General features: G+C 55.1%; 55 protein-coding genes and 2 pseudogenes (2 of these 57 running past the window's edge). 41 read left to right on the top strand and 16 right to left on the bottom strand.

The features are described 5' to 3' along the window. The 3 genes in view from cpdA to parE are tightly spaced (at most 28 nt apart) and all read left to right on the top strand, a layout consistent with a single transcriptional unit that may run on beyond the window. A protein-coding gene (gene cpdA, locus ACLHV8_RS18890) for a 3',5'-cyclic-AMP phosphodiesterase (RefSeq protein ID WP_049005059.1) crosses the window boundary here: on the top strand, nt 1-484 show its 3' portion. The gene continues 344 nt to the left of window position 1, outside the view; the window shows 484 of its 828 coding nt (coding positions 345-828); its start codon lies beyond the left edge, outside the window; the stop codon is at nt 482-484. Then, on the top strand, nt 484-1,065 hold the full coding sequence (yqiA, locus tag ACLHV8_RS18885) for an esterase YqiA (protein ID WP_028017158.1): 582 nt from the start codon (nt 484-486) through the stop codon (nt 1,063-1,065). Before cpdA ends, yqiA begins: the two co-directional genes overlap by 1 nt. Nucleotides 1,066-1,093: 28 nt before the next feature. After that, a complete protein-coding gene (gene parE, locus ACLHV8_RS18880; protein ID WP_049005057.1) occupies nt 1,094-2,986 on the top strand; it encodes a DNA topoisomerase IV subunit B in 1,893 nt (630 codons plus the stop codon). A gap of 37 nt (nt 2,987-3,023) precedes the next feature. Here parE and ACLHV8_RS18875 read toward each other — a convergent pair whose 3' ends face one another. Beyond that, on the bottom strand, nt 3,024-5,165 hold the full coding sequence (locus ACLHV8_RS18875; RefSeq protein WP_208595008.1) for a TonB-dependent siderophore receptor: 2,142 nt from the start codon (nt 5,163-5,165) through the stop codon (nt 3,024-3,026). Between the two features lie 385 nt (nt 5,166-5,550). Here ACLHV8_RS18875 and ACLHV8_RS18870 point away from each other — a divergent pair, with 385 nt between their 5' ends. The 5 genes from ACLHV8_RS18870 to ACLHV8_RS18850 are packed head-to-tail and all read left to right on the top strand — an operon-like array spanning nt 5,551 to nt 10,225. Next, nucleotides 5,551-6,363, top strand: a complete 813-nt coding sequence (locus ACLHV8_RS18870) for an ABC transporter ATP-binding protein (protein WP_129324665.1) — start codon at nt 5,551-5,553, stop codon at nt 6,361-6,363. After that, entirely contained in the window at nt 6,360-7,343 is a 984-nt protein-coding gene (locus tag ACLHV8_RS18865) for a FecCD family ABC transporter permease (RefSeq protein WP_208595007.1), read from the top strand. Before ACLHV8_RS18870 ends, ACLHV8_RS18865 begins: the two co-directional genes overlap by 4 nt. Then, entirely contained in the window at nt 7,340-8,380 is a 1,041-nt protein-coding gene (locus tag ACLHV8_RS18860) for a FecCD family ABC transporter permease (protein WP_208595006.1), read from the top strand. Before ACLHV8_RS18865 ends, ACLHV8_RS18860 begins: the two co-directional genes overlap by 4 nt. A 10-nt stretch (nt 8,381-8,390) precedes the next feature. Then, the gene (locus ACLHV8_RS18855) at nt 8,391-9,341 is read left to right on the top strand and encodes an iron-siderophore ABC transporter substrate-binding protein (RefSeq protein ID WP_208595005.1); all 951 of its coding nucleotides are present in this window, start codon (nt 8,391-8,393) and stop codon (nt 9,339-9,341) included. Further along, nucleotides 9,338-10,225: a MurR/RpiR family transcriptional regulator gene (locus tag ACLHV8_RS18850; protein WP_028017165.1), complete on the top strand. Its 888-nt coding sequence runs from the start codon at nt 9,338-9,340 to the stop codon at nt 10,223-10,225. The genes ACLHV8_RS18855 and ACLHV8_RS18850 overlap by 4 nt, the downstream gene beginning before the upstream one ends. Nucleotides 10,226-10,270: 45 nt before the next feature. Here ACLHV8_RS18850 and ACLHV8_RS18845 read toward each other — a convergent pair whose 3' ends face one another. The 4 genes from ACLHV8_RS18845 to qseB form a co-directional block, all read right to left on the bottom strand. Then, nucleotides 10,271-10,585 carry a putative quinol monooxygenase gene (locus ACLHV8_RS18845; protein ID WP_032640570.1) on the bottom strand — a complete coding sequence of 105 codons (315 nt, stop codon included), beginning with the start codon at nt 10,583-10,585 and terminating at the stop codon, nt 10,271-10,273. 31 nt (nt 10,586-10,616) lie between these two features. After that, complete coding sequence (locus ACLHV8_RS18840; protein WP_208595004.1) at nt 10,617-11,198, bottom strand: NAD(P)H-dependent oxidoreductase; 582 nt, start codon at nt 11,196-11,198, stop codon at nt 10,617-10,619. A gap of 105 nt (nt 11,199-11,303) precedes the next feature. Beyond that, complete coding sequence (gene qseC, locus ACLHV8_RS18835; protein WP_208595003.1) at nt 11,304-12,641, bottom strand: quorum sensing histidine kinase QseC; 1,338 nt, start codon at nt 12,639-12,641, stop codon at nt 11,304-11,306. Continuing rightward, nucleotides 12,638-13,297, bottom strand: a complete 660-nt coding sequence (qseB, locus tag ACLHV8_RS18830; RefSeq protein ID WP_028017168.1) for a quorum sensing response regulator transcription factor QseB — start codon at nt 13,295-13,297, stop codon at nt 12,638-12,640. Before qseB ends, qseC begins: the two co-directional genes overlap by 4 nt. 138 nt (nt 13,298-13,435) lie before the next feature. On the opposite strand from qseB, the gene ACLHV8_RS18825 reads away from it, so the two are divergent. From ACLHV8_RS18825 to ftsP, 4 genes are all read left to right on the top strand, one after another. Further along, nucleotides 13,436-13,837 carry a YgiW/YdeI family stress tolerance OB fold protein gene (locus tag ACLHV8_RS18825; RefSeq protein ID WP_208595002.1) on the top strand — a complete coding sequence of 134 codons (402 nt, stop codon included), beginning with the start codon at nt 13,436-13,438 and terminating at the stop codon, nt 13,835-13,837. A gap of 118 nt (nt 13,838-13,955) precedes the next feature. Next, nucleotides 13,956-16,214 (top strand): DNA topoisomerase IV subunit A, encoded by a 2,259-nt coding sequence (gene parC, locus ACLHV8_RS18820; RefSeq protein ID WP_028017170.1) that lies wholly within the window; start codon nt 13,956-13,958, stop codon nt 16,212-16,214. Nucleotides 16,215-16,377: 163 nt separating this feature from the next. Continuing rightward, a complete protein-coding gene (gene plsC, locus ACLHV8_RS18815; protein WP_049005051.1) occupies nt 16,378-17,115 on the top strand; it encodes a 1-acylglycerol-3-phosphate O-acyltransferase in 738 nt (245 codons plus the stop codon). Nucleotides 17,116-17,173: 58 nt separating this feature from the next. Then, complete coding sequence (gene ftsP / locus ACLHV8_RS18810; RefSeq protein ID WP_028017172.1) at nt 17,174-18,586, top strand: cell division protein FtsP; 1,413 nt, start codon at nt 17,174-17,176, stop codon at nt 18,584-18,586. A gap of 32 nt (nt 18,587-18,618) precedes the next feature. Here the strand turns inward: ftsP and ACLHV8_RS18805 are convergent, their stop codons facing one another. Continuing rightward, nucleotides 18,619-20,094: a TrkH family potassium uptake protein gene (locus tag ACLHV8_RS18805; RefSeq protein WP_208595001.1), complete on the bottom strand. Its 1,476-nt coding sequence runs from the start codon at nt 20,092-20,094 to the stop codon at nt 18,619-18,621. 200 nt (nt 20,095-20,294) lie between these two features. Here ACLHV8_RS18805 and ACLHV8_RS18800 point away from each other — a divergent pair, with 200 nt between their 5' ends. Beyond that, complete coding sequence (locus ACLHV8_RS18800) at nt 20,295-22,466, top strand: YgiQ family radical SAM protein (RefSeq protein WP_410377008.1); 2,172 nt, start codon at nt 20,295-20,297, stop codon at nt 22,464-22,466. Between the two features lie 32 nt (nt 22,467-22,498). Here the strand turns inward: ACLHV8_RS18800 and dkgA are convergent, their stop codons facing one another. Together dkgA and yqhD are read right to left on the bottom strand one after the other, a co-directional pair. Further along, complete coding sequence (gene dkgA, locus ACLHV8_RS18795) at nt 22,499-23,326, bottom strand: 2,5-didehydrogluconate reductase DkgA (protein ID WP_208594559.1); 828 nt, start codon at nt 23,324-23,326, stop codon at nt 22,499-22,501. Nucleotides 23,327-23,431: 105 nt separating this feature from the next. Continuing rightward, a complete protein-coding gene (gene yqhD / locus ACLHV8_RS18790; RefSeq protein WP_028019645.1) occupies nt 23,432-24,595 on the bottom strand; it encodes an alcohol dehydrogenase in 1,164 nt (387 codons plus the stop codon). Nucleotides 24,596-24,790: 195 nt separating this feature from the next. Here yqhD and ACLHV8_RS18785 point away from each other — a divergent pair, with 195 nt between their 5' ends. Next, nucleotides 24,791-25,690, top strand: a complete 900-nt coding sequence (locus ACLHV8_RS18785) for an AraC family transcriptional regulator (RefSeq protein ID WP_028019646.1) — start codon at nt 24,791-24,793, stop codon at nt 25,688-25,690. Nucleotides 25,691-25,736: 46 nt separating this feature from the next. Here ACLHV8_RS18785 and yghB read toward each other — a convergent pair whose 3' ends face one another. Further along, nucleotides 25,737-26,396 carry a DedA family general envelope maintenance protein YghB gene (gene yghB, locus ACLHV8_RS18780; protein WP_410377007.1) on the bottom strand — a complete coding sequence of 220 codons (660 nt, stop codon included), beginning with the start codon at nt 26,394-26,396 and terminating at the stop codon, nt 25,737-25,739. Between the two features lie 143 nt (nt 26,397-26,539). Beyond that, nucleotides 26,540-27,727, bottom strand: a complete 1,188-nt coding sequence (gene metC, locus ACLHV8_RS18775; protein WP_049005044.1) for a cystathionine beta-lyase — start codon at nt 27,725-27,727, stop codon at nt 26,540-26,542. Nucleotides 27,728-27,978: 251 nt separating this feature from the next. Between metC and exbB the strand changes: the two genes are divergently transcribed. Next, nucleotides 27,979-28,710: a tol-pal system-associated acyl-CoA thioesterase gene (gene exbB / locus ACLHV8_RS18770; protein WP_028019649.1), complete on the top strand. Its 732-nt coding sequence runs from the start codon at nt 27,979-27,981 to the stop codon at nt 28,708-28,710. A gap of 4 nt (nt 28,711-28,714) precedes the next feature. Beyond that, complete coding sequence (gene exbD / locus ACLHV8_RS18765) at nt 28,715-29,140, top strand: TonB system transport protein ExbD (protein WP_028019650.1); 426 nt, start codon at nt 28,715-28,717, stop codon at nt 29,138-29,140. 45 nt (nt 29,141-29,185) lie between these two features. On the opposite strand, the gene ACLHV8_RS18760 is transcribed toward exbD, so the two are convergent. Together ACLHV8_RS18760 and ACLHV8_RS18755 are read right to left on the bottom strand one after the other, a co-directional pair. Beyond that, nucleotides 29,186-29,638 (bottom strand): cytoplasmic protein, encoded by a 453-nt coding sequence (locus ACLHV8_RS18760; RefSeq protein WP_208594560.1) that lies wholly within the window; start codon nt 29,636-29,638, stop codon nt 29,186-29,188. Between the two features lies 1 nt (nt 29,639). Next, the gene (locus ACLHV8_RS18755; protein ID WP_028019652.1) at nt 29,640-30,044 is read right to left on the bottom strand and encodes a hypothetical protein; all 405 of its coding nucleotides are present in this window, start codon (nt 30,042-30,044) and stop codon (nt 29,640-29,642) included. 103 nt (nt 30,045-30,147) lie between these two features. Here ACLHV8_RS18755 and ACLHV8_RS18750 point away from each other — a divergent pair, with 103 nt between their 5' ends. Next, nucleotides 30,148-30,651: an ESA_00282 family adhesion-associated protein gene (locus ACLHV8_RS18750; RefSeq protein WP_028019653.1), complete on the top strand. Its 504-nt coding sequence runs from the start codon at nt 30,148-30,150 to the stop codon at nt 30,649-30,651. Nucleotides 30,652-30,732: 81 nt separating this feature from the next. Then, nucleotides 30,733-31,221, top strand: a complete 489-nt coding sequence (locus ACLHV8_RS18745; RefSeq protein ID WP_023309169.1) for a TIGR00645 family protein — start codon at nt 30,733-30,735, stop codon at nt 31,219-31,221. A 44-nt stretch (nt 31,222-31,265) separates the two neighbouring features. Here the strand turns inward: ACLHV8_RS18745 and ACLHV8_RS18740 are convergent, their stop codons facing one another. After that, nucleotides 31,266-32,306: an aldo/keto reductase gene (locus ACLHV8_RS18740; RefSeq protein ID WP_134707970.1), complete on the bottom strand. Its 1,041-nt coding sequence runs from the start codon at nt 32,304-32,306 to the stop codon at nt 31,266-31,268. A 229-nt stretch (nt 32,307-32,535) separates the two neighbouring features. Between ACLHV8_RS18740 and ACLHV8_RS18735 the strand changes: the two genes are divergently transcribed. The 4 genes from ACLHV8_RS18735 to ACLHV8_RS18720 all read left to right on the top strand — a co-directional run bounded on the left by ACLHV8_RS18735 (nt 32,536) and on the right by ACLHV8_RS18720 (nt 35,134). Beyond that, the gene (locus ACLHV8_RS18735) at nt 32,536-34,083 is read left to right on the top strand and encodes a methyl-accepting chemotaxis protein (RefSeq protein ID WP_208594561.1); all 1,548 of its coding nucleotides are present in this window, start codon (nt 32,536-32,538) and stop codon (nt 34,081-34,083) included. 127 nt (nt 34,084-34,210) lie between these two features. Beyond that, nucleotides 34,211-34,465: a hypothetical protein gene (locus ACLHV8_RS18730; protein ID WP_049005040.1), complete on the top strand. Its 255-nt coding sequence runs from the start codon at nt 34,211-34,213 to the stop codon at nt 34,463-34,465. 70 nt (nt 34,466-34,535) lie between these two features. Next, the gene (locus tag ACLHV8_RS18725) at nt 34,536-34,676 is read left to right on the top strand and encodes a hypothetical protein (protein WP_154231567.1); all 141 of its coding nucleotides are present in this window, start codon (nt 34,536-34,538) and stop codon (nt 34,674-34,676) included. A 179-nt stretch (nt 34,677-34,855) separates the two neighbouring features. Further along, on the top strand, nt 34,856-35,134 hold the full coding sequence (locus ACLHV8_RS18720; RefSeq protein WP_108090463.1) for a hypothetical protein: 279 nt from the start codon (nt 34,856-34,858) through the stop codon (nt 35,132-35,134). A gap of 10 nt (nt 35,135-35,144) precedes the next feature. Here ACLHV8_RS18720 and ACLHV8_RS18715 read toward each other — a convergent pair whose 3' ends face one another. Continuing rightward, nucleotides 35,145-35,735, bottom strand: a complete 591-nt coding sequence (locus tag ACLHV8_RS18715) for a TetR/AcrR family transcriptional regulator (RefSeq protein WP_023333391.1) — start codon at nt 35,733-35,735, stop codon at nt 35,145-35,147. Between the two features lie 141 nt (nt 35,736-35,876). Between ACLHV8_RS18715 and ACLHV8_RS18710 the strand changes: the two genes are divergently transcribed. From ACLHV8_RS18710 to ACLHV8_RS18700, 3 genes are read left to right on the top strand one after another with little or no spacing between them, the layout of a single operon-like run. Next, on the top strand, nt 35,877-36,932 hold the full coding sequence (locus tag ACLHV8_RS18710) for a sugar phosphate isomerase/epimerase family protein (protein ID WP_028019658.1): 1,056 nt from the start codon (nt 35,877-35,879) through the stop codon (nt 36,930-36,932). A 24-nt stretch (nt 36,933-36,956) separates the two neighbouring features. Then, a complete protein-coding gene (locus ACLHV8_RS18705; protein ID WP_410377006.1) occupies nt 36,957-37,853 on the top strand; it encodes an alpha/beta fold hydrolase in 897 nt (298 codons plus the stop codon). After that, nucleotides 37,843-38,745 carry an alpha/beta hydrolase gene (locus ACLHV8_RS18700; protein WP_208594563.1) on the top strand — a complete coding sequence of 301 codons (903 nt, stop codon included), beginning with the start codon at nt 37,843-37,845 and terminating at the stop codon, nt 38,743-38,745. Before ACLHV8_RS18705 ends, ACLHV8_RS18700 begins: the two co-directional genes overlap by 11 nt. Before the next feature lie 73 nt (nt 38,746-38,818). On the opposite strand, the gene ACLHV8_RS18695 is transcribed toward ACLHV8_RS18700, so the two are convergent. Further along, a complete protein-coding gene (locus ACLHV8_RS18695) occupies nt 38,819-39,151 on the bottom strand; it encodes a YMGG-like glycine zipper-containing protein (protein ID WP_028019661.1) in 333 nt (110 codons plus the stop codon). 160 nt (nt 39,152-39,311) lie between these two features. After that, the gene (gene yghU, locus ACLHV8_RS18690) at nt 39,312-40,178 is read right to left on the bottom strand and encodes a glutathione-dependent disulfide-bond oxidoreductase (RefSeq protein WP_208594564.1); all 867 of its coding nucleotides are present in this window, start codon (nt 40,176-40,178) and stop codon (nt 39,312-39,314) included. A gap of 245 nt (nt 40,179-40,423) precedes the next feature. Here yghU and ACLHV8_RS18685 point away from each other — a divergent pair, with 245 nt between their 5' ends. The 16 genes and pseudogenes from ACLHV8_RS18685 to tssE all read left to right on the top strand — a co-directional run. Further along, nucleotides 40,424-42,013 (top strand): ABC transporter substrate-binding protein, encoded by a 1,590-nt coding sequence (locus ACLHV8_RS18685; protein WP_208594565.1) that lies wholly within the window; start codon nt 40,424-40,426, stop codon nt 42,011-42,013. A gap of 45 nt (nt 42,014-42,058) precedes the next feature. Continuing rightward, entirely contained in the window at nt 42,059-43,012 is a 954-nt protein-coding gene (locus tag ACLHV8_RS18680) for an ABC transporter permease (protein WP_208594566.1), read from the top strand. A 4-nt stretch (nt 43,013-43,016) separates the two neighbouring features. Continuing rightward, entirely contained in the window at nt 43,017-43,862 is an 846-nt protein-coding gene (locus ACLHV8_RS18675; RefSeq protein ID WP_208594567.1) for an ABC transporter permease, read from the top strand. Continuing rightward, on the top strand, nt 43,855-44,832 hold the full coding sequence (locus tag ACLHV8_RS18670) for an ABC transporter ATP-binding protein (protein WP_208594568.1): 978 nt from the start codon (nt 43,855-43,857) through the stop codon (nt 44,830-44,832). The genes ACLHV8_RS18675 and ACLHV8_RS18670 overlap by 8 nt, the downstream gene beginning before the upstream one ends. Beyond that, entirely contained in the window at nt 44,829-45,806 is a 978-nt protein-coding gene (locus ACLHV8_RS18665) for an ABC transporter ATP-binding protein (protein WP_208594569.1), read from the top strand. Before ACLHV8_RS18670 ends, ACLHV8_RS18665 begins: the two co-directional genes overlap by 4 nt. A 112-nt stretch (nt 45,807-45,918) precedes the next feature. Next, nucleotides 45,919-47,781 (top strand): bifunctional glutathionylspermidine amidase/synthase, encoded by a 1,863-nt coding sequence (gene gss, locus ACLHV8_RS18660; protein ID WP_028019668.1) that lies wholly within the window; start codon nt 45,919-45,921, stop codon nt 47,779-47,781. A gap of 129 nt (nt 47,782-47,910) precedes the next feature. After that, entirely contained in the window at nt 47,911-48,462 is a 552-nt protein-coding gene (locus tag ACLHV8_RS18655) for a peroxiredoxin (RefSeq protein WP_208594570.1), read from the top strand. Nucleotides 48,463-48,482: 20 nt separating this feature from the next. Beyond that, nucleotides 48,483-49,715, top strand: coding sequence for a protein-disulfide reductase DsbD family protein (locus ACLHV8_RS18650; protein WP_049005031.1), 1,233 nt, complete (start codon nt 48,483-48,485; stop codon nt 49,713-49,715). A 20-nt stretch (nt 49,716-49,735) separates the two neighbouring features. Further along, nucleotides 49,736-50,293, top strand: coding sequence for a sigma-70 family RNA polymerase sigma factor (locus ACLHV8_RS18645; protein WP_049005030.1), 558 nt, complete (start codon nt 49,736-49,738; stop codon nt 50,291-50,293). Continuing rightward, nucleotides 50,280-50,909 (top strand): NrsF family protein, encoded by a 630-nt coding sequence (locus ACLHV8_RS18640; RefSeq protein WP_049005029.1) that lies wholly within the window; start codon nt 50,280-50,282, stop codon nt 50,907-50,909. Before ACLHV8_RS18645 ends, ACLHV8_RS18640 begins: the two co-directional genes overlap by 14 nt. A gap of 661 nt (nt 50,910-51,570) precedes the next feature. Continuing rightward, entirely contained in the window at nt 51,571-52,071 is a 501-nt protein-coding gene (tssB, locus tag ACLHV8_RS18635) for a type VI secretion system contractile sheath small subunit (RefSeq protein ID WP_028019673.1), read from the top strand. A gap of 33 nt (nt 52,072-52,104) precedes the next feature. Then, nucleotides 52,105-52,815 (top strand): annotated as a pseudogene (locus tag ACLHV8_RS18630) (type VI secretion system contractile sheath domain-containing protein); the annotation flags it as partial. Next, nucleotides 52,814-54,680, top strand: a pseudogene (locus tag ACLHV8_RS18625) (AAA family ATPase); the annotation flags it as partial. The pseudogenes ACLHV8_RS18630 and ACLHV8_RS18625, both read left to right, overlap by 2 nt. Continuing rightward, the gene (tssG, locus tag ACLHV8_RS18620; protein WP_208594572.1) at nt 54,644-55,729 is read left to right on the top strand and encodes a type VI secretion system baseplate subunit TssG; all 1,086 of its coding nucleotides are present in this window, start codon (nt 54,644-54,646) and stop codon (nt 55,727-55,729) included. The pseudogene ACLHV8_RS18625 and the gene tssG, both read left to right, overlap by 37 nt. Then, nucleotides 55,707-56,252 carry a type VI secretion system lipoprotein TssJ gene (gene tssJ, locus ACLHV8_RS18615; protein WP_128347263.1) on the top strand — a complete coding sequence of 182 codons (546 nt, stop codon included), beginning with the start codon at nt 55,707-55,709 and terminating at the stop codon, nt 56,250-56,252. Before tssG ends, tssJ begins: the two co-directional genes overlap by 23 nt. After that, nucleotides 56,252-56,428: the 5' end (the start) of a type VI secretion system baseplate subunit TssE gene (gene tssE, locus ACLHV8_RS18610; protein WP_128347264.1), read on the top strand. Its footprint extends 294 nt past the window's final position; 177 of the gene's 471 nt are visible here — the first part of the coding sequence; it begins with the start codon at nt 56,252-56,254; its stop codon lies beyond the right edge, outside the window. Before tssJ ends, tssE begins: the two co-directional genes overlap by 1 nt.

Here is a 56,428-nt window from a genome sequence, read left to right as displayed (position 1 = left end):
TGTCTTTGCGGGTGAACAGTGGCAGATCCTGCTGCTGGATAGCCAGGTGTTTGGTGTCCCGCACGGTGAGTTAAGCGAGTTCCAGCTCGACTGGCTGGAGACCAAACTGGCTGCTGAACCTGAACGTCATACGCTGTTATTACTTCATCATCACCCTCTGCCAGCGGGTTGCAGCTGGCTCGATCAGCACAGTCTGCGTAATTCTGCTGCGCTGGATCGCGTGCTGGCGAAATTCCCGCGTGTGAAGAATCTCCTGTGCGGACATATCCATCAGGAACAGGATCTCGACTGGAATGGTCGCCGTATGCTGGCGACGCCATCGACCTGCGTTCAGTTTAAGCCGCACTGTGCCAACTTTACGCTTGATACCATCGCACCAGGCTGGCGCTGGCTGGAACTGCATGCTAATGGTTCGCTGACCACGGAAGTCTGTCGTTTGACAGGCGCAAAATTCCGTCCGGACACCGCTTCAGAAGGCTATTGATGTCTACGCTCCTTTATCTACACGGATTCAACAGCTCGCCGCGCTCCGCAAAAGCGACACAGTTTCGCCAGTGGCTGAGCGAGCATCATCCCGATGTTGAGATGATTATCCCGCAGCTGCCTCCTTACCCGGCGGAAGCCGCGGAGATGCTGGAATCTATTGTGCTTGAACACGGCGGCGAATCATTCGGTGTGGTCGGCTCATCGCTGGGCGGATACTACGCCACCTGGCTCTCGCAATGCTTTATGCTGCCCGCAGTTGTTGTTAACCCGGCGGTACGGCCATTTGAGCTGCTCCGTGACTTTCTTGGCGCAAACGAGAACCCCTACACCGGCCAGCAATATGTGCTAGAGTCACGCCATATTTACGATCTCAAAGTTATGCAGGTTGACCCGCTTGAAGCGCCGGATCTTATCTGGCTGCTGCAACAGACGGGTGATGAAGTGCTGGATTACCGCCAGGCAGTGGCGTATTACGCATCCTGCCGCCAGACTATAGAAGAGGGCGGAAACCATGCTTTCACGGGCTTTGAGAATCATTTCACCCAGATTGTCGATTTTCTTGGACTGCACAGCCACTGACAATCAATGCGAATTGCTAGTTTAAATCATGACGCAAACCTATAACGCTGATGCCATTGAGGTCCTCACCGGGCTTGAGCCGGTTCGCCGCCGCCCGGGGATGTACACCGATACGACGCGCCCAAACCACCTGGGCCAGGAAGTTATTGATAACAGTGTGGACGAAGCGCTGGCGGGCCATGCCAAACGCGTTGACGTCATCCTGCATGCCGATCAGTCGCTGGAAGTCATTGACGACGGACGCGGTATGCCGGTGGATATCCACCCGGAAGAGGGCGTCCCGGCCGTTGAGCTGATCCTCTGCCGGCTGCATGCAGGCGGCAAGTTCTCCAACAAAAACTATCAGTTCTCTGGTGGTTTACACGGCGTGGGGATCTCTGTGGTTAACGCCCTGTCTAAGCGCGTGGAAGTAAACGTCCGCCGTGATGGTCAGGTCTACAACATCGCGTTTGAAAATGGTGAGAAGGTGCAGGATCTGCAGGTCGTCGGCACGTGCGGTAAACGCAACACCGGCACCAGCGTTCACTTCTGGCCTGACGAAAGTTTCTTCGACAGCCCGCGCTTCTCCGTTTCCCGCCTGACGCACCTGCTGAAAGCCAAAGCGGTGCTCTGCCCCGGCGTGGAAATCACCTTTAAAGACAACGTTAACAACACCGAGCAGAGCTGGCGCTATGAAGACGGTCTTAACGACTATCTGTGCGAAGCGGTAAACGGCCTGCCGACGCTGCCGGAAAAACCGTTCGTCGGCAATTTCACCGGCGATACCGAAGCGGTGGACTGGGCGCTGCTGTGGCTGCCGGAAGGCGGTGAGCTGCTGACCGAAAGCTACGTTAACCTGATCCCCACCATGCTCGGCGGTACGCACGTCAACGGCCTGCGCCAGGGGCTGCTGGACGCGATGCGCGAGTTCTGCGAATACCGTAACATTCTGCCGCGCGGCGTGAAGCTGTCGGCGGAAGATATCTGGGATCGTTGCGCCTACGTACTCTCTGTGAAAATGCAGGATCCGCAGTTTGCCGGTCAGACCAAAGAGCGTTTGTCGTCACGTCAGTGTGCGGCGTTTGTCTCCGGCGTGGTGAAAGATGCGTTTACCCTGTGGCTGAACCAGAACGTTCAGGCGGCAGAGATGCTGGCTGAAATGGCCATTTCCAGCGCCCAGCGTCGTCTGCGTGCCGCGAAGAAAGTGGTGCGTAAAAAGCTGACCAGCGGCCCCGCGCTGCCGGGCAAACTGGCGGACTGTACCGCGCAGGATCTCAACCGTACCGAACTGTTCCTCGTGGAAGGCGACTCGGCGGGTGGATCGGCCAAACAGGCGCGCGATCGTGAATACCAGGCGATCATGCCGCTCAAGGGTAAGATCCTGAACACCTGGGAGGTCTCTTCAGATGAAGTGCTGGCCTCGCAGGAAGTGCATGATATCTCGGTGGCGATCGGCATCGATCCTGACAGCGACGATCTGAGCCAGCTGCGCTACGGTAAGATCTGTATCCTTGCGGATGCGGACTCCGATGGTTTGCACATCGCTACGCTGCTGTGCGCACTGTTTGTGAAGCACTTCCGCACGCTGGTGAAAAACGGCCACGTTCACGTGGCGCTGCCGCCGCTGTACCGTATCGACCTCGGCAAAGAAGTGTATTACGCGCTGACGGAAGAAGAAAAAGCGGGTGTGCTGGAACAGCTGAAGCGTAAGAAGGGCAAACCGAACGTCCAGCGCTTTAAAGGGCTGGGTGAGATGAACCCGATGCAGCTGCGCGAAACCACGCTGGATCCCAACACGCGTCGTCTGGTGCAACTGACGATCAGTGACGAAGACGAGCAGCAAACCAACGCGATGATGGATATGCTCCTTGCCAAGAAACGTTCGGAAGACCGACGTAACTGGCTGCAGGAGAAAGGCGATATGGCGGATATTGAAGCCTGATGCTGAAAAAGCCCTGCGATGCAGGGCTTTTTTTATGTCAAAACTCCATCTTCACCGTAAACTGCACTTCGCGCGGGTCGCCAATCTGGTTGCCCAGGTTATTGGTCGCGATAGATGAGGTGTAGTAAGTCTTATCAAACAGGTTCTTCACGTTCACCTGCAGCGTCACCGGATACTGCAGTTTCATCTTATAGGCCGCAAAGGCATCGGCAACAAAATAGCCCGGTAAATAATAGTCCGCGCCGTTGGTCGCTGAGCGACGGCTCACGCCGTGTCCACCCCCGCCAAGCGTCAACGTATTTCCGCCGATCGCATTGTGAATGTCATAGGTCAGGAACAGTGAGCCGGTATGGCGTGGCACGTTCGGCAGCGGTTTGCCTGCATAGTCCGGGTCTTCCAGCACTTTTGCGTCGGTATAGCCGTAGCTGGCAATAATATTGGTGTTTTCCGTCAGGGACCCTGCCAGATCCACCTCTACACCCTGCGAACGCACACGCCCAGCGGTTTTTGCGACGGTTTCTCCCGCGATGCTTTCGGTGTACAACACGTTGCGTTTGTGAATATCAAACAGTGCGATATTGGCAGTAATACCGTCAAACAGGTCAAACTTAGCGCCAATTTCATACGCATTTGATGTTTCTGGCGGCAGATCGCCGATGTAGCTCGCAATGGACGATTGCGGCATAAACGTCTGGGAATAGTTGGCAAACAGCGAGACCGCTGGCGTGAGTTTGTAAACCAGCCCCAGCTTCGGTGTCCACTGGTCGTCGCGGCTGTCGGTATTGACGTTGAACGGGCGACCTTTACCGGCGTACTGTGTGTAATACTGATAGCGTAATCCGGCGACGGCGATCCATTTATCGGTCAGGTACAGCGCGTCCTGAGCGTAGGCGGAGTAGCTCTCTTGCTTGATGGTCTGGTCGCTGTCTGACGCTGAGACAGTGGTGCACTTGCTAAGGTTGCCATACGTCGGGTTATAGATATTGAAATCTTTGACGTTTTTACAGCGGATCATATCCGTACGCAGCAGATCGTAATTCTCATACGATACGCCGGTCAGGATCTCGTTGTAGAAGCCAGCGATGTCCACATTCCCCTGCAGATCCGCACGCGACGTATGCATCCGCTGGGTCGAGCCTTGCGTCGCATCTACGCGGCGGGTCAGGTTGCCAGTTTTTGAATCGTAGGCCATTACGCGGGCCTGGTTATCGCTGTATTTATCCTGGCTAAAGCTGTAGTCGAACTTTGCGGTCCACTGGCTGTTCAGGCGATATTCTGCGTTGAGCTGCGCCAGGTCTGACTGACCATCGGTGATGTTAAACGGTTCATCAAAACGCGTTTTGCGATCAACGTTTACCGGCTGTTTGGTGTTGAGATCGAAGATCGTTCCGCGATCGAATGGTGTCTTATAGTCGCGATGCGAATAGAGCACGGTCACGGTGGCATCATCGCCAAACCAGGTCAGCGACGGTGCGATAAAGGTGCTGCGCTCGTTGCCAAAATTGCGCCAGTAATCTTCGTCCTGATACTCACCCGTGAGACGATACGCCAGACGCGTGCCTTCAATTGGGCCGGTAACATCAACCTGGCCGGTACCGCCGCCAAAGCTGGAAGAAGTGGCAGAAAGTGAGCCGCCGAAGGTCTTCTCCGGGCGTTTAGTGACGACGTTAATCAAACCGCCAGGATCGAGAATGCCATACAGCGTTGAGGCCGGGCCTTTAAGCACTTCCACGCGCTCGGTTGCGGCATTAAAACTGCGCGGCAGGACGGTGCGCAGACCGTTGGTCATGATTGACCCGTCGCGGTTCGCGCCAAACCCACGACGAACAAATGCATCCTGCGTACCGCCCAGAGTATTGGTTTGCACCACGTTGCTGACGTTATAGAGCGCTTCATCCAGCGTAGTGGCGTGCTGATCTTCCAGCACCTTATCGCTGACGGTATTGACCACCTGCGGGATATCCAGCATTGGCATGTTGGTCAGTGTCGCGGTGGAGGTATTCAACGGCTGATAGCCATTTGTAGCATCTGCCGTGGCATTCGGACTGGCGATGACGGTAAGCGTTTCGCCGTCTTTAGCCGTTGTGTTGTCCGCTGCCTGTACCAACGGCGCCATAAACAGCAGTGAAAAGAGCGCGCGCCCTTTTGCCCCAGAGAGAGAAGGTGTGTACGTAGCCATTACATCTGTTTTCCCGAAATATCCCGCACATGAATGTTTGCGGAAGAATGTGTGAGTCATTGCCCTTAATGGTCTGTCCGTTAGCCTGTTCAGGCATCGAACATGTAATTGAGAATCATTCAATCACGTGAGAATGTAGTAGTAAATGGAAAAAAACAAAAATCGACTACAGCCGAAAATCACACGTAAAAACGAAACGAAATTGCATTTAACGTGATGAAATTAATGTATTTATGAGGTTTTGTGTTTTCGATTAATTTCTTGCTTATCCCTGTTTTTGCCAGGGTGTTTCTTCGCTTGACTACTACATGGCGCCGCGTCAAACTTCTCAAAAGAGAATGAGTTTTATTTTTATTTGTTAGTTTTTCATTACGTTGGCGTTCACGTGACTTACAACACGAAAAAATCGGGACTGGTTCTGGAGAACCTCTCTGCGGGTTATCAGAAAAAAATCATCGTTGATGATATCTCCCTTGCGATCCCTCAGCAGAAAATGACGGTGCTGGTAGGGGCGAACGGCTGTGGAAAGTCCACACTGTTGAGCACTATCGCGCGACTGCTGCAGCCGCTCGGGGGCACCGCGCTGCTGGACGGTAAAGCCATTCATGAGCAGCCGACCAAAACGGTTGCCCGTCAGTTGGGTATCCTTCCTCAGTCTCCGCTGCTGCCGGAAGGGTTAACCGTCTTTGAGCTGGTTTCTCGCGGGCGCTTTCCCTGGCAAAATTTTATGCGCCAGTGGAGCGACGAGGACGAACGGGCTGTTGAAGAGGCGCTTCACCTGACGGGGACGGCGGAGTTTGCGCATCTGTCGGTCGAAAGCTTGTCCGGCGGCCAGCGCCAGCGCTGCTGGATCGCCATGGCCCTGGCGCAGCAAACGCCGTATATCCTGCTGGATGAACCGACAACCTTTCTCGATCTCCGCTATCAAGTGGAGATCCTGGAATTGCTGCATACGCTGACCCGCCAGCACGGACGCACCGTCGTGGTGGTGCTGCACGATCTTAATTTCGCGGTGAACTACGGTGATTCACTGATCTTTTTACGTCAGGGGAAAGTTGAAGGCGTATTGCATGAGGGCGATGCCTGCACGCCGGAACTGATCAAAGCGGTGTTTGATGTCGACGTGCATATGTCGGTTAACCCGTTAACCGGCAAACCGTTTTTTATGCCGTTTCGTCAGGTCACTGAAAAACCATGATACGCACGACGCTGGCTTTTATTCTCTTTGCGTTACTGCTGATGATGGGGGCGATCGCCCACCTGGGTATCGGCGCGCGCGTTATTCCTCCGCTGACGGTGGTCCAGGCGTTTTTTGATTTTAATCCCCATAATTTCGATCATAACGTCATTATCAAATTAAGACTGCTGCGCCTCAGCGCCGCGATGGTGACAGGCGCCGCGCTCGGCGTGGCGGGCGTCCTGCTGCAGTCCGTGATCCGCAACCCGCTCGGTGAACCGCATATTCTGGGGCTGAATGCCGGTGCGGCGCTGGCGGTGGTGCTGACGAGTGCGCTCGGAATGACGCTGCCGTTTGGTCGCCCGCTCGTTGCCGCCGCCGGTGCCGCCGCGCTGTTTTTGCTGGTGCTGATGTTCTCCTCGTCTGGCCGCACCGGGCTCACACCCATGAAAGTGACGCTGTGTGGCGTGGCACTGTCGGCATTTGCCTCATCAGTGACTGCCGCAGTCCTGATTCTGGATGAACAGACCCTGCTCGCCCTGCGAACCTGGCTGGCGGGGGATTTAGCGGGGATAAAACAAGAAACGCTCCGGAGTGCCCTGTGGGCTGCTGCTGCCGGTTTTGTTCTCGCTATCGGAGTGTCGCCGTCGCTCAATATGCTGGCTCTGGGCGACCGGATGGCGCAGGGGCTTGGCGTATCGCTGCTGAAAACTCGCCTGCTCGCCCTGCTGGCCATCGCGCTGCTCTGCGGTGCGGCCGTCTCTATCGCCGGGCCGATTGGCTTTATCGGCCTGGTCGTGCCGCAGCTCATTCGCCGTCTGGTGTCGGTCGATTTACGCGTGATGGTGCCGCTGTCTGCCCTGTGTGGCGCGCTGGTTCTGCTGCTGGCAGATATTGCCGCCCGTACATTGTTTACGCCCTGGGAGCTGGCAACCGGCATCATGACAGCCCTGGTTGGCGCACCAGTCTTCATTTTCATGGCGTCGAGGATGTTCAAATGAACCGGGCCGGACTCCGCGCGATCCGTATTGGTCGCCTGTCGGCATTGGTTCGCCCGAAGACGCTGGCATGCCTGGCGTTTTTAGCACTGGTGGCATTAAGTCTGCTGGGCTTTGGTCTGACGCACGGTTCGTTGCCCATTCCCACCTCCGCTATTGCCCGCGCGCTGTTTTCTCCTGAAGGTCTGACAGCAGAGGCGCACTATATCGTGATGGATATTCGTCTGCCGCGCCTGCTGATGGCGATACTGTGCGGCGCAATGCTCGGTATGGCCGGGGCGGCCATGCAGTCCATCACCCGCAATGGCCTGGCCGATCCCGGTCTTATTGGCGTGAAAGAGGGCTGCAGTGCGGCAGTGCTGGTGCTGATCTTTCAGTTCCCGGAGTTGAGCCTGGCCTGGCGTCCGCTGGCAGGAATGGCCGGGGGACTACTCACTGCGATGCTGGTGATCTTGCTGGCGCGTGATATTTCGCGCCCGCGATTCATCCTGATTGGCATCGGCGTGTCATGGGCCTTTGCTGCTGCAATGGGCGTCTTTATGACCACCGCCGACGTGCGTGACGTGCAGACGGCAATGCTCTGGCTGGCAGGAAGCCTGCATGCGGCAAACTGGACGCTGGTGGGGCTGGCTGCACTCTGGACGCTTCCCGCGTTTGCGTTGTTACTGTTTACCGCGCGCGCCGCCGATGTTGCGTTACTCGGTAATCAGGCCGCAACAGGCCTGGGCGTGCGTACAACCCGACTGGCGCTGCTGCGCGTTCTCGCCCCGGTGGTGCTGACGGCGGCCTGCGTCTCCTGCGTAGGCAGTATTGGTTTCGTGGGACTCATTGCCCCGCATATGGCACGTCTGCTGCTGCGTGGTGGGCAAACCGCGCTCCTGACGGGAAGTGCTGTGCTGGGTGCGCTGCTGGTGCTGCTGGCGGATAACGTTGGCCGTCTGGCATTTCTCCCGCTGCAACTGCCAGCGGGAATTGTGATTTCATTGATTGGCGGACCGTTTTTCCTGCTGTTGCTCTGGCAGCGTCGGGACAGATTTTAGGGGACTGAGGATGCGCGTACTTTTTTCGATGTTGTTGCTGGTCGGGTTTGCGGTGAGCGCGGCAGAACCGACTCAGACATTTACCGATGATTTGGGGCGCAAGGTTGTTGTGCCAGTTCATCCGAAACGGATTGTCTCGCTGCATGACCTGGATATCACCATCCCGCTCATTGAGCTTGGCGTACCGCCGGTAGCCAGCCACGGCCGTACGCGACCGGACGGCAGCCATTTTCTGCGCTCCAGCGGCATGCTAACGGGCGTCGATTTCGATAATTCCGACATCAAGTTTATCGGCACTGCGGATATCGACATTGAGGCCATCGCCGCTGCAAAACCGGATCTGATTATCACTGAGCCGACCCGCAACACGCCGGTGGAACAGCTGCAAAAAATTGCCCCGACGGTGAGCATCGATCATCTCGACGGCGGTGCGCCGGAAATCTACCGCAAACTGGCGCAACTTACCGGAACGCAGGCGCGACTGAAGATCCTGGAGCGCCGCTATAAGGAACAAATCAACGCGCTGAAAGCGACGGTGGATACCCGTAAAATTAGCGTATCAGTGATTCAGGCGAATCAGGGAAAGATTAACGCCATGCACAGCTACCACTCGTTGGGGCGTGTACTGCGTGATGCCGGGTTCACCTTCCCGCCGCTAATTGAGGCCATCCCGGAAGGGGGACGGATTGACGTCAGCGCCGAGCGCCTGCCGGAGCTGGATGCTGATTTCGTCTTCGCCACCTGGCGTGGGGATACGGGCGGTAAACCGCAGGACGAGCTGGCAGCGATGGAGGCGGTAATGCCTGGCTGGTGTCAGTTCCTGAACGCCTGCCGAACCGGACACTACGTGCTGATCTCACGTGAAGAGGCCATCTCGAATTCCTTCGCGTCTTTAGGCCTGATGGCCGCGCAGGTGCAATCGCAGATCGCCGGGCGACCACTGCCGGAGGCAGCACGGTGATCCGCAAAGAGAAAGGGCGCGTGGATGTCTACGGTGACCGCTTTCGTTCGCGTGCGCACCAGTTGACGCCGCGCGTGCTGCAGGTGGCAAGCTATATCAATGAGAACCGCGAAGCGGTGATGGAACAGACCGCAATGGAGATCGCGACGCAGTTGAAAACCTCGGATGCCACCGTCGTTCGCGCCATTCAGGCGCTGGGGTTCGCCGGGCTGCGCGATCTCAAACAGACGCTGGAGCAGTGGTTTGGCCCAGTGGTCAGTTCCAGCGAAAAGATGTCTACCACGGTGAATACACTGACCAGCGACGTCAACGCGAGCATTGATTTTGTGCTGGAGGGACATCAGCACACTCTGGACGTGTTATCCGAACCCCACAACCGCTATGCGATGGCTCAGGCGGTCTCACTGCTGGCACAGGCGAGGCAGGTCGCGATTTTTGGTATCGGCGCATCGGGTATTCTGGCCGAGTACACCGCCAGGTTGTTCAGCCGTATGGGATTACCCGCCACACCGCTTAACCGCACAGGAATAGGGCTTGCCGAACAGCTCATCGCCCTTCAGCGCGGTGACGTGCTGGTGATGATGGCCCAGAAATCCGCGCACCGGGAGGGGCAAACCACGCTGCGTGAAGCAAAACGTCTCGGTATTCCGACTATCCTGCTGACCAACGCCCTGGACTCGCGTTTCAGTAAAGAGGCCAGCGTGGTGATCCACGTCCCGCGCGGCGGTGAAAAGGGCAAAATCCCACTTCATGGTACGGTACTGCTGTGTCTGGAGATGATTATTGTGTCCGTCGCCTCCACCGAGCCGCAGCGCACCATCAAATCAATGAAGCGGATCAACGAGTTTCATCGGGGATTAAAACCGGGGAAGAAAAGCAGCTAAAAACAAAGCCCGGTGGCGCTAGCGCTTACCGGGCCTGGGGGAAACTTAAACCCCTTGCTCCAGAATACGGATGTGGGTTTCCAGCACGTCACCCTTCACCGCGTCGCTCCACGCTTTCATGTGCGGGGTCTGCAGGTGCGCTTCAAGATGCGCGACGGTTTCCCACTGCTCAACCATGATGATCGAGTCCGGCGCGGTGGCCTGGAAGCTGGCGTCAGTGGCGGCATCCACCATTGGCGCGTAGCCATGGCAGCCTTCTTCTTTCAGTACGGTCGGGATAATTTTCGCGAACTGATCCAGCACCGCCTGACGGTGATGTTGACCTGGACGAGTACGGATTTCTGCGATAACGGTAAGCATGTTTACTACTCCTTTAATTCCAGGCTACCAGTTAAGCAAAAATTTCCGCGAGATGCTTGCGATATTCTGCGATATAGCGTGGGACATCAGGCATTTTAATCACGTCGTTGACGATAAAGGTTGGCAGCGGATCCATCCCCAGGAACTGGTTAGCCTTATGGAACGGCAGGTATGCGCCGTCAACGCCTACGCCTTCGAAGAACTGATCTTTCTCGGTGAAGGCTTCCAGCGGGGCGTTCCAGGTCAGTGACAGCATATATTTTTTGCCCTGAATCAGACCGCCTGAACCGTATTTTTTGGACGCGTCAGAGCGGGTGCGGCCATCGCTGGCATACAGAGAGCCGTGACCTTCAGTGAACACGTCATCCATGTATTTTTTCACGGTCCACGGCGCGGCCATCCACCAGCCCGGCATCTGCCAGATCACCACGTCAGCCCACAGGAAGTTCTGCACTTCGGCTTTCACGTCATAGTTGCTGTCTGCACGCACGACCTTAACATCATGCCCGGCGTCGCGCAGGAAACCGTCCGCGACCTCGGTCAGGGTGTCATTCAACTGGCCTTTAGAGTGCGCAAATTCTTTTGCACCGTTAATAATCAGAATGTTGCTCATTATTTGTCCTCGATGATGAGAGTATGGCGGGTATTCTACGCGCGAGGACGAAGCGGAAAAATGAGCAAAATGTGCAAAGTCTTTTGCGCTAAATGCAATAATCCCTTACCAGCTGACCTTCACTTCAAAACCGCCTTCCGCCGCATTGCTTAATGAAACACGCATACCGTGCAGGGCGGCGATGCGCTTCACAATGGATAATCCGAGCCCGCTGCCCATGGCATCCTGACCCGGTGGTCGATAAAATCGCTCGCCGAGGCGCGCCAGCGCATCAGGCGAAATACCAGGGCCGTTGTCGCGTACGGTAAAGCTTCGGGTGTCCAGCGTCACGTCCACCACGCTGCCTCGCGGGCTATAACGAATGGCGTTATCCAGCAGGTTGCGAACAAGCAGGCTCAGGAGCAACTGCTGACCCGTGCGTGTAACCTCTGGCGCATTGATGTTCAGCCGGATATCAATGCCTGCCTGTTGAGCGGGATGCCAGATATCCAGCACGGCCGACTGCAGTAAATCGGCAAGGGTAATCGGTTCGACATCGTCAAGATTATCCAGTGAATCCAGACGCGACAGCGTAAGAAGTTGATCCACCAGCCGGGACGCACGGTCAATACCCGCATGCAGTTGTGTGAGCGCTTTTGCCTGCGCCTGCGGATCGTCCGAGGAGAGCTGTGCCACGTCAGTTTGCACTTTCAGGGCCGCCAGCGGACTGCGTAATTCGTGGGCGGCATCGGAGGTAAAACGGCGCTCGCGGGTCATCATCTCCTGGGTGCGGGCGAACAGATGATTCAGCGAGTCGAGCAGGGGGCGCACTTCCGTGGGGACACCCTGAACCGTCAGCGGTTCGGTGGCATCTGGCGAGCGGGAGCGCAGGGTCTGCGCCAGTTTTTTCAGCGGCCTGAGTTCACGGCTTAACAGAAGGATTAGCAACAACAGCATCACGGGGAGCGCCACCAGCCACGGCGTAAGCTGCGAACTGACTATATCCAGCGCCATATCCTGCCGGTACTCCCACTCCTGGCCGATCACCACGCGGTACTTTCCGTCGGGGGAGGTCAGCCATAAAAAACGCCACTCGTCGTTGTCGCCCTGTAGCTGCCCGTTATCAAACCCGTCGCGGCGATAGTGGTACGGAATATCGCGCCCGTTTTCCCCGTCGTTCAGTATCATTTTGCCGTCGACGGTATAGATGGCGAAAGCCAGCGCGTCGTCATCCAGACGACCATGCTTCGCTTTCTTTGGGATCTCACGCATGCGCTCGGGGGCACGGATCTCATCAAGATCCATTGTCAGCAGCCGTTTGGCAAATAGCATTTGCTGGGTATCAAACAGCTTATCGAGCTTGTGTGTCGTCTGCTGCCAGGCGACCAGGCTGGCGGCAAACCAGGCCGTCAGAGAGAGCAGCAGGAAGAGAAGCGTCAGGCGAAGTTTCAGGCTCAGTTTCATGCGTCACCCAGGGTATAGCCGATGCCATGCACGGTGCGGATAAACTCGCTGCCAAGTTTACGGCGCAGATGATGGACGTGAACCTCGATGGCATTGCTGGAGACCTCATCGTCCCAAGTATACAGTTTTTCTTCGATCAGCTTACGCGGCAACACCCGGCCTGCATTACGCATCAGCAGCTCAAGCAGCGCGAATTCTTTGGGTTTGAGCGTCAGCGTTTCGCCGTCCAGCGTGGCGATGAGACGGGTCGGATCGAGCGTGACGTTGCCGTGTCGAAGCTCGCTGCGTGCCTGTCCATGGCTGCGGCGGACCAGTGCTTCGAGACGGGCACCGACCTCGATCAGGGCGAACGGCTTACAAAGGTAATCATCCGCGCCCAGACGCAACCCTTCAACACGCTGGTTCAGTGCATCCCGCGCGGTCAGGATCAGCACCGGTTCGCTGCGCCCGCTTTCGCGCCAGCCACGCAGGATCTCAAGCCCGTCGATTTCCGGTAACGTCAGATCCAGCACCACGGCATCATACGGCGCGCTATACAGTGCAGCCTGACCCGTTTTTCCGTCGGTAAACCAGTCCACGCTAAAGCCCATTTTGCCTAAACCCGCTTTGATGCCATCGCCGATTAACCTGTCATCTTCTACCAGTAAAATGCGCATGTTCCCTCCTTGATGTCGTCAGTAAACCCTCTGTAAGCGCCTGCTGTACAGCAATAATAAATAAATTTTTCCCTTAAGAAGTTGTTAAGGATTACCCTGTTAAATGGACTGCGAAACCAGATTAAAGGGAGAGTTAATATGAGAAAATTCGCTGCAATTGCCGCCATCATGATGATGACCACTGCCCCTGTTTTTGCTGCACAGGGTGGATTTAACGGCCCGTCGGCCACACAAACCCAGACCCAAACGCAGGCAGGCGGCTTTGTCGATAATGACGCGAACCTCACCACCGCGGTGAAGGTGAAAGAGATGAAGGATGACAGCTGGGTGAAGCTGCGCGGGAACATCACCCAGCGCCTGTCCGACGATCGCTATACCTTCCGCGATGAGACCGGCACGGTCAACGTGGAGATTGACCACAAGCGCTGGAACGGCGTGACTGTAAGTCCACAGGATAAAGTGGAAATCCAGGGTAAGGTCGATAAAGAGTGGAACGACTTCGAAATCGACGTGAAGCAGGTTATTAAGCTGAACAAATAACCCGGAAAGGGCCGCATAAGCGGCCCTTTTTCTTTGTGACTCAACACGGCAGATAAGGTAGTATCTGCGGCAATATTGCCTGAAACCCTTCGGTTTCTGAGTTGAGGAATCACACGTAATGAGCGATATGGCAGAGCGCCTCGCGCTACATGAATTCACGGAAAACGCCTACCTGAACTACTCCATGTACGTCATCATGGACAGGGCGTTGCCGTTTATCGGGGATGGCCTGAAGCCTGTTCAGCGCCGCATCGTCTATGCGATGTCCGAGCTGGGGCTGAATGCCAGCGCCAAGTTCAAGAAATCCGCCCGTACCGTTGGTGATGTACTGGGTAAATACCATCCACACGGCGACAGCGCCTGTTATGAAGCGATGGTGCTGATGGCACAGCCGTTCTCTTACCGCTATCCACTGGTGGATGGCCAGGGGAACTGGGGGGCGCCGGACGATCCAAAATCCTTCGCAGCGATGCGTTATACCGAATCCCGTCTGTCTAAATATGCCGAAGTGCTGCTGGGCGAACTGGGTCAGGGAACCGTTGACTGGGTGCCAAACTTCGACGGCACGCTGCAGGAGCCGAAGATGCTGCCTGCGCGCCTGCCGAACATCCTGCTGAACGGCACCACCGGTATCGCGGTTGGTATGGCGACAGACATCCCGCCGCACAACCTGCGTGAAGTGGCGAAAGCCGCCATCACCCTGATTGAACAGCCGAAAACCTCGCTGGACGAGCTGCTGGATATTGTGCAGGGGCCGGACTATCCAACCGAAGCGGAGATCATCACCTCCCGCGCGGAAATCCGTAAAATCTACCAGAACGGTCGCGGCTCCGTGCGTATGCGCGCGGTGTGGACCAAAGAAGACGGTGCGGTGGTGATCACCGCGCTGCCGCATCAGGTCTCCGGCGCCAAAGTGCTGGAACAGATTGCCGCCCAGATGCGCAATAAGAAGTTGCCGATGGTGGACGATCTGCGCGATGAATCGGATCACGAGAACCCGACTCGTCTGGTGATCGTGCCGCGTTCCAACCGCGTGGACATGGAGCAGGTGATGAACCACCTGTTTGCCACCACCGATCTGGAAAAAAGCTACCGCATCAACCTGAACATGATTGGCCTCGACGGGCGTCCGGCGGTGAAAAACCTGCTGGAGATCCTCACCGAATGGCTGACGTTCCGCCGCGATACGGTACGCCGTCGTCTGAACCACCGTCTGGAGAAAGTGCTTAAGCGCCTGCATATCCTCGAAGGTTTGCTGGTGGCGTTCCTCAATATCGACGAAGTGATTGAGATCATTCGTACCGAGGACGAGCCTAAGCCTGCATTGATGTCGCGTTTTGGCATCAGCGAAACCCAGGCCGAAGCGATCCTCGAACTGAAACTGCGCCATCTTGCCAAACTGGAAGAGATGAAGATCCGCGGTGAGCAGAGCGATCTGGAAAAAGAGCGCGATCAGCTGCAGGCGATCCTCGCGTCCGAACGCAAGATGAACAACCTGCTGAAAAAAGAGCTGCAGGCCGATGCCGATGCTTTCGGCGACGACCGTCGTTCTCCGCTGCACGAGCGCGAAGAAGCGAAGGCAATGAACGAGCACGACATGCAGCCGTCCGAACCGGTGACCATTGTCCTGTCGCAAAGCGGCTGGGTGCGCAGCGCTAAAGGCCACGACATCGACGCGCCAGGGCTGAGCTACAAAGCGGGCGACAGCTTCAAAGCCGCCGTGAAAGGTAAGAGCAACCAGCCGGTGGCGTTTATCGATTCTACGGGCCGTAGCTACGCGATTGACCCAATCACGCTGCCTTCCGCGCGCGGGCAGGGCGAGCCGCTCACCGGCAAGCTGACGCTGCCGCCGGGTGCCACGGTTGACCATATGCTGATGGAAGCCGACGAGCAGAAACTGCTGCTGGCGTCTGATGCCGGTTACGGTTTTATCTGTACCTTTAACGATCTTGTCTCGCGCAACCGTGCCGGTAAGGCGCTGATTAGCCTGCCGGATAACGCCCACGTTATGCCGCCGCTGGTGATTGAGAATGAGAGTGACATGCTGCTGGCGATCACCACCGCCGGGCGTATGCTGATGTTCCCGGTTAGCGATCTGCCTGAACTGTCAAAAGGCAAGGGTAACAAGATCATCAACATCCCGTCGGCGGAAGCAGCGAAGGGTGAAGATGGTCTCGCGCACCTCTTCCTTCTGCCGCCGCAGAGCACGCTGACCATTCATGTCGGTAAGCGTAAAATCAAACTTCGTCCGGAAGAGTTGCAGAAGGTCGTCGGTGAGCGCGGCCGTCGCGGTTCACTGATGCGTGGCCTGCAGCGTATTGACCGCGTGGAGATTGACTCTCCTGCACGCAGCACCGCAGGTGACAGCGAAGAGTAATGTCGTGATATCCCCCTCTGTCCGGAGGGGGAGTTTCAATAAAATTTCCCGTAAAATCGTTGTTAATTCGTGCGTTGCGATTAACAATACGCGCTCGTAATAAAGTCCTTACCTGGCCACAGGTGAAGTATAATTGTCAGCTGTTGGGGCTTCAGAGGTCGCTATGCTATACATTGTTCGTCTTATTCTTACCGTTATCTACTGCATTCTGGTCTGTATTTTCGGCTCTATTTATTGCCTGTTCAGCCCGCGTAATCCGAAGCATGTTGCCACCTTTGGTCATATGTTTGGTCGTCTTGCGCCGCTGTTTGGTCTGAAGGTTGAAAAACGTTTGCCGGAAGGCGCTGAGAATTTCGGTAATGCCATCTTTATCGCCAACCATCAGAACAACTACGATATGGTGACGGCCTCTAATATCGTTCTTCCACCAACCGTGACGGTGGGGAAAAAGAGCCTGCTGTGGATCCCGTTTTTCGGCCAGTTGTACTGGCTCACCGGTAACCTGCTGATCGACCGTAATAACCGTGCAAAAGCGCACAGCACTATTGCGGAAGTCGTGAATCATTTTAAAAAACGCAGAATATCCATCTGGATGTTCCCGGAAGGGACGCGCAGCCGTGGTCGTGGCCTGCTGCCGTTTAAAACTGGCGCGTTTCATGCCGCAATTGCGGCAGGTGTTCCAATTATTCCTGTGTGTGTTTCCAATACTTCTAATAAGATTAATCTTAATCGCCTGAATAATGGGTTGGTAATTGTCGAAATGCTGCCACCCGTCGATACCAGCAAATACGGTAAAGATCAGGTGCGTGAGCTGGCAGCACACTGCCGCGAGCTGATGGCTCAGCATATTGCGCTGCTCGACAAAGAAGTCGCAGAGAGAGAAGCCGCCGGTAAGATTTAATCCGGCGTTAAAGGGAAAACGAATTCCCGCGTTGTTAGTCGTTTCAGATGGAGCTTATATGTCACTCAGTCGGCGTCAGTTTATTCAGGCTTCAGGGATCGCCCTTTGTGCGGGTGCGATGCCGCTGACAGCCAGCGCCGCCGGGCAGCAACAGCCGCTGCCCATTCCGCCGTTAATTGAATCCCGTCGCGGACAACCGCTTTTCCTGACATTACAGCGCAGCCACTGGTCCTTTACCCAGGGGACGCGTGCGCCGGTATGGGGCATTAACGGGCGTTACCTTGGGCCGACCATACGCGTGTGGAATGGCGATGACGTTAAACTCATCTACAGTAACCGCACGTCCGAAAATGTTGCCATGACCATCAGCGGTTTACAGGTTCCTGGCCCGCTGATTGGCGGTGCGCCGAGGATGATGTCACCCAATGCTGACTGGGCGCCAGTGCTGCCCATTCGTCAGAGTGCGGCAACGCTGTGGTATCACGCCAATACCCCTAACCGCACTGCACAACAGGTGTATAACGGTCTGGCCGGGATGTGGCTGGTAGAAGATGAGGTCAGCAAATCCCTGCCGATCCCGAATCACTACGGTGTGGATGATTTCCCGATCATTATCCAGGACAAACGCCTGGATAATTTCGGTACGCCGGAATACAGCGAGCCGGGCAGCGGTGGCTTCGTCGGCGACACGCTGCTGGTCAATGGTGCGCAAAGCCCTTACGTTGAAGTCTCGCGTGGCTGGGTGCGTCTGCGTCTGCTCAACGCCTCAAACTCGCGCCGTTATCAGCTGAAAATGAGTGATGGCCGCGCGCTGCACGTGATCTCCGGTGACCAGGGCTTTTTACCTGCGCCGGTTTCCGTTAAACAACTGGCGCTGTCGCCGGGTGAACGTCGTGAAATTCTCATTGATATGACGAATGGGGATGAAGTGTCTGTCACCTGCGGTGAAGCGGCAAGTATTGTTGACCGTATTCGAGGGTTCTTTGAGCCGTCGAGCATTCTTGTTTCTACCCTGGTGCTGACCTTGCGCCCAACCGGCCTGCTGCCGTTGGTGACTGACAGTCTGCCCATGCGCCTGCTGCCGCAGGAGATCATGAGCGGTTCGCCAGTGCGCAGCCGCGATATCAGCCTGGGCGACGATCCGGGTATCAACGGTGCGCTGTGGGACGTCAACCGTATCGACATTACCGCGCAGCAGGGTAGTTGGGAGCGCTGGACCGTGCGTTCCGACATGCCGCAGTCGTTCCATATTGAAGGTGTGTCATTCCTGATCCGCAACGTGAACGGCGCGATGCCTTTCCCGGAAGACCGTGGCTGGAAAGACACCGTCTGGGTGGATGGTCAGGTCGAACTGCTTGTCTACTATGGTCAGCCTTCGTGGCCGCACTTCCCGTTCCTGTTCCACAGCCAGACGCTGGAGATGATGGACAGGGGGTCAGTGGGGCAGATGCTGGTCAACCCTGCGCCATAACCCCCCGACATTCCCGGTTCGCCGGGAATGTTTTATGCCCGCCAGAAAAAGCGCGAGAAGAGGATCAGCACCGGATAAATTTCCAGACGCCCTAAGATCATCGCTGCGCACATCAACAGCTTGGCCTCTTCTTTTAACGTCCCGAAGGTGGACGCGGTCTCGCCAAAACCCAGGCCCATGTTATTGATACAGGCAGCGACCGTTGCAAATGACGTAAACAGGTCGTAGCCCATCAGATTGAGCGCCCAGACAAAAAAGCCCGTAATCATCACGTAGAGGAAAAAGAAGCTCCATACCGAGCGCAGGACGCGTTCATTCACCACGCTTTTACCGACCTTGATACTCAGTAGCGCGCGCGGATGTGCAAGCTGATTCATTTCCTGAATACTCTGTTTGAACATGATCAGAAAACGCAGCGCTTTTATCCCGCCACAGGTCGATCCCACGCAGCCACCAAAAAAGCTGGCGCTCAACAGCAGGAAAATGGTGTGGGCAGGCCAGTGCGCATAATCGGCCGTCGAAAGGCCGTTATCGGTCATCATCGAACTGGCGAGGAAGAAAGCATGAACCAGGCTATCCGTCGCGTTGTACATCCCCGCATGCCAGACCTGCCAGGCGGTAATGACAATCACCACTGCGGCGGCACCCAGAAAGAATTTAACCTCCGGGCTGCGGCGAATCGGCTTCAGGGTGCGTCTGACAATCGCGACGTACCAGAGGGTGAAGTTGAACGCGGAGAGCAGCGAAAACGCGCCAGCGACGAGTTCAATCGCGTGGCTGTCGTAAAAACCAATGCTCTCGCTGCGGGTGGAGAATCCGCCCAATGACACGGTCGAAAGTCCGTGACAGATGGAGTCAAAAAAAGACATGCCCGCCAGCCAGTAGGCCAGGGTGCAGGCCGCGCCCAGCGCGAAGTAAGTTACCCACAGCGTGCGCGCGGTATCGGCAAGGCGGGGAGTCAGACGCTCCTCCTTGAACGGCCCCGGCATCTCTGACTGATACAGTTTCATGCCACCGATGCCCAGCAGCGGCAGGACCGCGACGGCCAACACGATGACGCCTAAGCCACCAATGAAATTCAGCTGGGCGCGGTAATATAGGTACGACTTAGGCAGGGCGCTGACGTCCCCGATTACCGTTGCACCGGTAGTGGTTATCCCGGAAACCCCTTCGAAGAGCGCGTCAGCAAAGGAAAGATGCAGACCATCGTCCATCCATAACGGCATGGCACTGATCAATGAAAACAGCAGCCAGAACAGCACAATAATCACAAACCCGTCGCGGGTGCGCAGCTGAATACCGGCATGACGGGTTGCCCTCCACGTCACTCCACCCAGGCTGAAAAAGGTTAAAAAGGTGGTTAAAAATGCAAAGTAGGTCCGCTCTTTATTCAGCAGGGCGATGACCATTGGCGGCAGCATCGAAAGGCTGTACAGCAGAACCAGAAAACCGCAGAGGTGAAGGACAACCCGCAGCTGGGAAATGTGTAACGAATCGTTGGACTTCACAGCAGAACTCCGCGCAAGAACACGTTCCGGGGGCAAAACACCGGAAGATATAGTGGATATTATGATCCAAAATTAACAGGGCGCTGTATTTTAACGACTTCCAGGAATATCTGTCTGCTTCATGCATCCTTTTCTTCAAATGTGGCGGATGAACAGCGTATAATCCGGCTCCTTTTGTCTATTTTTTCTTCGGAAGCATTATGAGCGCAATTTCCCTGATCCAGCCGGATCGTGACCTCTTCTCCTGGCCCCAGTACTGGGCGGCCTGCTTTGGACCGGCGCCGTTCCTGCCGATGTCCCGGGAAGAGATGGACCAACTGGGCTGGGACAGCTGCGACATCATTCTGGTCACGGGCGATGCCTACGTTGACCATCCGAGCTTCGGCATGGCCATTTGTGGCCGCATGCTCGAAGCACAAGGCTTCCGCGTGGGGATCATCTCTCAGCCTGACTGGAACAGCAAAGACGACTTTATGCGTCTGGGTAAACCCAACCTGTTCTTCGGTGTGACCGCCGGCAACATGGATTCGATGATCAACCGCTATACCGCTGACCGTAAGCTGCGTCATGACGATGCCTATACCCCGGATAACGTGGCGGGTAAACGTCCGGACCGCGCCACCCTGGTGTATACCCAACGCTGTAAAGAAGCCTGGAAAGATGTGCCGGTGATCCTGGGCGGCATTGAAGCAAGTCTGCGCCGCACCGCGCACTACGATTACTGGTCAGATACCGTGCGCCGCTCGGTGCTGGTGGATTCTAAAGCCGACATGCTGATCTACGGTAACGGCGAGCGTCCGCTGGTGGAAGTCGCACACCGTCTGTCGCAGGGGGAACCGGTGAGCAGTATTCGCGACGTGCGTAACACCGCGATCATGGTGAAAGAGGCGCTGCCGGGCTGGAGCGGGGTCGATTCCCGTATTATTGATATGCCGGGCAAAATCGACCCTATCCCACATCCTTACGGCGAAGATCTGCCGTGTGCCGATAACAAGCCGGTTGAGCCGAAAAAAGCGGAAGCGAAGGCGATTGTTGTACAACCGCCACGCCCGAAACCGTGGGAAAAAACGTATGTACTGCTGCCGTCCTACGAGAAGGTAAAAGCTGACAAAGTGCTCTACGCGCATGCGTCGCGTATTCTGCACCATGAAACCAACCCGGGCTGTGCCCGCGCACTGCTGCAGAAACACGGCGAGCGCTATATCTGGATCAACCCGCCAGCGATCCCGCTGTCAACTGAAGAGATGGATAGCGTCTTTGCACTGCCGTATAAGCGCGTGCCGCACCCGGCATATGGCAACGCCCGTATCCCGGCGTATGAGATGATCCGCTTCTCGATCAACATCATGCGCGGCTGCTTCGGCGGGTGCTCGCTCTGCTCTATTACCGAGCATGAAGGACGCATCATCCAGAGCCGCTCTGAAGATTCGATCATCAATGAGATCGAAGCTATTCGCGATACCGTACCGGGTTTTACTGGCGTGATCTCCGATCTTGGCGGCCCAACCGCCAACATGTACATGCTGCGCTGTAAGTCGCCGCGTGCAGAGCAAACCTGCCGTCGTCTGTCTTGCGTCTATCCGGATATCTGCCAGCACATGGATACCAACCATGAGCCGACAATCAATCTCTATCGCCGCGCCCGCGACCTTAAAGGCATCAAGAAGATCCTCATCGCCTCCGGAGTACGTTACGACATCGCCGTGGAAGATCCGCGCTACATCAAAGAGCTGGCAACGCACCACGTTGGCGGCTATCTGAAGATTGCGCCGGAGCACACCGAAGAAGGCCCGCTGTCGAAAATGATGAAGCCGGGCATGGGCAGCTATGATCGCTTTAAACAGTTGTTCGATACCTACTCTAAGCAGGCAGGGAAAGAGCAGTACCTAATCCCTTACTTCATCTCTGCCCACCCGGGTACGCGCGATGAGGACATGGTGAACCTGGCGCTGTGGCTGAAACAGCGTCGCTTCCGTCTGGATCAGGTGCAGAACTTCTACCCGTCACCGCTCGCCAACTCGACGACCATGTATTACACTGGCAAGAACCCGCTGAGTAAGATTGGTTATAAGAGCGAAGACGTGGTGGTGCCAAAAGGGGATAAACAGCGCCGTCTGCACAAAGCGCTGCTGCGTTATCACGATCCGAAAAACTGGCCGCTGATCCGTCAGGCGCTGGAAGATATGGGTAAAAAGCACCTGATTGGCTCGCGTCGCGACTGTCTGGTACCGGCTCCTACCCTGGATGAAATGCGCGAGGCGCGTCGTCAGAATCGCAATACGCGCCCGGCATTGACCAAGCACACACCGATCGTGCACCAGCGTTCAAACGGTGGGGCTACGGCGAAGAAGCCAGCCAAACGTAAAGCGTAAAATAAAAACCCCGGCAAGCCGGGGTTTTTTATCTATCCGCCAAACTGCTCCGGGTCTGGCCCAAGCCGTTTGCCCTTATCCAGTTTCGCAATCTCACCCAACTCATCTTTGTCCAGGCGGAAATCCCAGACGTCGAAGTTCTCGGCGATGCGCGAAGGGGTGACCGATTTCGGGATCACCACCAGGCCGTTATCCAGATGCCAGCGAATCACAATCTGTGCTGGCGTCTTACCGTATTTATCCGCCAGGTCGCGAATAATTTTCTGATCAAATAGGCCTTCACCACCCTGAGCCAGCGGGCTCCAGGATTCGGTCTGGATATTGTGGGTTGCGTTCCAGGCGTGAAGCTGGCGCTGCTGCATCAGCGGGTGCAGCTCGATCTGATTGATGACAGGAGCGATACCCGTCTCGTCGATCAGGCGCTGCAGATGGTGAACCTGGAAATTACAGACACCGATACTTTTCACCCGCCCCTCTTTTTGCAGCTCAATCATTCCTTTCCAGGCATCAACATAATGGTCGATAGCCGGAACAGGCCAGTGCATCAGCCAGAGATCGATGTAATCGAGCTGGAGCTTGTCCAGGCTCTCCTGCAGGGCTTCGCGGGGGCGCTTTTGATCGTCGTTCCACAGTTTAGTGGTAATGAAAAGGTCGTCGCGGGGCAAGCCAGCGCTGGCCAGTGCCTTACCCACACCGTCTTCGTTTTTGTACGCAGCGGCGGTATCAATCGACCTGTAGCCGACTTCCAGGGCTTTATGAATGGCGGAGACGACCTCGTCGTTACCGGCTTTCCATACGCCGAGCCCCAGTTGGGGCATCACGTTGCCGTCCTTCAGCCTGATTACGGTTTGGTTTGCCATTTTTCCTCCTTCAGGTGCGCATCGTCGGAGGGTTTCTCCGACGATGGGGTATGCATTAAGTCTGGACGAAATGTCAAAAAACGAAAGTCGGGAGGACAAAAACGCTTAGCGTGCCGCTTCGTAGATACGACGGCTCACGTCCAGCGTGATGTCGCCGTGCTCACCCAGGTGAGTCATACCGTGTTCTTCCAGTTTCGCCAGCAGGGCAGGGATGGAGCTACCATCCAGGCCGTAGCCAGAGAGACGCGTTGGCACGCCCAGGCCTTCAAAGAAGTTGCGGGTCGCTTCGATGGCGGCATCAATACGCGCATCGTCAGAACCTTCGGTAATGTTCCACACGCGCTCGGCGTACTGCAGCAGTTTGGCGCGTTTGGTGTCACGTTTTTCGTTCCACAGCGCAGGCAGTACTACGGCCAGCGTCTGAGCGTGATCCAGACCGTGCATGGCCGTCAGTTCGTGGCCCAGCATATGGGTTGCCCAGTCCTGAGGCACACCCGCACCGATCAGGCCATTAAGCGCCTGCGTTGCCGCCCACATCACATTGGCGCGAACATCGTAGTTTTCTGGCTCTTTCAGCGCTTTCGGACCTTCTTCAACCAGCGTCAGCAAAATGCCTTCCGCGAAGCGATCCTGAATTTTGGCATCCACCGGGTAGGTCACGTACTGCTCAACGGTATGCACAAAGGCGTCGACCACACCGTTAGCCACCTGACGTGCAGGCAGGGTGTAGGTGTAAACCGGGTCGAGGATGGCGAACACAGGCTGAACGTGTTCGTTCATAAAGGCCTGTTTATCACCGGTGGTTTTGCGGGAGATCACGGCACCTTTGTTGGATTCAGAGCCTGTGGCTGGCAGAGTCAGTACCGAGCCCATCGGGATAGCGCTTTTCACATCGCTGCCACGGGTTTCCAGGATATGCCATGGGTCGATGCCGTCAGCGTAATGTGCCGCTGCGGCGATGAATTTGGTGCCGTCCAGCACTGAGCCACCGCCAACGGCCAGCAGGAAGGTGATGTTCTCTTCGCGGGCGATTTTCACTGCATTCATCAGCGTTTCGTAAGACGGGTTTGGCTCAATGCCGCCGAATTCACGCACGTCCAGACCTTCCAGGGCACTGTAAACCTGATCCAGCACGCCGGTTTTTTTCACGCTGCCGCCACCGTAGGTGATCAGTACGCGGGCGTCAGCAGGGATCTGTGCGCGCAACTCGGCAATAGCGCCTTTACCAAACAGAATGCGGGTTGGGGTGTGGAGATTAAAGTTGTTCATTGCTCGTTCCCTTATGTGGGTGAAAAATCGTGGTGGCGCAGAAGGCTACCTGATGCTGCACATTGTGGCTGTCCGGGGCTATCCTCTCAATGCACATTCCTGCCGATGTCTTGCCCATTTCTACAGAGCGCTGGAGAAAGCGCGGAAAAGCACGCACACTATCAACGTCGGAAACCGTACCCGGAGTAACGTAATATGAACCGTGAAGCGATCTGTCATCAGCTCACAATGCAGATTAAGAGACTGATAGATAATGAAAATGGTGTCAGCAATTTGCTGCCGGACATTCGCCTGCTCTACGGTACGCAACCCGGGACGCGCACGCCGGTCATGTATCAACCAGGCATCGTTTTTCTCTTTTCTGGCCATAAAATTGGCTATATCAATGAACGAGTCTTCCGTTACGACACCAATGAATACCTGCTGCTGACAGTACCTTTACCCTTTGAATGTGAAACTTTCGCGACAGAGGCCGTTCCGCTGGCGGGTATTCGCGTCAATGTCGATATTCTTCAGCTGCAGGAGCTGCTGATGGAGATTGGTGAAGACGAGCTTTTCCAGCCTTCAATGGCATCAAGCGGGATTAACTCCGCGACATTATCTGAAGAGATCCTCTGCGCCATTGAGCGTCTGCTGGACGTAATGGACAGGCCGCTGGATGCACGTATTCTCGGCAAGCAGATTATCCGCGAAATTCTCTACCATGTACTGCTGGGGCCGGGGGGAGGGGCTTTACTCGCGCTGGTGAGCCGACAGACCCACTTCAGCCTGATAAGCCGCGTGCTCAAGCGTATTGAAAGTCAGTACACGGAAAACCTGAGCGTCGACCAGCTCGCGGCAGAAGCGAATATGAGTGTTTCGGCGTTTCACCATAATTTTAAGTCGGTGACCAGCACTTCACCGCTGCAGTATCTCAAAACCTACCGCCTGCATAAGGCGCGAATGCTGATGATCCACGATGGCATGAAGGCCAGCGCGGCGGCGATGAGGGTGGGCTATGAAAGTGCGTCGCAGTTCAGTCGGGAGTTTAAGCGCTACTTCGGCGTCACGCCGGGGGAAGATGCGTCACGTATAAGAACCATGCAGGGAGCGTGAAGGGGAAGCTTAGGCCGGGTAAGCGGTAGCGCCACCCGGCTTTTGTTTATGCACTGCAGTACTTTTTCTTAATCACTACCGCGATGGTCCCTACCAGCCCTGCCACCAGCAGGAAAATCGGCAGCACCATCAGGAAGGTCATCACCTGATCTTCGTGGTGTTTCACGAACGGGATCATATTCAGCGCGTAGCCGAGCGTCGTGACCACACCAACCCACAACAGGGCGCTCAGCCAGTTAAAGAACTGGAAGCGGCGGTTCGACAGACCAGAAATGCCCGCCATTGTTGGCAGCAGAGTACGAACAAACGCCAGAAAACGCCCGGCCAGCAGTGCCAGCAGGCCATGCCGATCAAACATGCAGGTCGCACGTTGATGATATTTATGCGGTAACTGGGCCAGCCAGCTTTTCACGACGCGCGTGTTCCCAAGCCAGCGGCCCTGCAAATAGCTCAGCCAGCAGCCCAGGCTGGCTGCGGAAGTGAGGATCACCATCGTTGGCGTGAAGTCCATGACGCCTTTGCCGATCAACGCCCCGGCAAGTAAAAGCAAACTGTCACCGGGTAAAAATGACGCTGGCAGTAATCCATTTTCCAGAAACAGAGTCGCGAACATCACGAAATAGACGATACCTAAGACGTGAGGGTCCGCCAGCGCGGCAAAATCGTGTTGACAGAGCGCTGCGATAATATCTTGAATAACAGCCATGGACTTTCCTGTGGAACAGCAGATATAGAGCTATTGTACTCCTTTATTTGCGCTTCGGGTTTGATCCCGGGCGCAACTAATGCGGACTTTTCTGGTGGCAATGTTCACAAAAACGTCCAGGGAGTACATTTTCAGCCAGCACTCTACACGATACGCTCAAACCCTGCTGTTAAATCCGCGATTAAATCGTCAACATTTTCTAAACCGATATGCAGTCGGATCAGGGTTCCGCTGAAGTCCACTTCACCACCGGGACGCAAAGCCGCGATCTGCTCCGGTTGGTTTGGCAGGATCAGGGATTCAAAGCCGCCCCAGGAGTAGGCCATGCTGAAGAGGGTAAAATTATCCAGATAGTTTGCCAGTTCGTCATTATTCAGCCGTTTTTTAAGAACGAATGAGAACAAACCGCTACTCCCCGTAAAGTCCCGTTGCCAGTATTCATGACCTTTGCTGCCGGGCAACGCCGGATGGTTGACGCGCTCAACCTGCGGGTGTTGCGCCAGCCATTCGGCTATTTTCAGGCTGCTTTCGTGATGCTGACGCAGGCGCACGCCCAGCGTACGGAGCCCGCGGCTGGTCATGTAGGCGGTATCCGCATCCACCATTTGCCCCATCAGGTAGGCATTTTCACGCAGCTGATCCCAGCAGCGTGCATTGGATACCGCAGTGCCAATCATGCCGTCAGAATGGCCAATCAGGTATTTGGTCGCCGCCTGAATCGAGATATCAATGTCAAACTCCAGTGCTTTAAACAGCACGCCCGCCGCCCACGTGTTGTCGATCATGATGATCGCTTCTGGCGCTTTGCTGCGAACCGCTTTCACGATAGCCGGGACGTCGTGGACTTCCATGGTGAGTGACCCTGGAGATTCCAGGAACACGATACGCGTGTTTGGCTGAATAAGTTCTGCGATGCCTTCGCCGATCAGCGGGTCGAACCAACCGGTTGTTACGCCGAGCTTACGGAGGATTTTGGTGCAGAAGTCCTGGCTGGGTTCATAGGCGGTGTTGGTCATCAGAATATGATCGCCTTGTTCCACAAACGCCAGAATGGTATTGGCGACGGCTGCCGCCCCACACGGGAACAACGCACAGCCCACGCCGCCTTCCAGTTCGCACATGGCCTCCTGGAGTGAAAAATGGGTTAGGGTGCCGCGACGACCATAAAAAAGTCCGCCTTTTGCGCGGTTACGCGTGGCGATTTTTTTCTCCTCAACGGTATCAAATACCAGTGAGGAGGCTCGTTGAATCACGCTATTGACCGATCCCTGGGTGTATTTTTTGCTGCGTCCTGCCTGTACCAGCGTGGTATCAAGATGCTTCTTTGTCATGTTCGCTAACCCTGTTTTTATACGTCTGGACGTCCAGACTACCACGATTGTAAAAAACTGCACCCGGATGCTTATCGAATAAGCAGAAAATATTAGCAAAAAACCGCATAAGAAATTTTTACTGCGTAAGCGCAAGGAAAGTGAGCGAAAATTACGGCACCATGCAAATACTAATGAGAACTACTATCAATTCGACGATGTTTTGATATTATTACGTTCAGATTTTGTGATTTGCGTCCTGGAGATACAGAGTGGGTAATAATTTGATGCAGACGGATCTCTCCGTTTGGGGCATGTATCAACATGCTGACATCGTGGTTAAGATTGTGATGATCGGCCTGATTCTGGCGTCCGTTGTCACCTGGGCTATCTTCTTCAGCAAAAGTGCTGAACTGCTTTCGCAGAAGCGTCGCCTTAAGCGGGAGCAACAGCAACTGGCTGAAGCCCGTTCTCTGGATCAGGCTTCAGATATGACCTCATCCTTCCACGTAAAAAGCCTGACCACCCTGTTAGTTAATGAAGCTCAGAACGAGCTGGAACTTTCCGCTGGCAGTGAAGATAACGAAGGTATTAAAGAACGTACCGGCTTCCGTCTGGAGCGTCGTGTTGCCGCTGTAGGTCGACATATGGGCCGTGGCAATGGTTATCTGGCGACTATCGGTGCGATCTCGCCGTTCATCGGGCTTTTCGGTACGGTCTGGGGCATCATGAACAGCTTTATCGGTATCGCGCAGTCTCAAACTACCAACCTTGCGGTGGTTGCGCCGGGTATCGCGGAAGCGCTGCTGGCGACGGCAATCGGTCTGGTTGCAGCAATCCCGGCTGTGGTTATCTACAACATCTTCGCGCGTATGATTGGCAGTTACAAAGCCACTCTCGGCGATGTTGCAGCACAGGTTCTGCTGCTGCAAAGTCGCGATCTTGATTTGAATGCCAGCTCGGTTAAGCCGGTGCACGCGGCGTCTAAACTGCGCGCAGGTTGATGCTATGGCGATGCGTCTGAACGAAAATCTGGACGATAACGGCGAAATGCATGAAATCAACGTAACGCCGTTTATCGACGTTATGCTGGTTCTGCTGATTATCTTCATGGTGGCTGCGCCGCTGGCGACGGTGGATGTGAAGGTGAATCTACCTGCCTCTTCCAGCCAGCCACAGCCGCGCCCGGAGAAGCCAATCTATATCTCGGTAAAAGCGGATAAATCCATGTTCCTCGGGAACGACCCGGTGACGGCCGACTCTGTCATCCCGGCACTGGATCAGCTCACGGGTGGCAAGAAGGACACCACGGTCTTCTTCCGTGCGGATAAAACCGTCGATTATGAAACCATGATGAAGGTAATGGACACGCTGCATCAGGCGGGTTATCTGAAGATTGGGCTGGTCGGCGAAGAGAAAGCGACCGTGAAGTAAAAAAGAGCTGGCGAAAGCCGGCTTTTTTTATGCATATCGGTTTGATTATTTTTTTGTATCAGTGGATGCAGGAGCGGTCGGGTGAGAAGCCAGCGCGTCCTCATCAAGCGCCACGCAGGTGACGTTTGAGGTACGGTACTCACCGTCTGACAGCTTGCGCGTCAGACGCAGGGTGGCGATTTCTCTGGCAAGCAGATACTGATAATTGGCCTCAAGACGTCCCAGCACCTTCTCTTTCAGCTCTGGACGCTGCTCGATGATGGCATTCAACACGGCACCGTAAATTTCTTCTTTGACCTGTAGCGGGTAAATTTCACGGCGATTCTGCCATTTCAGACGCACCAGCGTCGCCGGGATCGATACCAAATCTTGTGTTATACGCGTCATCTCGTCATTTTTTGTCTTTCTCAGCGCGTCGAGATTTTGCTTTAAGATAAATTCATCACTTTTTTTATCATCTAAAGTCAAATAAACGTCGTTATTTTTAATTTCTTTCACGTTAATCTTCCCCCAGGGTGTAAAATATAGGGTTGTTTTTTTCTCGTGTAATTAGATTAAGCCAAATTTCATTGCCCGCTTCATTTATTTCTTCTGTTTTTTCGGCCATTATTTGACTTAGTTTCTGGGCATCTATTTCGCCTTCGGCTTGCAGGTCATTCAGCAGATGGACAAAGGCTTCAATTTTTATAGCGCGAAATAAGCGGTCCTTTATATGACGATCGTGCTCTTCCAGCAACATATTACGGGATTTCCCTGTTTGGGAAACGCCAATTAATATGTCAGGCTCGAAATCGGAGAGCTTTCTTTTTCCCTGAGTGAAACTCGCCTCTTTTTCTGCTTCCGCGGGTTGCTGTTCCACAGACGCAATGTGGTACTTAGCCGGGACGAGATAGTCGGGCAGCATTTTTAATTTCCTTTAATTTCAACAGGGTGGGGTTGGTAAAGGCGTGAGATTCGTTGACAATATCATGAGGCAATTTTAAAATCAAAAAAAATGGAGCCTACCCATGAACAGCATCTTTTTTACGGTCATCACATTACTATTACTGACCGCTGGTGTTCTTTTATTGATGCAGGAATTCAATAAAACGAAAGTGTCGAAGGACGCCAGTGAACCTCCACAACCTGAACGGATGACAAAAGAGGAAGGGGAAGATCATTTCTCTGTATTGATGAACTCAGTAACGCCTGTTTGGTACTGGCGGGTGAACCATGAATATATCGACTTTTTACACGCGACAATTAAACGCATGAAAATGTCGGAAATTAATGATACGCCCGGACTGTTTGAGGCACAGCGTCGCTGCAGCGACCTGAATTCAGCAGTGTATAAATATTATGATAATATCAAAAAACGCTGTCTGAACGGTGAGAAAGTATCATATTCTGACCTCGACGTATTAAATCTGCGTCAGTGCTTTCGTGAGTTCAGTCTGGAAGCCTATCCTGAGCTGGTGGCGCTTGTCTGGCCTGAGTACGCACGTCCGGAGGTTAACCCGGATAACGTCTGAGTGACGTACCGTTGAGTTATTGCAAACAGTCAGCGCCGTTGAGATATACTGGGCGCTGGTTTCTTTTGCAAACAGGACTTTATGGAACGCTTTTTTGAAAATGCCATGTACGCCTCTCGCTGGATACTGGCTCCCGTCTATTTTGGCCTTTCGCTGGCGCTTATCGCTCTGACGATTAAGTTCTTTCAGGAAATCTGGCATGTTCTGCCGAACATTTTTTCCATTGCCGAAGCGGATTTGATTCTGGTTCTGCTGTCGCTGGTAGATATGACCCTGGTGGGCGGACTGCTGGTGATGGTGATGTTCTCTGGCTACGAAAATTTTGTCTCCCAGCTTGATATCGACGAGCGTAAAGAGAAGCTCAGCTGGCTGGGCAAAATGGATGCTTCATCGCTGAAGAACAAAGTGGCCGCGTCGATTGTGGCAATCTCCTCTATCCACCTGTTACGCGTATTTATGGACGCGAAAAATGTCCCGGATAACAAACTGATGTGGTACGTCATTATCCATCTGACGTTTGTGTTGTCTGCATTTGTGATGGGGTATCTGGATAAGATCAGTAAGAAGTAAAGTACGTGTCCCCCTCGCCCTACGGGCTGAGGGGGCGAAAAGACCTATTTATCCGATGATGCCTGCCACAGGTTCAACTCCCCGTCCGCAACATGTCGATCAATCCTTTCCAGCTCATCTTCGCTGAAGTGCAGGTTATCCAGGGCCCGAACGTTTTCTTCGATCTGGGCCGGGCGACTTGCACCGATCAGCACTGAGGTAACGCGTTCATCCTTGAGCAACCAGCTCAGTGCCATCTGCGCCATCGTCTGTCCACGGACATGCGCCATTTCACTCAGCAAACGCAGGCTGTTGAGATTGGCTTCGGTCAGCATTTTTTCCGTCAGGCCGCGTACCTTTTTACCCTCGCGCTGCATGCGAGAATCTTCAGGGATCCCGTTCAGGTATTTTCCGGTAAGCAACCCCTGCGCCAGCGGGGTAAACGCAATGCAACCCGTCCCGTTTTGCTTAAGCGTATCCAGCAGGCCGGTGTTATCTACCCAGCGGTTGAGCAGGTTGTAGGATGGCTGATGAATAAGCAGCGGAATTTTCCACTCACGCAACAGGTCAGCCATTTTCTGGGTGCGCTCCGTTGAATAGGATGAAATCCCGATATACAGCGCTTTACCGCTTAGCACAGCATGGGCCAGTGCCGCCGCAGTCTCTTCCATCGGCGTATTTTCATCGACGCGATGGGAATAGAAAATATCAACATACTCCAGACCCATCCGCTTCAGACTTTGATCGAGACTGGCAAGCAAATATTTGCGCGAACCGCCTGACCCATACGGCCCCGACCACATGTCGTAACCCGCTTTAGTGGAGATAATCAGTTCGTCGCGATACGCGGAAAAATCCTCACGCAGCAGGCGGCCGAAATTCTCTTCCGCGCTGCCTGCCGGAGGGCCGTAGTTATTGGCGAGATCGAAATGAGTAATGCCGAGATCGAAGGCTTTGCGCAGCAGCGCGCGCTGGGATTCGAGAGGGTGTACGTGGCCAAAGCTATGCCACAAACCAAGCGATAGTGCTGGCAGGCGCAAGCCGCTTTTTCCGCAGTAGCGGTACTGCATATTTTCATAGCGGGCGGGGTCAGGGTTCCAGGACATGATGTCTCCTTTTTTATCGTTGAATTTTCGAAACAACGTTTTCATTCTGAACTTATCACATCACAAATGACATAACTAAGCGCGAGGTGATGGTTAACGTCAGCTGTGTGACTAATGAAGCCACGCTAATCAAAAATGATCACAAAACGTTATAATTTCCCCGGTTCCTGCCGATAACGAGAGAAGTACTCGCCTCTGGGCGAATTCACCCTCACGGCAAGGAAGACTTATGAATATGCTCCGTAATTTCACGATCCGCTTCGTCATGCTGACGATTCTCGGGATCTTTTGTTTAATGTGGGCGGGTGTTGGCCTGTACAGTACCTGGTCCCTTTCGCGTGTTTCGGATGGCAATGACGTGGATCGTCAACTGGTCAAACAGATGACGGTACTCAGTCAGGGCAACGATCAGTATTTCCGCTTTGTGACCCGTTTGAGCCGTGCGATGGAAGTCAAAGCCGCAGGCGGCACGCCGGATTTGGCCTCTGCCCAACAGGCACTGGATAACATGGGTAAGAAACTGGCCGAGATGAAAGCGATCTCGCCAGGACCAATGGACGAACAGATTTCTGCTCAGGTCATCGGTACCTGGCAGGCGTTGCTTGATCAAGGTATCACGCCGCAAATGCAGCAGGCGAAGCTGGAGACTCTGGATGGCTATCGCCAGCAGGCCAATAACGTTACCCCGCCGCTAAGCCGTGCGTTTGGTGCTGCTGCCGAGAACTTTAACAACGCGGCCGCGAAGGCGCTCGACAGCACCCGCGTGGTGGTGGACAACCTGACCAGCATGACGCGTACGGTGATTATCACCGCCACTATTATCGGCCTGCTGATCCTGCTTTTCACCGACCGCTACCTGGTCGCGATGCTGGTCAAACCGCTGGACCGCATTCGCCAGCAGTTCCGCCAGATTGCCCAGGGCGATCTCAGTCAGCCAATTGAACCCTTCGGCCGCAACTGTGTGGGGCAGTTGGTTCCTCTGTTGAGCGCGATGCAGGACAGTCTGCGCGAAGCGGTCAGCACTATCCGCTCCGGCAGTGAAAATATCTGGCGCGGTGCGACGGAAATCTCCAGCGGTAATAACGATCTCTCTTCCCGTACCGAAGAGCAGGCTGCTGCGCTGGAAGAGACGGCTGCCAGCATGGAACAACTGACTGCAACCGTGAAACTGAATGCGGAAAGCGCGCGTCAGGCAAGCCAACTGGCAGATGTGGCATCGACCACCGCCAGCCGTGGCGGCTCGCTGGTGGAGGAAGTGGTGACCACCATGAGCGGCATTTCTGAAAGCTCGAAGAAAATTGCTGAAATCACTAACGTCATCAACAGCATTGCCTTCCAGACCAACATTCTGGCACTCAATGCGGCCGTTGAAGCGGCGCGCGCGGGTGAGCAGGGGCGCGGTTTCGCCGTGGTGGCAGGTGAAGTCCGTAACCTGGCAAGCCGCAGCGCCAATGCGGCAAAGGAAATTGAGGGGCTGATTGCCGACTCCGTTACCCGCGTAGAGCAGGGCGCGCAGCTGGTGGGCGACACCGGCACCACGATGGATGCGATTTTGCGCGACGTGACGGAGGTGACAACCATTATGAAACAGATCGCCTCAGCTTCTGAGGAACAAAGTAAGGGTATTTCTCAGGTCGGTATTGCCATTACGCAGATGGACGGCGTTACCCAGCAGAACGCCTCGCTGGTGGAGGAGGTTTCTGCAGCGGCTTCTGCACTGGAACGCCAGACCGAAGAGCTTCAGCGCTCGGTGCAGAAATTCCGTCTCACCGCATAACGATATGTTGCAAGGCTGCCAGGTGCGGCCTTGCATTATTAGCGCCTTCCTCATTTATATTTCTCTGAAACTGCTATTCTTTGGCTAAACCCACTGACGTTCTGGGCTCCTTCTACGAGGTGTTGCTATGAACAGATCGTTGTCCGTCATCCCTGTCCTTTCTGTCATGTTTCTTGTGCTGTTTTCGGTATCTGCCAGCGCCACCCAGCAGGCGCAAGAGCGGCGTGTGTCGCGTGATGTCAGGCAGGAAACCCGCGACGCGTCACGGCAGGTGAAGCAGACCTGCGTGGCGAACAATAACCAGAGTAATCACGACTGCCGTCAGGACAAGCGTCAGATGAAACAGGCCGGACGGCAAAAAGCGCGGGATATTAAGTATTAATTAGATTTGCGAGACGGCTTCCGGGAATGCCCCTTGTCGGCTCGGGCAATACTGCCAGGTCTTAACCCAGTTGCTGATCGGCCGCGCCCTGCCAGAGGAGATGGCGCGCGTGATAGAGGATTTGCTGTGTGAGCTGGTGGGATATTACGCCGATACGCTGAAAGCGCCGCGCTGGATAAATACGCCGGAAGGTCATATCGCGATTAATTAAAATTGTTTTATGTTGCCGGGCGGCGGCTGCGCCTTGCCCGGCCTACGTTATTATTTTCATGTGTTAATGTAACAATATATTTGGCATTTTCTGCACCGTAACGGCGATGGGAATTAATATAGCCTTAAGCTCCTCCCGACATTATTAATTTTCTTATTTTACCGGAAATAATACAGTCTATGAAAAAGTCCTATATTGTATTGGCCGTCATGGCAGGCTTGGCTATGGTTAATTCAGCAATGGCGCAAAGCGTCACCGTGGATGTCCCGAGCGGTTATAAAGTGGTGATTGTCCCGTCATCCACCACGGTTCCGCAGGCGGTAGCCGTCGCGCCTGCACCGTCACAAACGGTCTATGCCGCGCCAGCGCCTGCTCCGGTTTATCACCCGCGTGCGCGGCATGTGGCGAGCGTGGCGGAAGGGATGGTGATTGAGCATCAGTACGACGATCATCATTGATGCTTCGCACTCAGCAATGCGGCAGCAGGCTAAGCGCTTGCTTAACCGCCGCCTGCAAACGAGATTCAGGAACACCGTCTCTGGCCTGCACCGACAAACCATGTAAAAAGACGGCAAAATAGTCTCCCAGACTCTCTGCATCGGTCGTATCCGGCAGTTCACCGTTATGCACTGCCTGGTGGAGACGATCGATGATCTGCTGCGTACGCTGCAGGCGATGCTGTGCCAGCCAGGTTTTGAGCGTTTCATTTTCCGCACTGACGCTGGCTGCAGAGGCCACCACCATACATCCTTGCGGCAAATCCGGATGGCAGTACAGGTGAACCGCATCCATTAACAGCGTCTGGATGGTATCCCGCACGTTGCCCCCTGCGGATAAGGCCCGATCCGCAAAACCGCCTTCCTGTTTTTCGTAATCGGCGATAGCTTCCCGAAAGAGCTGCTCTTTTGAACCGAACGCCTTGTAAATCCGTGCCGATGCAATCCCCAGCTCTGCCACCAGATCCGACATTGAGGTTCCTTCATAACCCTGTCGCCAGAACAGGTTGCGCGCTTTGATAAGCGCCTGGTCACGATCGAACTGGCGCGGTCTGCCTGCCATTTTGTTGCTCCGGTTGGTCCTGAATTCAGTGAAACAGGATCGCCTAAATCATCTGGATTACCAACGAATTTATAATTTTCGCTTGCGGTTATCCGGCTTTACTCCTATTGTTTGTCAATCGACAAACAATAGGAGTATACGATGAAAACCCTCAAAGGTCCCTCTCTCCATCTGGCTCAGTTCAGCGATGATGCGGCCCCATTCAATAATTTGCCTGCGATAGCCCGGTGGGCGGCGGAAACGGGGTTTAGCGCTCTGCAAATCCCGGTATGGGATCGCCGTCTCTTCGACGTGGCGACGGCGGCAGAAAGCCAGACCTACTGCGACGATCTGACCGGTATGCTGGCGGAGCATGGCCTGGTGGTGAGTGAGCTGACCAGCCACATCTTCGGCCAACTGATGGCGGTACATCCTGCTTACGACAGCTTATGCGACAGCTTTGCGCCGCCGGAAGTCCACGGCAACCCACTGGCCCGCGGCGAATGGGCACAGCAACAGCTGCTGATGGCGGTCAAGGCCTCTGCCAGGCTTGGACTCAGCGATCTGGGTACCTTCTCTGGCTCGCTGGCGTGGCCCTATTTGTTCCCGTTCCCGCAGCGCCCGGAAGGGTTAATTGAAACCGCCTTTGACGAGCTGGCCAGGCGCTGGATGCCGGTGCTTAACGCCTGTGACGAGCAGGGTATTAACCTCTGCTATGAGATCCACCCGAGCGAAGATCTGCATGATGGGGTGACGTTTGAAATGTTTTATCAAAGGGTGAAAGAGCATCCCCGCTGCCGGATACTTTTCGACCCCAGCCACATGGTGCTACAGCAGCTTAACTATCTGGAGTTTATTGATATTTATAAGGACATGATCAACATGTTCCACGTCAAAGACGCTGAATTTAATCCGACCGGGCGTCAGGGTATTTATGGTGGCTATCAGTCGTGGGTCGATCGTGCAGGACGTTTTCGCTCATTAGGTGACGGTCAGGTGGATTTCAGGGCTATTTTCTCGAAGCTGACTCAATACGATTATGCCGGCTGGGCAACCCTGGAATGGGAGTGCTGTCTGAAAAATCCGCTGGATGGTGCCAGAGAAGGTGCTGCGTTCATCCGCGACCATATTATTCACATCACCGATAAAGTCTTCGATGATTTCGCCGGTGCGCCAGTTAACCCTCAGCAAATCAACGCATTACTCGGCATTCGCTAAGCTACGACATCACAGGGAGTCACCATGGAACAACAATACGGTGAGATCGCGCACGCGGATCTCAGGGCAGAACACGTCTATACGAAAGTGAACGGACAGCGCATCCACTGCGTCGTGGCGGTAAAAGGACAACCGGTATTGCTGATACCGGGCTGGCCGCAGACCTGGTATACCTGGCGCTATGTCCTTCAGGCGCTGGCGGCGGCGGGTTTTCAGGCGATAGCGGTCGACCCTCCGGGCATTGTTGAGTCAGATAAACCGCGCGACGGCTATGATACCGGACGTGTCGGTGCCATGCTGCATACCATGATGGTGCAGCTGGGCCATGCGCGTTATAGCATAGTGGGTCACGATATCGGCATGTGGGTTGGTTATGCCATGGCAAGCGATTTTCCTCAGGCGATAGAAAGACTTGTGCTGACAGAAGCGGTTATCCCTGGACTGGCACCACCACCGCCGATTTTTGTCGCACCGGAAGAGAACATCTTTCTCTGGCACTTCATGTTCAATCAACTGGCGGATCTACCCGAAACCCTGACCAGCGGGCGCGAATCACAGTATCTCAGCTATATTTTCGACCGCTGGTCTCATCGACGTGAACGGGTTGCCGCAGAGGTGTATATCGCCGCCTATTCAACACCCGGCGGGCTGCGTGCGGGCTTCGACTATTATCGCGCTATCCCGGAAACCATCCGGCAGAACCAGCGCCGTGCGCAAACACCTTTAACCATGCCGGTGTTAACGGTGGGGGCCGAACATGCGACGCGCGATGCGCCGTTGATAACCCTACAGGGCAATGCCATTGATTTGCGTGGCGAGACGGTGGCGGACTGCGGGCATTTTATTACCGAAGAGTGTCATGAGGCGTTTATTGGGCTAATCGTACCCTTTCTCTCAGAGGACACCGATCGTGCCGCTTGATAAAAACATTGCTGACTTTCTGGCTGCGTCATCGGGCGCGCCGCAACCGGCGTCGTTAGCCGACCTGCGTGCCGCCACCGAAGTGGATTTGTTGCGGCTACAGGGTGAGGAGGAAACAGGTTGCGGCATTCAACATTACGTTGTTATCGCTGATGATGGTTACGCTATCGGTCTTCGCGCGTATACGCCTGCTGCCTCAAACGCTGAAATCGTTCTGCCTGCAATGCTCTTTGCTCACGGCGGCGGATGGTATCTGGGCTCGCTGGCGCTGTACGATCGGCCCTGTCAGGCACTGGCCAATGCTACTGGTCGGAAAATACTCTCCGTTGATTACCGTCTGGCACCGGAGTTCCCCTTCCCAAGGCCGTTAGAAGATGTTTATCAGGCACTGTGCTGGGCCAGTGAACAGGCCGCGCTTTTGGGGATAGATGCGACCCGTCTGGCGGTGGGCGGCGACAGTGCTGGCGGCAATCTTGCTGCCGCGACAGCTCTGCTGGCCCGGGGTCGCGGCGGACCTCACATTGAGCATCAGTTGCTGCTCTACCCGGCGTTAAGTCGCGAAATGTCGTCCCAAAGCTATTGTGAATTTGCTGAAGGTTATTATTTAACGCGTGATGCGATGGTGTTTTGCTGGGAGAACTATCTGGGAGAATGTCGTCATCCTTATGCCGAGCCGCTGCATATGGCCTCGCTGAGGGGGTTACCGCCAGCAACCATCCTGAGTTGTGAATATGATCCCTTGCGCGATGAGGCTGAAGAGTATGCTCTGCGGCTTGAGGAGGCGGGGGTGCCAGTACGCTGTGAACGGTTGCCGGGAATGGTGCATGCCTGCATGCATATGTCAGGGTTAACGCCAGCCGCGCGTCGGTTGTTCGAACGGGCTTGTATCTAATTCAAAAAAACAAAAAACCCAGCGCGATCGCTGGGTTTATTATTCATGCCTGTTCACAAGGTGGCACACAGCCCTAGTGCGTCGCTTCACCAATCAGCGCGCCTGTACCCGCACCAACCGCCGCACCTTTCAGCACGCTCTTGCCGGTAACCGCCGCGGCACCTGCGCCCACGGCAGCACCTACCGCACCACCTTTACGCGCGTCTTTGCCTTTTTCGCCGTTTTTGAACATCGCCCCCGTGCCAGCGCCAACGACGGCACCGCCAACGGTTGATTTCAGATCTTTGCCCGTGGCTGCGCCAATGGCCGCACCTGCTACCGCGCCGGCAGCGGTTTTGTCGATGGCCATTCCCGAGGTAGAAAAAATGAGAGCGCTGATAACCAGCGTTGTTTTAATGAGTTTCATAACAGATCCTTTGTGACTGCTGTCGGTTAATTCGTCGTATCTCACGGTCTGGTGTGAGAAAAACGGACAAATAGTGCCAGCAATATAGGGTCAGCCTTTAAGCTAATCATGCCCTGGGAAAGGATCCTTGCAGCCGGGCGGTGTCCCGCCCGGCCAGCTATCACGCCTGACGTTTGTCTTCGGTATTTGTCTCGAAGTCACTCGCCGCGTGGCGTTCGTGAAGCTGCTCGTTCAACTCGCCGCTGGTGCGGTTAACGATGCGTCCGCGCTTCACTGCTGGGCGATGCGCAATGTCTTTTGCCCAGCGCTGAACGTTGATGTACTTCTCCGCGTCCAGGAAGTCGGCGGCGTTATACACGCTGCCCAGCGCGACGCAGCCAAACCACGGCCAGATTGCCATATCCGCGATGGTGTATTCCTCACCGGCCACGTAACGGCCGCGCGCCAGCTGTTTATCCAGCACGTCGAACAGGCGTTTGGCTTCCATGGTGAAGCGGTCAATCGCATATTCAATTTTCACCGGAGCATAGTTGTAGAAGTGGCCAAACCCGCCGCCGAGGAACGGGGCGGCCCCTTGCAGCCAGAACAACCAGTTCAGGGTTTCCGTGCGGCCTGCCGGATCTTTTGGCAGGAAGTGACCAAATTTTTCTGCCAGGTAAAGCAGAATGCTGCCGGATTCAAATACGCGCGTCGGCGGAGTCGTGGAGTGATCGCGCAGCGCGGGTATTTTTGAGTTCGGGTTCACCTCTACAAACCCGCTGGAGAACTGATCGCCTTCGCCGATGCGGATCAACCATGCGTCGTACTCGGCGCCCGTCACGCCCAGCGCCAGCAGCTCTTCGAGCATAATCGTTACTTTCTGACCGTTCGGTGTGCCCAGGGAGTAGAGCTGTAGCGGATGAGAACCCACAGGGAGCTCTTTCTCATGCGTTGCACCGGAAATCGGACGGTTGATGTTGGCGAATGCACCGCCGTTGTTCTTTTTCCATTCCCACACTTTCGGTGGCTGATAAGTGTTGTCTGACATGTTGGTCTGCCTTTTGAGTGATGTGTTGAGGCAGTGTAGCAGGAGATTTGTGAACCGTTTAACGATGTGAGCGCAATCAATTAACCGCTATTCCTTCTGGCGCTTATATATATCAAATTCGGCATAAGCTTAATCGAAAATCGCATTTTCATAATTAATGCGGAAACCGATAAAGCTGCATATGATGCTTCAACATAAATAAAAGATGCAGTAATAAACACTTTATAAGGCAAGGAGTAAGTGAGATGCGCAAGCTTCTGTTATCGGCAGTGCTGGTTTCGCTCGCGTTAGGCCTGGCTGGCTGTGATGATGCGAAAAATAAAGAGACAAATACGCCCTCAGCGGCAAAAAGCGACGCGCCGAAAGAGGGTGGTTCGCTGATTATTGGTATAACCTCCGGAGACCCGTTAGCCGTTAATCCTCTCTATGCCAGCGACCGTACCACGTTAACGATCATGCAGGCACTCTATGCCCCGCTGTATAGCTTTAATAACGGCAACATTGAGTGGGGTCTGGCGGAAAGCCTGACGCCCTCCGCCGACAATCTGAGTTATACCCTGACGTTAAAACCCAACCTGAAATGGCAGGACGGCCAGCCGCTGACGGCGGACGACGTGGTCTTTACGTTCAATAAGCTGCTGGATGCCAAACAGCATAGCTTCTTCCGCAGCATGTTTACCTGGGGCGGCAAGCCCGTTGAGGTGAGCAAGGTTGACGACCGCACCGTTAAGTTCACGTTACCGCAGGTCAGTGCGGCCTTTACCGGCACTCTGGTACAGATCTACCCGATCCCGCAGCACGTGTTCGCCGGTGAAGGCGATCTGGAAAAGAGCAGCAAAAACGATGCGCCAGTGGGTTCTGGCCCGTTCAAATTCAAAGAGTACCGCGCCGGACAATATTACGCCCTGACCCGTTTCGATGATTACTGGAACGGCAAAGCGAAGCTTGATTCGGTCACCTACCGTTTCGCCAAAGACAGTAACGCCGCCAACCTTGCGCTGCAAAACGGTGAAATCAACCTCAAGATGGTTGATCCGCAGGATGTGAATCGCCTGAAAAATACCGGGAAGTTTGACTTTGTGGTCTATCCGGAAGGCCGTTTGGCCTATATGACGTTCAACCAGAACGTGCCGGTGATGAAGAGCAAAGAACTGCGACAGGCCATTGCGTATGCCATCAACAAAGATGAGCTAACCCAGACCGCGTTTACCTCGCTTGACTACGCTAAACCGGCGACGTCCTTCCTGACGCCCGATACGCTTTACAAGACGGATGACGTTGAACAGTACAAATTCGATCTGCAAAAAGCCAAAGACCTGCTGAAGACGTCCGGCGCGCCGGGCAACATCAAGCTGCGCCTGGCGTATGTGAACACCAACAAAACCCAGGAGAGCATGGCGCTCTATATTCAGCAGGCGCTGAAGGGCATTGGGGTGAGCGTGGAGCTGATGCCGCTGGACTCCAACGCCATGTCTCAGCGCAGTCTCGACATGAACAACACCGCGTGGGAGCTGAACCTGGGCGGCTACATCATGGGCTCCGAGCCGGATGGTTACAAATCGCTGTTCATGAGCAACGAAGCCTATAACTACGCGCACTACAAAAATCCGCAGTTTGATGCCCTGTGGGATAAAGGCGCGGTGGAAACCGACGCCGCGAAACGTGCCGATATCTACGAGCAAATTCAGCAGACGGTGGCGAATGACATGACGTACTACCCGATTGCCTACACCAATGCGACCGTCGCGGTGGACAAGCGTTTCGGCGGCACCCAGGAGGCAGAGCCGAAACCAGTCTACCTCTTCCAGGATCTGTCAAAAATCTATCAGAAATAAGCGATTGCCCCGGCCGTCGGGTCGGGGCTTTGGTAAGGGCACGTCGTGAACACACTTCTTACGCGTCGGCTGCTGCAATTACTGCCGATGCTGTTCTTTATTTCACTGGTGGCGTTTTTGCTGGTCAAACTCGCACCCGGCGATCCGGTGGCGGCCTACATTACGCCGCGCATGGCCCCGGAAGATATCGAGCGTATTCGCCAGAGCCTGGGGCTGGATAAGCCCCTGGTCACGCAGTACGTCCTGTGGCTAAAAAACGTCCTGCAGGGCGATCTCGGCTATTCGCTGATTTACCACCGCCCGGTGCTGGAGATGATCGGCGAACGCATTCCGGCCACGCTGGGGCTGATGGGGTCGTCGCTGCTGATGGCTATCGTGCTGGCGATCCCGCTGGGCCTGCTGGCGGGGGCATTTAAGCACCGCTGGCTGGATCACCTGCTGAACCTGTTCGCCTATATCGGCATCTCGGTGCCGATTTTCTGGTTCGGTATTTTGCTCATCACCGTCTTTGCCGTGCAGCTTAACTGGTTTCCCAGCATGGGGATGCGCACCATCGGCGTGGAGGATAACGGCCTGGACGTGTTGCGCCACGGCGTGCTGCCGTGCATTGCGCTCACGTTCTACAACCTTTCCAGCTACGTGCGCTACATCCGATCCAACACCATCTCGCAGCTCTCGGCCGACTACGTGCAGACCCAACTGGCTTACGGTGCCACGCGCTCCAGCATTCTGTTTCGCCACGTGCTGAAAAACGTGTTGCTGCCGGTTATCACCCTGTTCGGCCTGTCGTTCGGTGAGCTGATTGTGGGGGCCTATGTGACGGAAAGCGTCTTCTCCTGGCCAGGGATGGGGCTACTTGGGATCCAGTCGATCGCTTCGCTGGACTACCCGCTGATCATGGCGATCATCATGCTCTCGTCGATGATGCTGATCGTCGGTAACCTGATCGCCGATGTGCTTTATCGCTTCGCCGATCCCCGCATTCGTACGCTGAGGTAACCGGATGAGCAGACGCTGGCAGCAGGTTCGTCACCAGCTGCGCCGCAACCGTCCGGCGCAGTTCTCCCTGTTTGTGCTTTTTATTTTCGTTGTCGCCGCGCTCTGTGCGGGCTTAAGTCCGTACGATCCGGATCGGATGGCGCTCGGCGCGCGCACGCTACCGCCGGATGCCGCGCACTGGTTCGGCACCGACGAGTACGGACGCGACTACTTCACCCGCGCGCTGTATGGCGGCCAGATCTCCCTGATGGCCGGTTTTCTCGCCATGCTCTTTTCCACGCTTATCGGCACGGTAGTGGGAACGGTGAGCGGCTATTTTGGCGGCTGGCTGGATAACCTGATGATGCGCGCCGTGGATATCCTGATGGCCATTCCGGCCTTCTTCCTGCTGCTGGTGGTGAATGCTTACCTCAAGCCGGGCGTGGATAACATCATTCTGATTATCAGCCTGCTGACGTGGATGAACATGTCGCGGCTGGTGCGTGCTGAAACCCTATCGGTGAAAGAGCGCGAGTACGTGCTGTATGCCCGCGCGTCGGGGGAGCATCCTCTGCGCATTATCATGCGCCACATTATTCCCGGCGTGCTGCCGACCATTATCGTGGCGGCCACGCTCAATATCGCCTCGGCCATTTTGATGGAGTCAACGCTCAGCTTCCTGGGGCTGGGCGTGCAGGCGCCTGCGGCGTCGTGGGGAAGCATGCTTAACAACGCGCAGTCTTACATTGGCGAGGCATCGTGGCTGGCGATGTTCCCCGGCATTCTGATCCTGTTGACGGTGTTCAGCTTTAACGTGCTGGGCGATGTATTTCGTACCGCCTTTGAGCCAGGAGCGAATCGCGATGAGTAACTTATTAGCGCTTGAGAACCTGCAAACCACGTTCCGCACCCGCGAGGGCGAGGTTCATGCGGTGCGCGGCGTGAGCTTTCAGGTGCAGCCGGGGGAACTTGTCGGCATTGTTGGCGAGTCGGGCTGCGGGAAAAGCGTCACCTGTAAGTCGATCATTCAGCTTCTGGGGAACAACGGACGGATCGCCGGGGGCAGTATCCGGTTCCAGAACGAGGATCTGGCGCAGAAAACCCCCGCGCAGATGCGCGCCATTCGCGGCAACGAGATCGCGATGATTTTCCAGGATCCGATGACCGCCCTGAACCCGGTGCTAACCATCGGCAAACAGATGGCTGAGATCCTGATGCGCAATAAAGGACTGACCAAAAAAGCGGCCAGGGCAGCGGCGATCGCCATGCTGGAACAGGTGGGTATTGCCGAGGCGGAACGCCGATACGACCAGTATCCGCACGAGTTCAGCGGCGGGATGCGCCAGCGGGTAATGATCGCAATTGCGCTCTCCTGCAACCCGAAGCTTCTTATAGCCGATGAGCCGACCACCGCGCTGGACGTGACCATTCAGGCGCAGATCCTGCGCCTGCTGAAAAGCCTGCAACAGCAGACCCAAACCGCGATTCTGCTGATCACCCACGATCTCGGTGTGGTGGCGCAGGTCTGCAGCCGCGTGGTGGTGATGTACGGTGGACTGGTGATGGAGGAGGGGAGCGTGGAAGATATTTTTTATCGCCCTGCGCATCCTTACACCCAGGGGCTGCTGGCCTCGCTGCCGCGCCCGGATGAGGTGAATCAACGTTTATCCCCGATTGAAGGTTCGCCGCCTGGCCTGCTTAACCCGCCGCCGGGCTGTCCGTTCGCGGAACGCTGCCCGAAACGCACGCCCCAGTGTGAACGGCAACCCGCATTTTACACCGCCGGAGAGGGGCATCGTGCTGCCTGCTGGCTATGGGCCGACAAGGAGATTCAGGCATGAGTGAACAACAGGCGCCATTAGTGAGCGTGCGCGATCTGCGCAAGCACTATCCGCTCAACGGCGGTTTGCTGCGTAAAGGCGCGGCCGTGAAAGCGGTTGATGGCGTGAGCTTTGATATCCAGCCCGGCGAGACGTTTGGCCTGGTGGGGGAGTCCGGCTGCGGGAAATCTACCCTCGGGCGTGCCATCCTGCGCCTTTTCGATATCACCTCTGGTGAAATCCACTTTGCCGGGCAGGCGATCGCCCACGCCCGTGAAAAAGAGCTCAAGCCGCTGCGTAAGCGGATGCAGGCGATTTTTCAGGATCCTTATTCCTCGCTCAACCCCGGAATGACCGTGCGACAGCTGGTGGCCGAACCGATGCAAATCCACGGCTACAGCCGCGAAGAACAGCGGGAGCGTATGGAAACGCTGCTCTATAAAGTGGGGCTGAAACACGAACACCTTGAACGGTTCCCGCATGAGTTCAGCGGCGGACAGCGTCAGCGCATCAGTATTGCCCGTGCGTTGTCCGTGCATCCTGAATTTGTGCTGTGCGATGAACCGCTCTCGGCGCTGGACGTCTCGGTGCAGGCGCAGGTAGTGAATATTTTGCAGGACCTGCAGCAGGAGCTGGGGCTGACCTATCTGTTCATCGCCCACGATCTCTCCATGGTGCGCCATATCTCCAGCCGCATTGGCGTGATGTATCTCGGTAAACTGGTGGAGGTCGCACCCGCGAATGAGCTGTATCAGCGTCCGGCGCACCCTTACACCCGCGTGCTGCTGGCGGCGGTTCCCCAGCCCGATCCGCGCATTCGCAATCTCGAAGATGCAACCCTGCGCGGCGACATTCCTGGCCCCACGTCCGCGCTCGCGGGCTGTAAGTTCTGCAGCCGCTGCCCGCACGCCATGCCGGTTTGCCAGACGCAGGAGCCTGCCATGCAGGAGATTGCACCAGGACATTTCGCGGCATGTTGGTTGTTTAACATGTAATTAATGTGCCTTGCAGGTGTATGATAAATCCACCTCTGTCAGGTTAATTACAACGTGCAGACGACGACAACCCTTTCAAAAAATTGCCGCCTGCCTGTTTTAGGTTGGATACATGCGTAAAGGAAAGTTAAGCAGTGACGCGCCATTCGGGACGTTATTAGGCTATGCGCCGGGTGGCGTGGCGATTTACTCTTCAAATTACGGCAGTCTCGATCCGCGTAAGTACCCGGAAGATGCGGATTTTCGCAGCTACATCGGCAATGAATACATGGGCCACAAGTGGCAATGTGTTGAGTTTGCCCGCCGTTTCCTGTTCCTCAACTATGGTTTCGTTTTTACCGATGTCGGCATGGCGTGGGAGATCTTCTCCCTGCGCTTTTTGCGCCAGGTAGTGAACGATAACATTCTGCCGTTACAGGCCTTTTCCAACGGTTCGAAACGCGCGCCGCGAGCCGGAGCGCTGCTTATCTGGCAAAAGGGTGGGGAGTTTCATGAGACCGGCCACGTAGCGGTGATCACCCAGCTCCTGGACGATAAGGTCCGTATCGCGGAGCAGAACGTCATTCACTCACCATTGCCGCTTGGGCAGCAGTGGACGCGCGAACTGCGTTTGAGCGTCGAGAACGGGTGCTACACCATTCATGACACCTTCAACGACACTGAAATTCTCGGCTGGATGATCCAGACGGACGGCACGGAACACAGCATTCCCCAGCCGGAAATCGACGGTGCGCTGTTGAAAATCAGCGGCGCGCGGTTGAAAAACAAACGTCAGTTCGACGGTAAATGGCTTAACGAAAACGACGCGTTGCAGCAGGCATATGTCCGCGCGAACGGCCACTTTATCAATAAAGATCCCTGCCAGTACTTCACCATTACCGAAAGCGCCGAGCAGGAGCTGATCAAAGCGACTAACGAACTGCACCTGATGTACCTGCATGCGACCGACAAAGTGTTGAAAGACGACAACTTACTGGCACTTTTCGACATCCCTAAAATTCTCTGGCCACGTCTGCGCCTCTCCTGGCAGTGGCGCCGTCACCATATGATTACCGGTCGTATGGATTTCTGCATGGATGAGCGGGGCATTAAGGTCTACGAGTACAACGCTGATTCCGCGTCCTGCCACACCGAGGGCGGACTAATTCTCGAAGAGTGGGTGAAAAACGGCTATCGCGGCAACGGACATAACCCGGCGGAAGGGCTGCTGGAAGAGCTAACCGGGGCGTGGAAACACAGCCACGCGCGTCCGTTTGTGCACATCATGCAGGACAACGATGTCGAGGAGGATTATCACGCGCTGTTTATTCAGCGTTCTCTGCTGCAGGCCGGGTTTGAAACCAAAATTCTGCATGGGCTCGGCGCACTGAGCTGGGATGCTGCCGGACAGCTGATTGACGACGAAGGCCGTCACGTGAATTGCGTGTGGAAGACCTGGGCGTGGGAAACCGCGATCGAACAGATCCGCGAGGTGAGCGAAACCGAGTATGCCGCCGTGCCGATCCGCACCGGACATCCTGAAGGCGAAGTGCGCCTGATTGACGTCCTGCTGCGCCCGGAAGTTCTGGTGTTTGAACCGCTGTGGACGGTTATTCCCGGCAACAAGGCAATCCTCCCGGTACTCTGGCAGCTGTTCCCGAATCATCGTTACCTGCTTGATACCGATTTTGAGGTTAACGACCTGCTGAAACAGACCGGCTATGCCGTTAAACCGATTGCCGGACGCTGCGGCAGCAATATCGATCTGATCAGCCCTGAGGATGAGCTGCTTGATAAATCCAGCGGCAAGTTTGTCGACCGCAAAAACATCTACCAGCAGCTGTGGTGCCTGCCAAACGTTGATGGCAAGCACATTCAGGTCTGTACCTTTACCGTGGGCGGTAACTACGGCGGAACCTGCCTGCGCGGCGACGACTCGCTGGTGGTGAAGAAAGAGAGCGATATTGAGCCATTGATTGTGGTGAAAGATGAATAGCCTCCGCAGAGCGTAAGCAAAGATCCGCAAGCGACCCTTGCGGATTTTTTTTATCCGTGAGCGAAACCTTCAGGCGTTAGCGTGCGAACTATTATTCATACAGCACCTTTTTCTCTGATGGAGCCGCCCATGATACGTTTGAATACCTTGTTAGCCGCCGCCGTTCTGAGTCTTTCCCTTTTCACCCTTCGTGCCCATGCTGCCCTTGAAGCCGGTGCGAAAGCGCCGGATTTCAGTTTGCAGGGGGCGCTTGGCGGCAAACCGCTCACCTTCTCTCTTCAGCAGGCGCTGCAGAAAGGCCCGGTGGTGCTCTATTTCTTCCCGGCGGCATTTACCAAAGGCTGCACCCTTGAGGCTCATGCTTTCGCTGAAGCGACGGATGACTTCAGGAAACTGGGCGCAACCGTGGTGGGGGTAACTGCCGGGAATGTCGATCAGGTGGATGAATTCTCGAAGCTGGAGTGTCGCGATAAATTTGCCGTTGCGGCTGACCCTGGCGCGAAAGTGGCAGCCGAATACCAGACGTTGATGCAGATGAACGGTAAAACGGTGTCTGACCGTACCTCATTCGTTATCGCGCCGGATGGCAAAATCCTGCTGAGTTATACCGATCGTAACCCTGACGAGCACATCCAGAAAACCATGGATGCCGTGAAAAAATACGCAAATTCGCACTCGTAATTTAGCCGTCGGGGTTTGCTATGTTAACAGCCATGCTGGCCGCCTTTGTGGGCGGCATTATTCTCAACTTTATGCCCTGCGTGTTCCCGGTCATTTCCCTTAAGGCGTTAGGGATTTTACGTCATCAAGGCGATACCCGGAGCGCGCGCACCGAAGGGATTGGGTTTCTGCTGGGTGTGATTTTTACCATGCTGGTCTTAGCAGGCGTACTGCTGGCGCTGCGGGCGGGTGGAATGGCTGTTGGCTGGGGGTTCCAGCTTCAGTCTCCGCTGGTCATTGCTGCACTGGCGCTGGTTATTCTGGGGGCGTCACTGAACCTGCTCGGTGTGTTTGAGGTGGGGCTATCGCTTCAACGAGCAGGGGAAATCTCGGTCGGGCGCGGCGCGTTTACCCGCTCAGCATTAACCGGTGCGCTGGCGATTGTGGTCGCGACACCGTGCTCAGCGCCCTTTATGGCCGGGGCGGTAGGGTATGCGCTGGTGCAGACTCCGGCCGTTTCGCTGGGTATTTTTCTCGCGCTGGCACTCGGGTTCGCGGCACCGTTTACTCTGATCTCACTCTTTCCGGCTATTGCCGAACGCTTGCCCCGACCAGGTGCCTGGATGGATATCCTTAAGCATGGTCTGGCATTCCCAATGCTCGGTGCCTTTGCCTGGCTGGTGTGGGTACTTACACAGCAGGCAGGTACGACGGCGTTGGCGGCTCTGCTTGCGAGTGCGGTGGTGGTGAGCTTTGCGGCGTGGTTGTACGGTATGGCACAGCGCAGACGCTATACCGGTCAGCCCTATAAAGTGCTGTTGGCGGTCACCGCGGTGCTGTTGATTGCGGCTATCGGCCCGCTACCGGGTGTGATGCACACCCAGTCCTCTCAGCCGGAAGTGCTGAGCGCAGAAAACATCACGCGGGTAACGTGGTCACCGCAGACGGTAGAAAAGATGCGCGGGCATGGCAAAGCCATTTTTGTGGATTTTACGGCGTCGTGGTGTATCACCTGCCAGGTGAACGAGCGAACGTCACTCTCAACCGCGGCGGTGAAACAGGCCCTGGCCGAAACGGGAACGGTCTATATGGTGGCGGATTCCACCAGGTTTAACGCCGATATTGATGATGCGATGAACACCTTCGGGCAGGGTGGGTTACCTCTCTACGTGGTTTACCCTGCAGATGGTAGCGCACCGAAAGTGCTTCCTCAGGTTCTGACGCCCTCAATTGTCGTTAACGCCCTGAATCAGGCATCCGGTAAAAAAGCATGAGGTAACTGCCATGGCGAAAAATGGATAGCGGTTTAGCGCCGCGTGAAGCCTGGCCCGCGCTAATGGCTCGCGCTCAGGCGGGCGAACGCGAGGCTTATACACAGTTGTTGCGGGCTATCGTCCCGGTGATCCGGGCGATTGTTCGCAAGCAGATTTCCGACAGCGTGCTGGTGGACGACGTTATTCAGGACGTCCTGTTAACGGTTCACCGGGTGCGGCATACCTACGATCCTGTCTGTCCTTTTTTGCCCTGGTTGATGGCTATCGCCCGGGCCAGAACCGTTGACGCATTACGCAGGCGTGGCCATCACTGGCTACGTGAAACGGATGATGGGCAGATTGCAGAGGAGGTCTCTGACAACACCCCGGAAGATGAAGAAAGGGAAGAAGAGTTGGCGATGATATTAGACCAGCTTCCTTCGCGTCAGCGCCAGATTGTGGAGCATATCCATCTACAGGAAATGAGTCTTGCGGAGGCTGCTGCTCGTCATAATTTAAGCATTGCTGCCGTGAAATCGTTACTACACAGAGCACTAACCAACCTTCGCCGGATGGGAGCGAACCATGGCCGATCATAATCTTTTAATTGCAAAACTCAGTCAGGATGCCAGTCCGATACGTCGGCCCTGGGCAAGCAACCGACGCGTTGTCGCGTGGCTGCTGATGGCACTGCCGTGTGGCTGGTTAAGCAGTCTGGTATTTCAGCGTGTGGCAACGGACTGGACGCAATCCGGCGCAATACTGGCGGCGTTTCAGCTTATTCTGGCATTTGTCATGGGGACACTGGCCATTCGCAATGCGTTTCTGCTGAGTATTGCCGGGCGTAAGCTGTTGGGCTGGAAAGGGTTCGCACCGTTGATTGCACTCTGGCTGGGGGGCGTGGTGTTAAGCCTCGGACGGACGCATATTCAGGCCCATCATCCCGACGAGGTGAATTGCTATCTGTTTATGATGGCGGTCAGCACACCAATGGTCGCGATTGTGATCGCGTATTTACGCAGAACGCGGACGTTGTATCCGTTGCGCACGCTAGCTATCGCTGGAGCGGGGGTGTCCTGTATGGCGCTGACGTTACTGTCATTTTGCCATCCGGTGGAGGTACATCCATTGGATTTTCTGCTGCATGTGGCGGCGGGAGTGACGATTGTGGCGGCGACAATGGCTATTGGATGGCGGTGGGTCAGAGTAAGGTGAATTCAAACGCATCGCCGGAGCGTGATTGCATTGCTCACAGCGGTAATTATCTTATATTTTTTTCGATACTCTTCTGTAGTGGACTACTGATATATATTTTTTGTGAATAATTTCGTGTGTGTTAAATGATCTTGTAAATGAATTAATGTTGCACGCCATGCTGGGTGTGCATGCTATTTTAAACATGCTCATTCCCTTCCAATCTCTCATTTTTTTAAAAAAGTACAAAATCAGATATTTCACGAGTTAGGTGAGATTTTGCTCGATTTCATCCCTAAGTTAAATTGAGCGCTTACTAAGCAGCCTTATCCCATGGGGTTTACATGGATGTCTTAAAGAAAATTCTTATAAATCAGAATGATGATCTTTTTTTGTTAAATTTTAATCTGTAACTTTCTGTTACATATTTTCATTTCCAGTCCCGTAGGGAACGTTCCTACACTCACCGCTAGTGGGTCTTATCCGAAATTTTTTATTTCAGAGAAATACCCAAAATACAGTGTCGACATGCTGGTGAATAGAATGCGCTCGCTTTTAACTCCGGGATTTTGATTCTCGTCGGATTATGTGAACCAGGAAGATGTTCTGGCTGGGTTTGCCATTCTTATTAAATTCTCGCTGGTATTGATCGTATTTATAACTCCATAGAACAGGGACAGCTATGTCTAACTCTTCCTATCAATCCGAAATTCCTAAGGCACGTATTAATCTAAAACTGGATCTGCATACCGGTGGCGCGAGCAAGAAAACGGAGCTTCCTCTGAAATTACTGGTAGCTGGCGATTTCAGTCATGGCCAGGAGTCCGCGTCATTATCCGAGCGTAAAAAAGTTAATCTCAACAAAAATAACTTTGACTCTGTGCTTTCCGAATATTCCCCAAAAGTAAATCTGACCGTGAAAAACACGCTTGCCGGTGATGGCAGTGAAGACAATATCAGTCTGACATTCCAGAGCATGAAGGATTTCACACCGGAACAGGTCTCACGACAAATTCCACAGCTGAAGGCGATGCTGTCCATGCGTAATTTGCTGCGTGATTTAAAAGCAAACCTGCTGGATAACCAGGCATTCCGAAAGGAGCTGGAAAAAATTCTCCTCGACCCGGAATTAAGCGCAGAACTCAGAACTGAGCTGTCAGCTCTGGCTCCGAAACAGCCATAACGGTCACGTTGTTTAAACGGATTAATAAGGAAGATGTTGATGTCTGTAAAAAATGAGAATGCCGCTGGTGGCGAGAGTGTGGTGCTTGAACGTCCTGCAGCTGGTGGGGTTTACGCGTCTCTGTTTGAGAAAATCAATCTGAACCCGGTGTCTGAACTGAGTGCACTGGATATCTGGCAGGACGCGCAGGCGATGTCGGATGCGACTGCGGATGAGCGTTTAACGGCGGGAATGCAGGTGTTTCTGGAGTGCCTGACAAAATCGGGATCAAAAGTTGAAAAACTCGACAAAAACCTGATTGACCATCATATCGCAGAGCTGGACTACCAGATTAGCCGTCAGCTTGACGCTGTCATGCACCATGAAGACTTTCAGGCGGTAGAAAGTCTGTGGCGCGGCGTTAAATCCCTTGTCGACAAAACCGATTTCCGCCAGAACGTGAAAGTCGAACTGCTTGATATGTCTAAAGAAGATCTGCGTCAGGACTTCGAAGACAGCCCGGAAATTATCCAGAGCGGATTATATAAACAGACATACATTGATGAGTATGACACGCCGGGTGGAGAGCCTATTGCTGCGCTGATTTCCGCATACGAATTTGACGCGTCTGCACAGGACGTTGCCCTGTTGCGTAACATCTCGAAAGTCTCAGCTGCCGCGCATATGCCGTTTATCGGCTCTGCAGGTCCGAAATTCTTCCTGAAAGATACCATGGAAGATGTCGCGGCCATCAAAGACATTGGTAGACGAGCCGGACGATGACACTGCTTGCCTGATGTTGCGCGGCCTGAAATCTCGCTACGCCGAACATCACAACGTGCATATCACAGACGATGCGGTCCGTGCCGCGGTCACGCTCTCCCGTCGCTACCTGACCGGCCGCCAGTTGCCGGACAAAGCAGTTGATCTGCTGGACACCGCCGCTGCGCGCGTGCGTATGAGCCTCGACACTATGCCGGAACAACTGACCCGCATTCGCGCGCAGATTACCTCTCTTGAAATGGAGAAGCAGGCGCTGCTGGAAGATATTGCGGTCGGCAATCAGTGCCACGGTGAACGCCTGACCGCCATCGAGCAGGAAGAGAACGACCTTATCGTCGGGCTCGACGAACTGGAAACCCAGTACGGTCAGGAGTTGAAACTCACCGAACAACTGCTGGAATGCCGCCAGGACATCTCCCGCCAGAGCGAGACCCACGCGCTGCAACAGGAACTCAATCAAATGCAGCGCAGCAACCCGCTGCTCTCCGTTGATGTGGACGTACGCACCGTTGCCACCGTGATTGCAGACTGGACGGGCGTACCACTCTCCTCGCTGATGAAGGACGAGCAAACTGAGCTGTTAACTCTGGAAAACGAAATCGGCAAGCGCGTAGTTGGGCAGGATGTGGCGCTGACCGCCATCGCCCAGCGCTTGCGTGCGGCGAAAACCGGGCTTACGTCCGAGAACGGTCCGCAGGGCGTGTTCCTGCTGGTTGGCCCGAGTGGCGTCGGTAAGACTGAAACCGCGCTTGCACTGGCAGACGTGATGTACGGCGGTGAAAAATCGCTGATTACCATCAACCTGTCCGAGTACCAGGAGCCGCACACTGTTTCCCAGTTGAAGGGCTCGCCTCCGGGTTACGTCGGTTACGGACAGGGCGGGATTCTCACTGAAGCGGTGCGTAAGCGCCCTTACAGCGTGGTACTGCTCGATGAAGTGGAAAAGGCGCACCGAGACGTCATGAACCTGTTCTACCAGGTGTTCGATCGCGGTTTTATGCGTGATGGCGAAGGCCGAGAAATCGACTTCCGTAACACCGTCATTCTGATGACCTCGAATCTTGGCAGCTACCACCTGATGCAGTTGCTCGACGAACAGCCGGAGGCCACCGAAGGCGATCTCCACGAACTGCTGCGTCCGATACTGCGAGACCACTTCCAGCCGGCGCTGCTTGCCCGCTTTCAGACCGTGATTTACCGCCCGCTGGCGGAAGCGGCTATGCGCACCATCATTGAGATGAAGCTCGCACAAGTCAGCAAGCGCTTACATCGCCACTAACCACACGGTGCCGGAGGATGAAAGCCTGTCGCTGACGCTCACGGGCACCAACGGACAGCTACCTCGCCGTGCGCTGCAGAGCACTGTGCTTGATACGCTAATGAAAACCACCTCGACCAGTATTGCCGTCCGTAACCTGTGTGCGCCGACGTTACCCTGTTATCCCCCGGCACAGGATCGTTTTCACTGGCGCGTGCTGAGTCATCTTGGCAGCGGCTTCCTGTCGATGATGGACAACGCGGAAGTGTTACGCGGAACCCTGGCGCTGTACGAGTGGACCGACAGCGAGATGAACCGCCGTCGTCTGGAAGCCATCATTGATGTGAAACACAGTGAAACCGAGCGCTTCGAGCAGGGATACCTGGTGCGCGGCGTGCAGATTGAAGTGACGCTGGACAGCCACGGCTTTGCCGGACGCGGCGACATCTGCCTGTTTGGCGAGATGCTGAGCCGCTTCTTCGCGCTATATACCGATATCTATCTGTTTAACCGCCTGATTATTATCCTGCAACCGACTGGAGAGCGCCTGGAATGGGAAGAGAAGCACAACCGCCGTATTCCCGGCTGACTCCGAGGCTGGAGGCTGATCTTAACCGGATAAACTTTTACCGTTTCTGCCAACTGCTGGAGAAACTGAATCCGGACCGGCCGCTGATGGGCTCAACCAGCCATCCTGGTGATGACCCGGTGCGATTTGCACCCCATCCCGGAATGGGCTTTCCGGCGAGCGAACTCAAATCCGTTGAGTATGACGAAGAGGATGACAGTAAACCACCGCTCATCCGCGCCACGTTTATGGGGATGTACGGCGTGGATTCGCCGCTGCCAACCGCCTATCTCGACGACATCGCCCAGCGTCGGGAAGGGCATGAGGCGCTACAGGGCTTTCTGGATATCTTCAGCCACCGCATCCTGACGCAGTTTTATCGCATATGGCGAAAATATTCCTACCCGGCCACATTCGAGCCTGGCGGGACTGACAGCATTTCGCAGTCGTTGCTGGGTTTGGTGGGGCTGGGCATTCCGGGCACCGCAGAACAGATTGCCACCCCGGTATCCCGTTTTCTGGCGCTGCTGGGTGTGCTGCGCCAGCCGGGAAAAACCCAGGAGGGGATGCAGGCGCTGGTGACCCTGCTGGCCCCGGAGACCTCCGTCAGGGTTAGTCCTTACTGTCTGCGTCCGGTCGAGGTCAGTCGGCCTCTGGGCTTTTATGACGATGATGATTTTCTGCTGGACGGCAATACGCCGCTCGGTGACGAAGCAATGGATGCCAGCAGCCAACTGCTGATTGCACTCAAGACGGATAACGAACATGAAGCGCAGGGGTGGAAGCCGGACAGTCTGCTGTATCAGGACTTTCTGGTGATGCTGCGGGTGTATCTGGGCTGGCGCTTTAAGGCAAAAATCACCCTGACTACCCGGACCCGACTGCTGGCCGCTCCACCGCTCGGCAATGGTCCTTTCTGGTTGGGCATGAACGGCGTACTGGGTGTGGAGGGGGATGATCTCCCGGATGATATCCCTCAGACCTTTACGACCGAACTGGGTTACTACACCGGGCTGGAGCCTGCGAAACCACAACAAGGAAACCGACGTGTTACGTACAAGTTTAACTAAAAAAGCGCGCTGGCTGTTACCCCTGCTGGCATTCAGCCTGGCAGGCTGCGGGGTGACGCAGAGCGTTACCGATGGCACCAAATCAGCATTTAACGCCGTGTTCTACAAAAAGATTAAGGTGTTGCACCTCGATTTCACCGCCCGTGAAGCGCTGAACACCGATTCCCGCGAGAGTAACTCGCTGTCTGAGCCGGTGGTGGTCCGTATCTACCAGTTGAAAGACCGCAAAACCTTCGACAAAACGATCTACCAGCAGTTGCTGAAAGACGGGGAGACCATTCTGAAAGCTGACCTGCTGGCGAGTCGTGATGTGGTGGTTAAGCCGGGCGGTGATGCTAACCTGAATATGCCGATGGAGGCCGATGCACAGTTTGTGGCGGTGGTGGGTCTGTTCCGTCACCCGGACATGGTCAACAACACCTGGAAGCTGGTGATGGGGCGTGAAGAACTTGACCCGGATAAGCCGCGCATTCTGGAAGCCGGTAACAATCATCTGACGCTGCAACCTCTCAAGGACGACTGATGCCCCAGGGACACAACACACCTTCATTGTATGAAATGCTGACCGGCAACTTCACCGGAGGCCTCGACCTCCATCAGGTCAGCGAGCAAAATCAGGTGATTTTGTCCGTGCTCGATAACATGCAGCGGATCCTCAACTGTCGTACCGGCACGCTGGCGCATCTGCCAGACTATGGT

The sequence above is a fragment of the Enterobacter sp. CPE_E863 genome (assembly GCF_046521465.1).
GTDB lineage: Bacteria > Pseudomonadota > Gammaproteobacteria > Enterobacterales > Enterobacteriaceae > Enterobacter > Enterobacter adelaidei.
Note: the sequence above shows the minus strand (reverse complement) of the source record. Positions and strands in the feature narration are given on the sequence as shown.

What these genes read in the sequence shown, in the direction of transcription:
- ACLHV8_RS18705 (WP_410377006.1), top strand. Translation starts at nt 36,957, where the DNA reads ATGGAACAACAATACGGTGAGATCGCGCACGCGGATCTCAGGGCAGAA.
- ACLHV8_RS18665 (WP_208594569.1), top strand. Translation starts at nt 44,829, where the DNA reads ATGAGTGAACAACAGGCGCCATTAGTGAGCGTGCGCGATCTGCGCAAG.
- ACLHV8_RS18800 (WP_410377008.1), top strand. Translation starts at nt 20,295, where the DNA reads ATGAGCGCAATTTCCCTGATCCAGCCGGATCGTGACCTCTTCTCCTGG.
- tssB (WP_028019673.1), top strand. Translation starts at nt 51,571, where the DNA reads ATGTCTAACTCTTCCTATCAATCCGAAATTCCTAAGGCACGTATTAAT.
- ACLHV8_RS18745 (WP_023309169.1), top strand. Translation starts at nt 30,733, where the DNA reads ATGGAACGCTTTTTTGAAAATGCCATGTACGCCTCTCGCTGGATACTG.
- tssG (WP_208594572.1), top strand. Translation starts at nt 54,644, where the DNA reads ATGGGAAGAGAAGCACAACCGCCGTATTCCCGGCTGACTCCGAGGCTG.
- ACLHV8_RS18710 (WP_028019658.1), top strand. Translation starts at nt 35,877, where the DNA reads ATGAAAACCCTCAAAGGTCCCTCTCTCCATCTGGCTCAGTTCAGCGAT.
- ACLHV8_RS18670 (WP_208594568.1), top strand. Translation starts at nt 43,855, where the DNA reads ATGAGTAACTTATTAGCGCTTGAGAACCTGCAAACCACGTTCCGCACC.
- ACLHV8_RS18685 (WP_208594565.1), top strand. Translation starts at nt 40,424, where the DNA reads ATGCGCAAGCTTCTGTTATCGGCAGTGCTGGTTTCGCTCGCGTTAGGC.
- ACLHV8_RS18650 (WP_049005031.1), top strand. Translation starts at nt 48,483, where the DNA reads ATGTTAACAGCCATGCTGGCCGCCTTTGTGGGCGGCATTATTCTCAAC.
- ACLHV8_RS18785 (WP_028019646.1), top strand. Translation starts at nt 24,791, where the DNA reads ATGAACCGTGAAGCGATCTGTCATCAGCTCACAATGCAGATTAAGAGA.
- ACLHV8_RS18720 (WP_108090463.1), top strand. Translation starts at nt 34,856, where the DNA reads ATGAAAAAGTCCTATATTGTATTGGCCGTCATGGCAGGCTTGGCTATG.
- yghB (WP_410377007.1), bottom strand. Translation starts at nt 26,396, where the DNA reads ATGGCTGTTATTCAAGATATTATCGCAGCGCTCTGTCAACACGATTTT.
- ACLHV8_RS18875 (WP_208595008.1), bottom strand. Translation starts at nt 5,165, where the DNA reads ATGGCTACGTACACACCTTCTCTCTCTGGGGCAAAAGGGCGCGCGCTC.
- ACLHV8_RS18675 (WP_208594567.1), top strand. Translation starts at nt 43,017, where the DNA reads ATGAGCAGACGCTGGCAGCAGGTTCGTCACCAGCTGCGCCGCAACCGT.
- ACLHV8_RS18845 (WP_032640570.1), bottom strand. Translation starts at nt 10,585, where the DNA reads ATGCTTACCGTTATCGCAGAAATCCGTACTCGTCCAGGTCAACATCAC.
- ACLHV8_RS18730 (WP_049005040.1), top strand. Translation starts at nt 34,211, where the DNA reads ATGAACAGATCGTTGTCCGTCATCCCTGTCCTTTCTGTCATGTTTCTT.
- ACLHV8_RS18735 (WP_208594561.1), top strand. Translation starts at nt 32,536, where the DNA reads ATGAATATGCTCCGTAATTTCACGATCCGCTTCGTCATGCTGACGATT.
- dkgA (WP_208594559.1), bottom strand. Translation starts at nt 23,326, where the DNA reads ATGGCAAACCAAACCGTAATCAGGCTGAAGGACGGCAACGTGATGCCC.
- yghU (WP_208594564.1), bottom strand. Translation starts at nt 40,178, where the DNA reads ATGTCAGACAACACTTATCAGCCACCGAAAGTGTGGGAATGGAAAAAG.
- qseB (WP_028017168.1), bottom strand. Translation starts at nt 13,297, where the DNA reads ATGCGCATTTTACTGGTAGAAGATGACAGGTTAATCGGCGATGGCATC.
- metC (WP_049005044.1), bottom strand. Translation starts at nt 27,727, where the DNA reads ATGACAAAGAAGCATCTTGATACCACGCTGGTACAGGCAGGACGCAGC.
- qseC (WP_208595003.1), bottom strand. Translation starts at nt 12,641, where the DNA reads ATGAAACTGAGCCTGAAACTTCGCCTGACGCTTCTCTTCCTGCTGCTC.
- ACLHV8_RS18825 (WP_208595002.1), top strand. Translation starts at nt 13,436, where the DNA reads ATGAGAAAATTCGCTGCAATTGCCGCCATCATGATGATGACCACTGCC.
- ACLHV8_RS18695 (WP_028019661.1), bottom strand. Translation starts at nt 39,151, where the DNA reads ATGAAACTCATTAAAACAACGCTGGTTATCAGCGCTCTCATTTTTTCT.
- parC (WP_028017170.1), top strand. Translation starts at nt 13,956, where the DNA reads ATGAGCGATATGGCAGAGCGCCTCGCGCTACATGAATTCACGGAAAAC.
- ACLHV8_RS18655 (WP_208594570.1), top strand. Translation starts at nt 47,911, where the DNA reads ATGATACGTTTGAATACCTTGTTAGCCGCCGCCGTTCTGAGTCTTTCC.
- ACLHV8_RS18640 (WP_049005029.1), top strand. Translation starts at nt 50,280, where the DNA reads ATGGCCGATCATAATCTTTTAATTGCAAAACTCAGTCAGGATGCCAGT.
- yqiA (WP_028017158.1), top strand. Translation starts at nt 484, where the DNA reads ATGTCTACGCTCCTTTATCTACACGGATTCAACAGCTCGCCGCGCTCC.
- ACLHV8_RS18865 (WP_208595007.1), top strand. Translation starts at nt 6,360, where the DNA reads ATGATACGCACGACGCTGGCTTTTATTCTCTTTGCGTTACTGCTGATG.
- ACLHV8_RS18750 (WP_028019653.1), top strand. Translation starts at nt 30,148, where the DNA reads ATGAACAGCATCTTTTTTACGGTCATCACATTACTATTACTGACCGCT.
- gss (WP_028019668.1), top strand. Translation starts at nt 45,919, where the DNA reads ATGCGTAAAGGAAAGTTAAGCAGTGACGCGCCATTCGGGACGTTATTA.
- ACLHV8_RS18715 (WP_023333391.1), bottom strand. Translation starts at nt 35,735, where the DNA reads ATGGCAGGCAGACCGCGCCAGTTCGATCGTGACCAGGCGCTTATCAAA.
- ACLHV8_RS18860 (WP_208595006.1), top strand. Translation starts at nt 7,340, where the DNA reads ATGAACCGGGCCGGACTCCGCGCGATCCGTATTGGTCGCCTGTCGGCA.
- ftsP (WP_028017172.1), top strand. Translation starts at nt 17,174, where the DNA reads ATGTCACTCAGTCGGCGTCAGTTTATTCAGGCTTCAGGGATCGCCCTT.
- ACLHV8_RS18855 (WP_208595005.1), top strand. Translation starts at nt 8,391, where the DNA reads ATGCGCGTACTTTTTTCGATGTTGTTGCTGGTCGGGTTTGCGGTGAGC.
- ACLHV8_RS18755 (WP_028019652.1), bottom strand. Translation starts at nt 30,044, where the DNA reads ATGCTGCCCGACTATCTCGTCCCGGCTAAGTACCACATTGCGTCTGTG.
- ACLHV8_RS18740 (WP_134707970.1), bottom strand. Translation starts at nt 32,306, where the DNA reads ATGTCCTGGAACCCTGACCCCGCCCGCTATGAAAATATGCAGTACCGC.
- ACLHV8_RS18840 (WP_208595004.1), bottom strand. Translation starts at nt 11,198, where the DNA reads ATGAGCAACATTCTGATTATTAACGGTGCAAAAGAATTTGCGCACTCT.
- yqhD (WP_028019645.1), bottom strand. Translation starts at nt 24,595, where the DNA reads ATGAACAACTTTAATCTCCACACCCCAACCCGCATTCTGTTTGGTAAA.
- ACLHV8_RS18645 (WP_049005030.1), top strand. Translation starts at nt 49,736, where the DNA reads ATGGATAGCGGTTTAGCGCCGCGTGAAGCCTGGCCCGCGCTAATGGCT.
- plsC (WP_049005051.1), top strand. Translation starts at nt 16,378, where the DNA reads ATGCTATACATTGTTCGTCTTATTCTTACCGTTATCTACTGCATTCTG.
- exbD (WP_028019650.1), top strand. Translation starts at nt 28,715, where the DNA reads ATGGCGATGCGTCTGAACGAAAATCTGGACGATAACGGCGAAATGCAT.
- parE (WP_049005057.1), top strand. Translation starts at nt 1,094, where the DNA reads ATGACGCAAACCTATAACGCTGATGCCATTGAGGTCCTCACCGGGCTT.